Origin of the sequence: Streptomyces endophyticus, from assembly GCF_035798155.1 — a bacterium.
Taxonomy (GTDB): Bacteria; Actinomycetota; Actinomycetes; order Streptomycetales; family Streptomycetaceae; genus Streptomyces; species Streptomyces endophyticus.
This window is the reverse complement of the sequence record NZ_JAOZYC010000082.1, coordinates 1-57,000: the sequence shown is the minus strand read 5'-3', so window position 1 is coordinate 57,000 and position 57,000 is coordinate 1. Positions and strand designations below refer to the sequence as shown.

Annotated in this window: 45 protein-coding genes and 1 pseudogene (1 of these 46 only partly in view); 25 read left to right on the top strand and 21 right to left on the bottom strand. The window is 69.8% G+C overall.

What is annotated here, in order from left to right; translation table 11 throughout:
- Positions 1-1,143, bottom strand: partial view of an SGNH/GDSL hydrolase family protein gene (locus tag OKJ99_RS10365; protein ID WP_326015579.1) — the 5' portion only. Its footprint begins 177 nt before the window's first position; the window shows 1,143 of its 1,320 coding nt (coding positions 1-1,143); it begins with the start codon at positions 1,141-1,143; the stop codon falls past the left edge of the window.
- Positions 1,144-1,586: 443 nt separating this feature from the next.
- Here OKJ99_RS10365 and OKJ99_RS10360 point away from each other — a divergent pair, with 443 nt between their 5' ends.
- The gene (locus tag OKJ99_RS10360) at positions 1,587-2,798 is read left to right on the top strand and encodes a DUF445 domain-containing protein (protein ID WP_407700669.1); all 1,212 of its coding nucleotides are present in this window, start codon (positions 1,587-1,589) and stop codon (positions 2,796-2,798) included.
- A gap of 78 nt (positions 2,799-2,876) precedes the next feature.
- Here the strand turns inward: OKJ99_RS10360 and OKJ99_RS10355 are convergent, their stop codons facing one another.
- Positions 2,877-4,205: an MFS transporter gene (locus tag OKJ99_RS10355; RefSeq protein ID WP_326015577.1), complete on the bottom strand. Its 1,329-nt coding sequence runs from the start codon at positions 4,203-4,205 to the stop codon at positions 2,877-2,879.
- 71 nt (positions 4,206-4,276) lie between these two features.
- On the opposite strand from OKJ99_RS10355, the gene OKJ99_RS10350 reads away from it, so the two are divergent.
- Positions 4,277-5,272 carry a GlxA family transcriptional regulator gene (locus OKJ99_RS10350; RefSeq protein ID WP_326015576.1) on the top strand — a complete coding sequence of 332 codons (996 nt, stop codon included), beginning with the start codon at positions 4,277-4,279 and terminating at the stop codon, positions 5,270-5,272.
- A 5-nt stretch (positions 5,273-5,277) separates the two neighbouring features.
- Entirely contained in the window at positions 5,278-5,664 is a 387-nt protein-coding gene (locus OKJ99_RS10345) for a VOC family protein (protein ID WP_326015575.1), read from the top strand.
- A 17-nt stretch (positions 5,665-5,681) separates the two neighbouring features.
- On the opposite strand, the gene OKJ99_RS10340 is transcribed toward OKJ99_RS10345, so the two are convergent.
- The gene (locus OKJ99_RS10340) at positions 5,682-5,990 is read right to left on the bottom strand and encodes a hypothetical protein (protein ID WP_326015574.1); all 309 of its coding nucleotides are present in this window, start codon (positions 5,988-5,990) and stop codon (positions 5,682-5,684) included.
- Positions 5,991-6,080: 90 nt separating this feature from the next.
- Positions 6,081-6,554, bottom strand: coding sequence for a carboxymuconolactone decarboxylase family protein (locus OKJ99_RS10335; protein WP_326015573.1), 474 nt, complete (start codon positions 6,552-6,554; stop codon positions 6,081-6,083).
- Positions 6,555-6,813: 259 nt separating this feature from the next.
- Here OKJ99_RS10335 and OKJ99_RS10330 point away from each other — a divergent pair, with 259 nt between their 5' ends.
- Positions 6,814-7,938, top strand: coding sequence for a hypothetical protein (locus tag OKJ99_RS10330; protein WP_326015572.1), 1,125 nt, complete (start codon positions 6,814-6,816; stop codon positions 7,936-7,938).
- On the opposite strand, the gene OKJ99_RS10325 is transcribed toward OKJ99_RS10330, so the two are convergent.
- Positions 7,856-8,071, bottom strand: coding sequence for a DUF397 domain-containing protein (locus OKJ99_RS10325; protein WP_326015571.1), 216 nt, complete (start codon positions 8,069-8,071; stop codon positions 7,856-7,858). The genes OKJ99_RS10330 and OKJ99_RS10325 overlap by 83 nt on opposite strands.
- Positions 8,071-8,916, bottom strand: coding sequence for a helix-turn-helix domain-containing protein (locus tag OKJ99_RS10320; protein ID WP_326015570.1), 846 nt, complete (start codon positions 8,914-8,916; stop codon positions 8,071-8,073). The genes OKJ99_RS10325 and OKJ99_RS10320 overlap by 1 nt, the downstream gene beginning before the upstream one ends.
- Before the next feature lie 226 nt (positions 8,917-9,142).
- Between OKJ99_RS10320 and OKJ99_RS10315 the strand changes: the two genes are divergently transcribed.
- Entirely contained in the window at positions 9,143-9,784 is a 642-nt protein-coding gene (locus OKJ99_RS10315) for an ATP-binding protein (protein ID WP_326015569.1), read from the top strand.
- On the opposite strand, the gene OKJ99_RS10310 is transcribed toward OKJ99_RS10315, so the two are convergent.
- The 4 genes from OKJ99_RS10310 to OKJ99_RS10295 are packed head-to-tail and all read right to left on the bottom strand — an operon-like array spanning position 9,778 to position 21,552.
- Entirely contained in the window at positions 9,778-11,640 is a 1,863-nt protein-coding gene (locus tag OKJ99_RS10310; RefSeq protein WP_326015683.1) for a DUF1998 domain-containing protein, read from the bottom strand. The two genes, OKJ99_RS10315 and OKJ99_RS10310, sit on opposite strands and share 7 nt — an antisense overlap.
- Entirely contained in the window at positions 11,637-14,894 is a 3,258-nt protein-coding gene (locus OKJ99_RS10305; RefSeq protein ID WP_326015568.1) for a helicase-related protein, read from the bottom strand. Before OKJ99_RS10305 ends, OKJ99_RS10310 begins: the two co-directional genes overlap by 4 nt.
- Positions 14,891-16,795, bottom strand: a complete 1,905-nt coding sequence (locus OKJ99_RS10300; protein WP_326015567.1) for an ATP-dependent helicase — start codon at positions 16,793-16,795, stop codon at positions 14,891-14,893. Before OKJ99_RS10300 ends, OKJ99_RS10305 begins: the two co-directional genes overlap by 4 nt.
- Complete coding sequence (locus tag OKJ99_RS10295; RefSeq protein WP_326015566.1) at positions 16,792-21,552, bottom strand: DEAD/DEAH box helicase; 4,761 nt, start codon at positions 21,550-21,552, stop codon at positions 16,792-16,794. The genes OKJ99_RS10300 and OKJ99_RS10295 overlap by 4 nt, the downstream gene beginning before the upstream one ends.
- Positions 21,553-22,344: 792 nt before the next feature.
- Here OKJ99_RS10295 and OKJ99_RS10290 point away from each other — a divergent pair.
- From OKJ99_RS10290 to OKJ99_RS10280, 3 genes are read left to right on the top strand one after another with little or no spacing between them, the layout of a single operon-like run.
- Complete coding sequence (locus OKJ99_RS10290) at positions 22,345-24,492, top strand: helix-turn-helix domain-containing protein (RefSeq protein ID WP_326015565.1); 2,148 nt, start codon at positions 22,345-22,347, stop codon at positions 24,490-24,492.
- Positions 24,493-24,495: 3 nt separating this feature from the next.
- Positions 24,496-25,491 carry a hypothetical protein gene (locus tag OKJ99_RS10285; protein WP_326015564.1) on the top strand — a complete coding sequence of 332 codons (996 nt, stop codon included), beginning with the start codon at positions 24,496-24,498 and terminating at the stop codon, positions 25,489-25,491.
- On the top strand, positions 25,488-26,366 hold the full coding sequence (locus OKJ99_RS10280; RefSeq protein ID WP_326015563.1) for a DUF6339 family protein: 879 nt from the start codon (positions 25,488-25,490) through the stop codon (positions 26,364-26,366). The genes OKJ99_RS10285 and OKJ99_RS10280 overlap by 4 nt, the downstream gene beginning before the upstream one ends.
- 46 nt (positions 26,367-26,412) lie before the next feature.
- Here the strand turns inward: OKJ99_RS10280 and OKJ99_RS10275 are convergent, their stop codons facing one another.
- From OKJ99_RS10275 to OKJ99_RS10250, 6 genes are all read right to left on the bottom strand, one after another.
- The gene (locus OKJ99_RS10275) at positions 26,413-27,783 is read right to left on the bottom strand and encodes a DNA cytosine methyltransferase (RefSeq protein ID WP_326015562.1); all 1,371 of its coding nucleotides are present in this window, start codon (positions 27,781-27,783) and stop codon (positions 26,413-26,415) included.
- A gap of 11 nt (positions 27,784-27,794) precedes the next feature.
- Positions 27,795-28,790, bottom strand: a complete 996-nt coding sequence (locus tag OKJ99_RS10270) for a DNA cytosine methyltransferase (protein WP_326015561.1) — start codon at positions 28,788-28,790, stop codon at positions 27,795-27,797.
- A complete protein-coding gene (locus OKJ99_RS10265; RefSeq protein ID WP_326015560.1) occupies positions 28,787-29,191 on the bottom strand; it encodes a very short patch repair endonuclease in 405 nt (134 codons plus the stop codon). The genes OKJ99_RS10270 and OKJ99_RS10265 overlap by 4 nt, the downstream gene beginning before the upstream one ends.
- Before the next feature lie 54 nt (positions 29,192-29,245).
- Entirely contained in the window at positions 29,246-32,224 is a 2,979-nt protein-coding gene (locus tag OKJ99_RS10260; RefSeq protein ID WP_326015559.1) for a Z1 domain-containing protein, read from the bottom strand.
- Positions 32,224-33,774, bottom strand: coding sequence for an ATP-binding protein (locus OKJ99_RS10255; RefSeq protein ID WP_326015558.1), 1,551 nt, complete (start codon positions 33,772-33,774; stop codon positions 32,224-32,226). Before OKJ99_RS10255 ends, OKJ99_RS10260 begins: the two co-directional genes overlap by 1 nt.
- 195 nt (positions 33,775-33,969) lie before the next feature.
- A complete protein-coding gene (locus OKJ99_RS10250) occupies positions 33,970-35,007 on the bottom strand; it encodes an SEC-C domain-containing protein (protein WP_326015557.1) in 1,038 nt (345 codons plus the stop codon).
- Between the two features lie 434 nt (positions 35,008-35,441).
- Here OKJ99_RS10250 and OKJ99_RS10245 point away from each other — a divergent pair, with 434 nt between their 5' ends.
- Genes OKJ99_RS10245 through OKJ99_RS10235 form a run of 3 tightly spaced genes read left to right on the top strand, consistent with a single transcriptional unit; the run spans position 35,442 to position 37,987 of the window.
- Positions 35,442-36,248 (top strand): class E sortase, encoded by an 807-nt coding sequence (locus OKJ99_RS10245; protein WP_326015682.1) that lies wholly within the window; start codon positions 35,442-35,444, stop codon positions 36,246-36,248.
- 30 nt (positions 36,249-36,278) lie between these two features.
- Positions 36,279-36,482, top strand: coding sequence for a DUF3311 domain-containing protein (locus OKJ99_RS10240; protein ID WP_326015556.1), 204 nt, complete (start codon positions 36,279-36,281; stop codon positions 36,480-36,482).
- Between the two features lie 38 nt (positions 36,483-36,520).
- Positions 36,521-37,987, top strand: a complete 1,467-nt coding sequence (locus OKJ99_RS10235; RefSeq protein WP_326015681.1) for a sodium:solute symporter family protein — start codon at positions 36,521-36,523, stop codon at positions 37,985-37,987.
- Here OKJ99_RS10235 and OKJ99_RS10230 read toward each other — a convergent pair whose 3' ends face one another.
- A complete protein-coding gene (locus OKJ99_RS10230) occupies positions 37,988-40,552 on the bottom strand; it encodes an FtsX-like permease family protein (protein ID WP_326015555.1) in 2,565 nt (854 codons plus the stop codon).
- A 125-nt stretch (positions 40,553-40,677) separates the two neighbouring features.
- Positions 40,678-42,087 carry an MFS transporter gene (locus OKJ99_RS10225; protein WP_326015554.1) on the bottom strand — a complete coding sequence of 470 codons (1,410 nt, stop codon included), beginning with the start codon at positions 42,085-42,087 and terminating at the stop codon, positions 40,678-40,680.
- A 112-nt stretch (positions 42,088-42,199) separates the two neighbouring features.
- On the opposite strand from OKJ99_RS10225, the gene OKJ99_RS10220 reads away from it, so the two are divergent.
- The 5 genes from OKJ99_RS10220 (at position 42,200) to OKJ99_RS10200 (ending at position 46,422) form a co-directional block, all read left to right on the top strand.
- Positions 42,200-42,727 carry a winged helix-turn-helix transcriptional regulator gene (locus OKJ99_RS10220; protein WP_326015553.1) on the top strand — a complete coding sequence of 176 codons (528 nt, stop codon included), beginning with the start codon at positions 42,200-42,202 and terminating at the stop codon, positions 42,725-42,727.
- A gap of 54 nt (positions 42,728-42,781) precedes the next feature.
- Positions 42,782-43,099 carry a DUF6412 domain-containing protein gene (locus OKJ99_RS10215; RefSeq protein ID WP_326015552.1) on the top strand — a complete coding sequence of 106 codons (318 nt, stop codon included), beginning with the start codon at positions 42,782-42,784 and terminating at the stop codon, positions 43,097-43,099.
- A gap of 113 nt (positions 43,100-43,212) precedes the next feature.
- Positions 43,213-43,980: a YidC/Oxa1 family membrane protein insertase gene (locus tag OKJ99_RS10210; RefSeq protein ID WP_326015551.1), complete on the top strand. Its 768-nt coding sequence runs from the start codon at positions 43,213-43,215 to the stop codon at positions 43,978-43,980.
- Between the two features lie 143 nt (positions 43,981-44,123).
- Positions 44,124-44,981: a fumarylacetoacetate hydrolase family protein gene (locus OKJ99_RS10205; protein WP_326015550.1), complete on the top strand. Its 858-nt coding sequence runs from the start codon at positions 44,124-44,126 to the stop codon at positions 44,979-44,981.
- Between the two features lie 85 nt (positions 44,982-45,066).
- Positions 45,067-46,422 (top strand): cytochrome P450, encoded by a 1,356-nt coding sequence (locus tag OKJ99_RS10200; RefSeq protein WP_326015549.1) that lies wholly within the window; start codon positions 45,067-45,069, stop codon positions 46,420-46,422.
- Here OKJ99_RS10200 and OKJ99_RS10195 read toward each other — a convergent pair.
- Both OKJ99_RS10195 and OKJ99_RS10190 read right to left on the bottom strand, forming a co-directional pair.
- The gene (locus OKJ99_RS10195) at positions 46,406-46,885 is read right to left on the bottom strand and encodes a heme-degrading domain-containing protein (RefSeq protein ID WP_326015680.1); all 480 of its coding nucleotides are present in this window, start codon (positions 46,883-46,885) and stop codon (positions 46,406-46,408) included. The genes OKJ99_RS10200 and OKJ99_RS10195 overlap by 17 nt on opposite strands.
- An 11-nt stretch (positions 46,886-46,896) precedes the next feature.
- Complete coding sequence (locus OKJ99_RS10190; protein WP_326015678.1) at positions 46,897-47,979, bottom strand: Gfo/Idh/MocA family protein; 1,083 nt, start codon at positions 47,977-47,979, stop codon at positions 46,897-46,899.
- A gap of 116 nt (positions 47,980-48,095) precedes the next feature.
- On the opposite strand from OKJ99_RS10190, the gene OKJ99_RS10185 reads away from it, so the two are divergent.
- The 7 genes from OKJ99_RS10185 to OKJ99_RS10155 all read left to right on the top strand — a co-directional run bounded on the left by OKJ99_RS10185 (position 48,096) and on the right by OKJ99_RS10155 (position 55,212).
- Positions 48,096-49,199, top strand: coding sequence for an ROK family transcriptional regulator (locus tag OKJ99_RS10185; protein ID WP_326015548.1), 1,104 nt, complete (start codon positions 48,096-48,098; stop codon positions 49,197-49,199).
- A gap of 404 nt (positions 49,200-49,603) precedes the next feature.
- Positions 49,604-50,308 (top strand): hypothetical protein, encoded by a 705-nt coding sequence (locus OKJ99_RS10180; protein WP_326015547.1) that lies wholly within the window; start codon positions 49,604-49,606, stop codon positions 50,306-50,308.
- Positions 50,309-50,447: 139 nt separating this feature from the next.
- Positions 50,448-51,215: a GntR family transcriptional regulator gene (locus OKJ99_RS10175; protein WP_326015546.1), complete on the top strand. Its 768-nt coding sequence runs from the start codon at positions 50,448-50,450 to the stop codon at positions 51,213-51,215.
- 147 nt (positions 51,216-51,362) lie between these two features.
- The gene (locus OKJ99_RS10170) at positions 51,363-52,460 is read left to right on the top strand and encodes an ABC transporter ATP-binding protein (protein ID WP_326015545.1); all 1,098 of its coding nucleotides are present in this window, start codon (positions 51,363-51,365) and stop codon (positions 52,458-52,460) included.
- Positions 52,453-53,325 carry a 2-aminoethylphosphonate ABC transporter permease subunit gene (locus tag OKJ99_RS10165; protein WP_326015544.1) on the top strand — a complete coding sequence of 291 codons (873 nt, stop codon included), beginning with the start codon at positions 52,453-52,455 and terminating at the stop codon, positions 53,323-53,325. Before OKJ99_RS10170 ends, OKJ99_RS10165 begins: the two co-directional genes overlap by 8 nt.
- Positions 53,312-54,109: an ABC transporter permease gene (locus OKJ99_RS10160; protein WP_326015543.1), complete on the top strand. Its 798-nt coding sequence runs from the start codon at positions 53,312-53,314 to the stop codon at positions 54,107-54,109. Before OKJ99_RS10165 ends, OKJ99_RS10160 begins: the two co-directional genes overlap by 14 nt.
- Positions 54,110-54,150: 41 nt before the next feature.
- Complete coding sequence (locus OKJ99_RS10155; RefSeq protein WP_326015542.1) at positions 54,151-55,212, top strand: 2-aminoethylphosphonate ABC transporter substrate-binding protein; 1,062 nt, start codon at positions 54,151-54,153, stop codon at positions 55,210-55,212.
- A gap of 33 nt (positions 55,213-55,245) precedes the next feature.
- On the opposite strand, the gene OKJ99_RS10150 is transcribed toward OKJ99_RS10155, so the two are convergent.
- Positions 55,246-56,025 carry an HAD-IIA family hydrolase gene (locus tag OKJ99_RS10150; RefSeq protein WP_326015541.1) on the bottom strand — a complete coding sequence of 260 codons (780 nt, stop codon included), beginning with the start codon at positions 56,023-56,025 and terminating at the stop codon, positions 55,246-55,248.
- Between the two features lie 135 nt (positions 56,026-56,160).
- Here OKJ99_RS10150 and OKJ99_RS10145 point away from each other — a divergent pair, with 135 nt between their 5' ends.
- Positions 56,161-56,748 (top strand): hypothetical protein, encoded by a 588-nt coding sequence (locus tag OKJ99_RS10145; RefSeq protein WP_326015540.1) that lies wholly within the window; start codon positions 56,161-56,163, stop codon positions 56,746-56,748.
- Positions 56,749-56,755: 7 nt separating this feature from the next.
- Positions 56,756-57,000: pseudogene (locus OKJ99_RS10140) on the top strand (class F sortase); the annotation flags it as partial.

The window sequence follows — 57,000 nt, the reverse complement described above, 5'->3', positions numbered from 1 at the left end:
CTTGCCGGCGCGGATCTGCTCGTTCACGGACTGGCGGACCACTTCCAGGTTCGGGCGGTAGCCGGGGTGGCCCTGGAACGGCATGAGCGTCGCGCCGACGACCCGCAGGCCGCGCGCGTGCGCCTGCCGGGTCATCTCGCGCAGGCCGTCGACGATCTTCGCGGGGTCGGTCTGCTGCGGCGTGCGCAGGATGTCGTTGATGCCGAGGTCGATGATGACGGCGCGGACGCCGGAGCGGCTGAGCGCGTCACGCTCGAAGCGGGACAGGCCGCTCGGGTTGTTGGCGGGACGGCCGAAGCCGTCGGCCAGTATCCGGTTGCCGCTTATGCCCTGGTTGACGACGCCGTAGCGCGGGGCGCCCGACTCCGTGCGCAGCCGCTCGGCGAGTATGTCCGTCCACCGGCGGTTGGCGCCCATGGTGGAGGTGATGCCGTCGGTGAGGGAGTCGCCGATGACGACGACGGTGCCCTGCGCCTCGTTGCTGAGCACGTCGAGGGCGCTGAGGTAGCGCCAGTACGGGCTCTGCTGGTTGTAGAGCGTGCCGCTGGGCTCCTCGGTGCGGTCGCCCCGGGCGACGTACGACATCTGGCGGGCCTGCGGGTGGTACGTGACCGGTCCGGACGGCGTCGGCGAGTACGTGGTGACGAGCAGGTCCGAGTCGCTCGGCACGGTGATCCGCAGCGCGTCGCTGATGGCCTGCTGGCCGGGCTGGATGACGACCGAGGAGTTCCCGGAGAACGTCAGGCGGCGCATCGTGTCGGACAGGGCCGTCGGGTTGTTGGGCGCCGAGGCCACGGCGATCGAGGCGTGCGTGATGCGCAGGGGCGACTGCCCGTACAGGTTCGAGAGGGTGATGCGCGCGGCGTTGCCGCCGACGCTGGTGTGCACGATGTTGCGGATGGAGTGGCCGAAGAATCCATTCGTCTCCGTGCCGGGTTCCCCGCCGGCGGGGGAGGCGGCCCAGCTGCCGGCCCAGGTGCCGGTGGAGGCGGGGGCGGCTGAGCTGCGCGGGTGCGCGCCGCCGGCCTGTATGTCGTCGTCGCCGCCGAAGACTCCGGAGAAGCCCACGTAAATGGCGGCAGAGATCATCACGACGACCGCGACGAGCGCGGTCAACAAGGCATAACCGTGACGCTTGGTCATGCGGTGTGTGTCTCCTCGGGCAGGGGGAGCCCGAGGCTCCGATGTGATGAACCCATGATGCGTCATGGGGCGGGCGAGGGCCGACACTGCCCCCCTCCGGACAGGTAGACGCCGGGAACCTTTGGTTCGTTCCGGGAGTAGGTCAGGAAGAGACAATGTGTGAGGCGAATGACAGCCGAAGTCGAAGCCGACGAGAGTCGGGAGTGATGGCCGGTGGCAGTCGGGTCGATGACCGATGCGGAGTGGGCTGAGTGGACGGCGACGTGAAGCGCGGGGCCCAGGGGGCGTACGACACAGCGGACAAAGCAGTTGAAGCGGCCGAAGCGGACAGTGGGCAGTATTCCCGCGCCACATCGGGTCAATCCCGGCCCACCCGCCCCGGCCGCCGCTTCGTCGGTGAGTTCACCGCGGCGGATGAGGAGAAGCGGCGCGGCGTGCGCCGGATGAAGCTGACGGCGACCGGGCTGCTGGTCTTCGTCGCGCTCGTCTACGTACTGGCGACGTGGGCGGAGCACGCGGGCGCGGGCGTCTGGACCGGTTACGTCGCGGCGGCCGCGGAGGCAGGCATGGTCGGCGCGCTGGCCGACTGGTTCGCGGTCACTGCCCTGTTCCGGCACCCGCTCGGCCTGCGCATTCCGCATACGGCGATCATCCCGACCAAGAAGGATCAGCTGGGTGTCTCGCTCGGCGAGTTCGTCGGCGAGAACTTCCTGTCGGGTGATGTCGTACGGGACCGGTTGCGCGCCGTCGGTATCGGCAGCCGCCTCGGTGCGTGGCTCGCGGAGCCGGATCACGCCGATCGGGTGACGGCGGAGCTGGCGACGGCGCTGCGGGGCGCCCTGACGGTGCTGCGCGATTCGGATGTGCAGGCGATCGTCGGCGAGGCCATCACGCGCCGGGCGGACAACGCGGAGATCGCGCCGGGGCTCGGCAAGATGTTGGAGAAGGTCGTGGCCGACGGCGGTCACAAGCGGGTCGTCGACCTGGTGTGCGCCCGCGCCCACGACTGGCTGGTGCTGCACTCCGACTCGGTGATGGACGCGGTGGAGGGCGGCGCCCCCGGCTGGACGCCCCGTTTCGTCGACAAGCGGGTGGGCGAGCGCGTCTACAAGGAGCTCCTCCGCTTCGTCACGGAGATGCGCGACATGCCGGGGCACCCCGCGCGCGGGGCGCTCGACCGTTTCCTCGCCGACTTCGCGGCCGATCTGCAGTCCGACTCCGACACCCGGGACCGTGTGGAGCGTCTGAAGTCGGAGATCCTGGGCCGTTCCGAGGTGCAGGACATCATCGCCTCGGCGTGGTCCGCGGTCCGCCAGATGATCGTCGCGGCGGCCGAGGACGAGCGCAGTGAGCTGCGTCTTCGGGTGCGGGCCTCGCTGCTCTCGCTGGGCCGCCGGATGGCGACGGAGCCGGACGTCAGCTCGAAGGTGGACGGCTGGGTGGAGGGCGCGGCGGTGTACGTCGTGACGACGTATCGCGCGGAGATCACGTCCCTCATCACGGACACGGTCGCGGGCTGGGACGCCGAGCACACGACCCGCAAGATCGAGGCGCACATCGGCCGCGACCTGCAGTTCATCCGGATCAACGGCACGGTGGTGGGTTCGCTGGCGGGTCTGCTGATCTTTACGGTGTCGCGGGCGTTGGGGGCGTAGCGCTTTACGGGGCCGGGGCCGGGCGGCGTGCCGTTCGTAGCGGCGGCGGGCCGGGCTGCCCCGCGGCTCGGCGGATGCTCACCGTTGGAGGCCGGTGGACGCGGGCCGCTGAGGGTCGGCGGTCGGAACGGCCCGCCGCGGGTCGCCGGAAGAGGACGACGTCGCCCGCGGCTCCCCGCGCCCGATGACGAGCGCCCCCAGCGCCGCCACCGCGCACAGCACGCCCGCCCCCACCCACACCATGTCGTACGACCCGAAGACGTCCCGCACCGCGCTCCCGACGTACGCCACCGAACCCGCGCCCACCTGGTGCGCGGCGCTCACCCAGCCGAAGACGACGGGGGCCGCGGAGCCGAAGTGGGCGCGGGCGAGGGCGATGGTGGGCGGCACGGTCGCGACGTCGAGCAGTCCGAAGGCGACGGTGAACGCGACGAGCGGCGGATTCACGCTCGCGCTCAGCAGCAGGGGAAGCGCGAGGAGGCTGACGCCGCGCAGCGCGTAGTACGTGGCGAGCAGCCGCCGCGGGTCCATCCGGTCGGTGGCCCATCCGGACGCGACGGTCCCGGCGACGTTGAAGATCCCGATGAGTGAGAGCAGCGAGGCGGCGACGGTCGTCGGCATCCCGTGATCGTGCGCGGCGGGCGCGAAGTGCGTCCACATGACGCCGTTCGTGGAGGCGCCGCAGACGGCGAAGGTGCCGGCGAGCAGCCAAAAGGCGCCGCTGCGCAGGAAGTTGACGGGTGGCGGCGGGATCGTCCGCGTACGCGGGGCGGCGCGCGGATCCCGTACGGCGGCGTACACGAGCGGCAGCGCGCCCGCGGCGGCGAGGGCGAGCCCGTAGGCGGCGGCCCGCCACCCCCACCCGTCGATCACCCAGGACAGCAGCGGCAGGAACACGAACTGCCCCACGACGCTGGCCGCCGTGAGCAGCCCGGCGACGAGCCCCCGCCGCGCCACGAACCACCGCTCGGTGACGGTCGCGGCGAAGGTGGTCGCGGTGGCCCCGGTCCCGATGCCGACCAACACCCCCCAGTACAAGGCGAATTGCCAGGGCGCGGTCATCGTCGTGGCCAGCAGCGCCCCGACGCCGACGAGCCCCAGCGCGCCCGTGGCGACCCGCCGCATGCCGATCCGGCCCATGAGGGCGGCGGCGAACGGCGCGGTGGCCCCGTACATGACCATGTTCACGAGCGAGCCGAACCCGACGGCCGAGCGCGACCAGCCCAGCTCCTCGTGCAGCGGCCCCACGAGCAGCCCGGCCAGCGTGCTGAAGGCTCCGGCGACGACGATGGCGAGGGCGGCACCGGCGGCGACGATCCACTTCCTGTCGATCCGCGTTCTGGCGACCCGCGTTCTGGCGATCGGCCTTCTGTCGATCCGCGTTCTGTCGATCGGCTTTCTGTCCATGGTTCGACGGTGCGCCGGACCGGTACGCCCGCACGACTGGCCAGACAGCCCCGGTGTGAAAGAATCTGGCCATGGCCACTCGACGTGTGCAAGGCCCGACCCCGGTAGCGGTCCTCGTACGGGACGGCGTCCTGCCCATGGAGCTGGGCCTGATCCACCAGCTCTTCGGCACGGCCCGCAATCCCTCCACGGGCGAGCGCCTCTACAAGGTGACGACGTGCGCGCCCCGCCCCGGCCGCATCCGCACGGACGCCGACTTCCCGATCTACGCGGAGCACGGCCTGGAGACGGTGGCGGCGGCGGACACGGTGCTGGTCCCGGCCTCGCACGAGACGGACGAGACACTCCAACCATCCGGCCTGGAACAGGAGTTGACGGAGTCACTCACCCGGGTCGTCGGGGCCCGCGGCCGCGTGGCGTCCATCTGCACCGGCTCGTTCGTCCTGGCGGCGGCGGGCCTCCTGGACGGCCGCCGGGCGACGACGCACTGGATGTCCTCGGCCCACTTCGCCCGTACGTTCCCCTCGGTGACGGTCGACGCGGACGTCCTCTACGTCGACGAGGGGCGGGTGTTGACCTCGGCGGGGGAGGCGGCCGGCATCGACCTGTGCCTGCACATGATCCGCGAGGACCACGGCGCGGCGGTGGCGGCGGAGCTGGCGCGCCGCACGGTGGTGCCCCCGCACCGGGAGGGCGGCCAGGCGCAGTACATCCAACGCCCGATTCCGGCCGAGGAGCCGGGATCGACGTCGACGTCGGCCTCACGGGAGTGGGCACTGGGACGGCTCGCGGAGCCCTTGTCGCTGGCGCAGCTGGCGGCCTGCGACGCCATGTCGATCCGCACCTACAACCGCCGCTTCCGCGAGGAGACGGGCCTGACCCCGATGACCTGGCTGAACCGCCAACGGGTCGACCGGGCAAGGGAGTTGCTGGAGCAGACGGACCACACCGTGGACCGGGTGGCGGCGGAGACGGGCTTCGGCTCCGGAACGTCGCTGCGACAGCACTTCCAGTCGGTGCTGGGGGTGTCGCCGGGGGCGTACAGGGCGACGTTCCGGGGACGATGACGTTCATGGCGACCGACGAGAACGAGACGCACACCCACATCCGCAGAGCGGTCCCGAACGTAGAGGTGTCGGGGGAGGGATCCATGACGGCGAACCGCGACTTCTACGGCGCGCTGGGCTTCCGCGAGGCCATGAACATGGGCTGGATCATGACGATGGTCTCGCCGTCCGCCCCCACCGCACAGATCCAGTTCTTCACACACGAGGCGACGGCCCCGGTGGTGCCGGACATCAGCGTGGAGGTGGACGACGTCGACGCCGTGTACGCGGCGATGCGCTCGGCGGGCGCCGAGATCGTCCACGACCTGCGGGACGAGGAGTGGGGCGTGCGCCGCTTCTTCGTACGGGACCCGCAGGGGAAAGTGGTGAACGTCCTGACGCACGCGCGCTAGGCGGGGCGATGGGCGGGTCAGCCGGCCTTGCGGTCCACGAGGACGTACGAGGCGGCGGCGACGGCCCCCGCGACGCCGAACACCGCCGGCCACGCCCCCACCTTCTTGGCCAGCGGGTGCGACCCGGCGAACGCGACCACGTACGCACCCGTCAGCGCCCCAGCGACCTTCCCGCCCCGCGTCTTCGTCCACTGCGTCGCGGCGGCGGCCCCGGCCACGGCGAGCACGACCCCACCGAGCTGCCGCTTCTTGGTGAACCGGGCGGTGGCGTAACCCCCGACGAGTCCGGCGGCGGCTATCGGGGCGGTGGGGAGGGCGCGGGCCATGGGGTGAACCTCCTGCGTAGTGGTGTCCGGAAGCGGCTTCCGGTGGGCGGGCCGGGGCCCGCCCATTTGTGAGGTTACGCCCTGGGTCTGTCAGCCGAACTGTCCGGGCTGGTAGTCCCCGGCGGGCATCTGCACGATCACGTTCATGCGGTTGTAGAGGTTGATGATGGCGATCAGCGAGACGAGGGCGGTGAGCTGCTCCTCGTCGTAGTGCTTCGCGGCGTTCGCCCACACCTCGTCCGGGACGCCGCCGGCCGCGTCGGCGATCCGGGTGCCCTGCTCGGTCAGTTCGAGCGCGGCGCGCTCGGCGTCGCTGAACACGGTGGCCTCGCGCCAGGCTGCGACGAGGTGCAGCCGCTGCACGGTCTCGCCGGCGTGCGCGGCGTCCTTGGTGTGCATGTCGGTGCAGAACCCGCAGCCGTTGATCTGGCTGGCCCGGATCTTCACGAGCTCCTGCGTCGCGGCGGGGAGGGTGGAGTCGGAGACGACCTTCCCGGCGGAGTTGATGTGCTTGATGACCTTCCCGGCGAGGGGGCTGGTGAAGGGGTTGAGGCGGGCTTCCATGGGGGTCTCCTGTGTCTTGTGGGTCTGCGTCCTGCTTCGGTCGCTACGGTGCCGATTTCGCGGCTACGTAGAGGTGACGGAGCGGGGCGGGGGGATGTGACACGGGGGAGTGTGACGTGGGTCTCATGGAGGGTGCCTGCGGTCTGTCTGTGACGCGAAACCACGAACGGATCGTCGCCAGACGTCACAGTCCCGTGCGCCCCCATTGCACCCCGAACACGGAGAGTAAGCACACGCCTGGGTGGGGGAGGAAGGAAACATGAACCAGCCCTCTCCACAGCTCCCTCCCCGGCCCCCTCCCCAGCGCACCTCCGCCGCCCCTTCCATGGCGGCGCTGGCGCGCCACCCGCTCGCCCTCACCCAGGACCAACTCCTCACGCGCGCCCAACTGGTGGCGCTGGGCTGCGCGGACTCGACCACCAGCCACCGTTGCCGCCCCGGCGGCCCGTGGCGGCGGGTGTTGCCGCGGGTCCAGGTCCTCCACTCCGGTACGCCGACGCCGCGCCAACGCATGCGCGCGGCGCTCCTGTACGCGGGGGAGCGCGCGCTGCTCACGGGGCTCGCGGCACTGGCCCTGCACAACTTCCGGTCGGCACCGCGCCCGGAGCGGCTGCGCTACGTCGATGTGCTGGTCCCGTACGGGGGTGTGGGCGCGCGTGGTGCGTCCGCGGCGTTCGTGAGGGTGCACCGCACGCGCCGGATGCCGGAGAACTTCCCGGTGGCGGGCCTCGGCGTCGCGGCCATCGCCCGGGCGGTGGCGGACGCGGTCCCGGGCCTCACCTGCGAACGTGACGTGACGGCGGTCCTGGCGGAGGCGGTGCAGCGGGGCTTCTGCACGCCGGAGGCGCTGCTGGCGGAACTCGGCGCGTCCCACCGCCGCTACGCCCCGTACGTCGCGAGGGCGAAGGACCACCTGAGGGCGGGTGTGCACTCACCGTTGGAGGCGGACGCCCGCGCGTTGGTCCTGCGCCACTCCCTCCCCGAACCCCTCTGGAACCCGAACCTCCACGACCCACTGACCGGCACCTTCCTGGCCCGCCCGGACGCGTACTGGCCGGCGGAGGGCCTGGCCCTGGAGGTCGACTCCCGCGAGTACCACCTGGACCCGGACTCCTGGCGCCGCACCCTCTCCCAACGCAACCGCCTCGCCCGCGCGGGCCTCCCGGTCCTGGCGATCACAGCGGAGGACCTGCGGTGGCGTGGGGAGGGGGTGGCGGGGGAGATTCGGGTGGCGTTGGCCGCGACGCGGCGCAACCCGGCGCCCTTGCTCCTGGTCAACCCGGCGCCGCGGAGCGCGAGTTCTACCTCACGCCCAGAGGGCCGCGGGGGCCGGCGCCCCGAAGGGAGAGCAGGAAGTCGCCCCAGGGGCGGGTCCCGAAGGTAGCCACGTTTCCTTCGGGGGCCTTGGAGTCACGAACGACCATCGAGCCGGCGGTTCTGGCGCACTGGACGCACTCGTTACCGCTTCCTCCACTGAACGACGATGTGAACCAGTGGAGTTGCTCTCTGTCGGACATCAAAGTTCCCTGTTTATGCGGTCGATGAGGTGCGCCGAGGCGCCGAGGTCGAGCGCCTGTGCGCACAGGTACTGGAAGGCCAACTTATAGCGTTCGAGTTCCTGGGGCTTCTCCATGAACAGGCCGCCGCCGAGGATGTCAACGTAGACGACGTCGAGTTCGGGCGTCGCCCCACCGAGGATGAGGAAGCTCCCCACGGCGGCAGCGTGGGCGCCGGATGCGAAGGGCAGCACCTGCACGGTGATGTTGGGCCGTTCGGAAATGGTCAGCAAGTGTTGCAGCTGTGCGCTCATCACCTCGGGCCCGCCCACGACGCGCCGGATCGCCGCCTCATCGATGACGGCCCACACGTGCGGTGGCTCGTCGCGGTCGAGCAACTCCTGGCGCTTCATGCGGATCTCGACCATGTGCCGCACTTCCTGCTCGGGGCAGCGCATCTCGGAAGCGCGGTGCACGGCTTCGGAGTAGCCGCGGGTCTGGAGCAGTCCGGGGATGTACATGGAGGCGTAGTGATCCTCGCGCGAGGCCTCGTCCTCCAGGGTGAGCATGAGGTTCATGGATTCGGGGACCGGGTCGGCGAGTGAACGCCACCAGCCCTGAATCTTGGCGCCTTTGGCGAGTTCGACGAGCGCCTCACGCTCCGCGCCGGCGGCTCCGTACTCGCGGCACAGCGCATCGACCGTCGGCCACTTCACGCTGCCTTCTTTGGTCTCGTAGCGGCTGAGTGTGGCCTTGGACGAGCCGACGCGAGCGCCTGCCTCCTCCAGGGTGAGTCCGGCAGCCTCACGAAGGCGACGCAGGTCGGCCCCGAGTTGTCGGCGGCGAGTGGTGGGTCCAACTGCCATGTTCCGTGCCTTTCGTGTCGATCCACCAGATCGTGAAGGGCGACCGCGTGCGGCGGCAAGGTGGCGCGCGCCAGGGGCGCACGGGCACGCCGCGCACTTCTTCCACTCCTCTTATGAGAGTTCCATTTTGGAAGTTCCAATGCAACTCTCAGTAGTGAAACGAGTGCGCATGGCGTTCTCAAGTCGAGCCGTGGGGAGCCTGGTTGTGGACTGTGCATCCACTTGCATGTCACGAAGGTCTTGGAACCTGGCCTTCACGGCCGAGCCCGAGGAGGTGGCCGGCCTGCGTCGAGCCATGCGTGCACACCTTGAACTCTGGGGTTTGCACGGGGTGGTCGAGTCGGCCCAACTCTGCGTGAGCGAATTGGCGTCCAACATCATTACGCACGTGGGCACCGGAACCCCCGCCACGCTCGCCGTTTCGATGAACGGCACGTACCTGCGCATCGAGGTCCAGGACCCCGACACCAGAGTCCTGCCGACGCTCCTTGCCGCCGACCCGGACGCGGAGTCGGGGAGAGGGAAGGTCCTCGTCGACGCGGTGACCGATCGTTGGGGTGTTTACCTGAGGGCCGACCGCAAGGTCACCTGGTGCGAGTTGGCGACCGACTTGAAGTCGCCGAGCGGTCACGGGGGAGGACCACGGGTCACGCGGGCCGAGGCCGTGCTGACGTTGAGTGGAGGCCTTGAGCCGCCGTATCCGGTCGGCCGAGAAGGGGTCCACGTCGCCGTGGCGGAGGAGACGGCGATCGACCTGATCGCCGATCTCCTCCACTGGCTGCGGGCGCACGGGTGCGATCCGGATACGGCTCTGGACCGGGCTCAGGAGTACTTCGAGGCAGAAGCCGCTGAGGGGAGCGGTCAGTGAACCAGGAGATCTCTGAAGAAACCGATGGCCGGATCCTCAGGGGTGCCTACGAGCAGGGCCCGATCGAGCAGGATGTTGTTGTGCTCGCAGCTCGTCTCCGGGAGCATCACGCAGGCGTGACAGGCGGCGAGGTTGGTCCCGCTGGTGCCGGACGCCTCCGACTCGACACACAGTGGGTCTGATGAACACCACGCGGCCCGAAGGACGGCCGAACGGATCGCCCGGTCGAGACGGTCAGGTTCTCCCTGGGCGACGAGACCACCGAGGCTGCCCGCGGAGTCGCTCGTCGCGGTGTACACGAGCACTCCCGCCATGTCGTCGCCGGCGTAGAGGCGCTCACGAAGAGAGGCGGCGGGATAGCCGGCTTCCAGGCTCCACTCGTTGATGAGGATGTGGGCGATGGTATGGAGCAGAACCATGCGGGGAGAGGCGGGCGAGGGCTGGGCGTGGGCCGGTTCGGCGGCGCGCTGCTCAATGACACTCTGGTGAGCTGTGCGCATCCGCTCTACCCGCGCCGCCACGGCCGTGGCGCGCTCCCAGGAGGCAAGCCGGTCGTCGTCGAGGCGAAGGAACACGCCCTCGCCACGGACTTCCATGGCGGGTAGCCAGGTCAGTCTTGACGTGGAGAGCGCGGCCTCGTGGGCGTTGGTGGTCGAGTCGGGATCAGCGAGCCGGGTGAAGGCCTTGAGGGCGCGGACCTCGCGTAGCTTCTTCACCAGCATGGGGCCGGTGACACCGAGGGGAGCGAGGACGGCTGGATCGCCGAGCGGTGTCTCGCAGATGAACTGCTCGTCGCGGGAGCGCTCACGTTCGTCGTTGCCGGAGCGGAGCCGCTCGTACTCCTTGTTCCGCAGGGCACGGTAGCGGTGGTCGAAGGTGGGAGTCTCGTCGCCGGTGGGGTCCTCCTCGCGTTCAGCGGCGAGAAGCGTCATCACTTCGTCGACGGAGACCGGACTCTCGCCCTTGAAGGCGAACTTGAGGCACATGGCGACTTCCGCGCGGCTGCTCAGCTGTCGGAGTTCGTCCCAGTACTCGGCGAGTGGGTCGGCCCGGCCATCGCTCCACGGCGGGATGGACAGGGCCGACTTCAATACCGGTTGCCACACGGCGGAGGAACCACGCTGCAAAGTGCGCGCGGCCAGGCCACAGGATTGAGCCGGCTCGGAGGTTCCGAGCCAAGGGCGAGTGCCTCTGCAGCGGAGGCCGAGGTCCTTCAGTGCACTCTTGCGGAAGGATCCCTCCATTGAGACTTCCGGGACTCCGCAGGTGCAGGAGACGAGAATTGAGCGAAGGGAGGAACTGCGGCCGGTCGAGCGCATTCTGAGGGTTCCACCGCACTTGCCTGCGGTTGAACCGCCCGCGCCGGTGGTCCGGTGGACCCAGTGCCAGTACGGAAACTCGTCGAGATGTCCGGCCTCGCAGGCGATGACGAAACGCGATGGGACCAGGTCGGCTTCACAGGTGCCGCAGACGCTTTTGCCTGCCGGTGAGTTGAAGTCGCGATGGAGACGCAGTTCGTTGCACTCGGGACAGGAGTGGATCAAGGGGAAACGGCGGACCCGGACGCCGTCCTTGCTGCTGTCGTCCGAGGCGGGAGGCAGGCGGAAGTGCTGTACGTCCAAGAGGCGGGCGAGTCGCCGTTCGTGGATCCGAGGAGATTCGTCGGCGTTCCAGTGCTGGTCGGCCGCGTCTAGGCCGGAGACGACGAAGGATTCGTGGTCGACGGCGATGAGCGACCCCACCCCGTACGTGGTGATCGCTTGGGCGCGACGGACCGTGCCCCGACGAGGGAGATTGCGGGCGGGCGCGGCGCCGGAAGTTGCGGTGCGGCGACGGCGCGCGGGGGGCGGGGTCATCGGGTTGCCTCCATGAACAGGGCGGACTCGGCGTCGACGTCGCGCAGACTCCACAGGGTCCGCCATGCCTCGGCGTCCTCGGACTCGTCGTTGTACGACTTCAGGAGCGACGGCGTGCGGTTGCCTCGGCGTGGTTCGAAGAGCAGACCTCCGTGCGTGTCGGCCTCGTCGCACCATCGGTCGACGAATTCGTCGAAGGTTCCTGAGACCGCGTCGATCTCCTCAGGGGTGACGGACCGCACGCGGTCGAGAAGCACGGTCTTGATGTCCCCACGGAGCACATGCTCGTAGGAGTCCACTCGGCCCGCCCCTTCGTTGGGGCGAGCAGCGGGAATCAGGATGCGCGCGAGCGCCACGATCACCGCGTGCAGGCCGCGTTCGCGGGCGCGGGCGGAGAAGGGGGTGACGGAGGTGGACTCGACCTCGCGATAGAGGGCGGAGTGGAAGTGGAGGAAGTTCTCGTAGTGGGAGCGGTCGCGGGACCGGGTCGCGTTGAGCATGACGGTGACGAGCCCCGGGTGGGTACGCCCCACCCGGCTGGTGGCCTGGATGTACTCGGCGGTGGTCTGCGGCTGGCCCATCACGGCCATCAGGCCGAGGCGGTCCACGTCGACGCCGACCGCGATCATGTTGGTGGCAAGGAGGACGTCCACGGCGTCCTCGTCCGGGTGCTGCCTCTCGATTCCCTTGAGCCTTACCGGGATCTCGCTGGCGTCGATCCGGCTCGTCAACTCCGAGTAGTTGGCGATGGATCGGGCATCGACGCCCTCGCGTTCAGCGAGAAGCTCCAAGTAGGCCACCACATCGTCGTGTACCTGGAGTTCGGCGGCGGAGAGTAGCCGGAGACTGTTGAAGTAGCCGACGAGACTCCAGTACGCGTCCCGTACCTCGTCCTCGGTACGCGCGTGCTTCGCCCGGTGCAACAAGGTGGCGTACGTGCGGATGAGGAGGGTGGACTGGCTGGTGCCGGGGGCGAGGAGCCCGACGTATCGGCGGCTCGCCTTCTCGTCACGGGTGGTCTCGACGGCGAACCACGAGTCCCGGGAGTCGAGGCCGCCGGGAGGGAACTGACGGACGTGGCGGTTGAAGAGGCTGTGGCTCTGGTCCGCCGCACGCCGGATGGTAGCCGTGGAGGCAATCACTTTGGGATGGTCGGAGAGTGCGTCCACGGCGGTTTCGTAAAGGCCGGTGAGTGTGCCCAACGGGCCGGAGATCAGGTGCAGTTCGTCCTGGACGATCAAGTCCGGTGGCGGAGTGCCATCACTCGGGTTATCGCGATTGAAGAGGGCGGCGGTGTCCGGTCGCCACGGCATCGATGCGAACTTGTCCACGGTGGCGATCACCAGTGTCGGGCGTGCGGAGTAGACCGCCTCGTCGACGAGATGGACGGGCAGACCGTCGGCGAACTCGCAGCCGTTACCGGGACAACGGACGTACATCCGTTTGGCGTCCTCGTCGACCTCGTAGTCGCGGGCGTCGAGCCGGGTGCCGCACCAGGGGCAGGAGTGCAGCTGGACAGGGTTCTCCGTGGCGAGACGCCTGTCGAGGTCCGCACGTAGATCGGTGAGTTTCTCGGCGGCCACCTTCAGGGCGTTGGGGGTGGCGGAGCGGCCGACCCACATGCCGAGCGAGAACTCCTCGGTGCCCAATTCCGCCGGCGCGGTGCGGCGCAAGTGTTCCATGGCGCAGAGCAGGATCGCGGCGCGCTCGAACTGCTGAAGGGTGAGCAGACGCAGGGTGTAGCGCATCAGCACGGTCACGCCACCGCCGTCCGCGCCGAGTCGAATGCGGCGCAGGAAGGCAGTGAGGGCGATGAGCCCGAGATACGCCTCGGTCTTGCCGCCTCCGGTGGGGAACCACAACAGGTCGGAGATGTCACGGTCCGGATGCCCGGCGTCGTCGATGCCAGCCAGACACAGCAACACGAACGCGATCTGGAAGGGACGCCAGTGACCGGACGCCGGGTCAGGGAGTCCCTTCCGGCCGCTCTTCACCCAGGCACTGCGTGCCCGCTGGTCGGCCATGACTCGATTGGCGAGTTGGAAGGCTCGTAGCAAGTCGCTTTTGGTGCCCAGAAGTTGGATGCCGGCCCGGATCCGGTCGAGCGCTTCGACACAGGCCTCGACCTGGTCGATGGCGGCCTTCGCGTGCGAGGTGTTTGCCAAGGCGGCCGCCTCGGACCGTTTGCGGTCGATCCATCGCTCGTAGCCCGTGGCGAGAGCCTCCAGAGCGGCCAGTACCTCGGCGGTGGATCCCTCGGCCAGGCCGAGCATCGACAGGGCGGAGCTGTCGATCTCCGGGTTGGAGTCGGTGAGCAGCACTTCTACGGCGGGTACGAACTCGCTGCGCACTTCGGTGACCGCGGCCGGTAGAGAGTCGGTCATGCCGATCGGCGACGGCGTCCAGTCCCACTCGGCAGCGCAGCCATGGCCCACGGCAAAGGTCGGGGCGTGGCGGTGGAGCAGTCGGCTGGTGGCGACCTCGGGGTCGGGCGCTATGGCCGGTGCGGGGCGTTCCACGAAGGCGGTGGAGTTGTTGGCGGCGCGGACGGTGAGACCACACTGGAACAGGGAGTAGGCGTCCTGGAGCTCCCGCTCGCCGATCTGATGGGTGTTGACCAGAGTGACGGTGATCGTCACCGTGCCGGTGGTCGGGTCGGGGCGACGGACATTGACGCGTAGGGCGGCGCCGGAACCGAGGTCGACTTTCAGGTCGGGAGCGGGCGTGGCCACGTCGACCGTGTGCTCCGGCAGCCCCAGCACACGGCGCCGCCATTGCTCCCGCTGGTCGGAGGTCGTGCGAGCCTCGGCGCGGCGAGGTGGGACAGGTGTCCCGTTCGCGTCGGTCGGCTCGTAGACGGCTGCCCGAGTGTGGACGACGATCGCGTCGCTTATGGCCGGGTCGACCGCGAACGTGAGCCCCATCGAGGACGGACGGCGAGATCCGGCAGAGCCGACCTCCTGCGCGGTGCCGGACTCCTCCACGGTGTCGGCGGAGCGTAGGGGAGCGATGTCCAGGCCCTCGTGTTCGGCCTCGTCCTCGCGGATCTTCTGCTCACCGGCCGAGTCGGCCGACCTCGGGTAGAGCACGCCGGTCAGGTACCGATCGATGGGCGCGTCCTGGGTGAGGACCTCGTCCCGGTCACCCGCCCCAGACTCAGGGGAGGGGCCGAGCAGTTCGCGCTTGAGGCCCACCAGGAGTTCGTCGTCCCGGACCCGGTAGTGCTCGGCGTGCCGGCCGTTCGCCTGCGTCATGCCTGCTGCTCCTCGTCCTCGTTCGCCCGTCGGTACCTTCCGATGCCGGCGATCCGGGGGGCGATCCACACACCTCGATCGCCGAGACCGGCGTTGGCCCCGGCCGCCTTGCTCGCCGCAACAGTCTCCAGAGTGTCCACACGCAATCCATGGATCTCGTCGGGCCACCAGGGATCCCACGTGCGGTTCACCTTCTGCACCTGGAACAGATCCTCCCGAAACCGCTCCGACATCTCGCCGACCTCCCGTCCCTCGTGCAGGAGGGCATACGGTGGGCTCTGCCACTCGCCGAGAGGCAGGTCATGACGCTTGCGCAGCACCACCTCCTGGCCGGACGTGACCCGCTCCAGGAGGTAGGCCTGGGTCGCGACGGCTTCGGCGTCGTGGCCAGGAGGGTTGTCAGAGCAGACGTCGCCAGCCTCGCCGACGATCCCGTACCGGTCCCACGTCTGCCATCCGCCGACGAACCGTCGGCCGTTCTTCCGGGGGCCGGCTCTTTTGAGGACCGGCAGCGCGGGAAGGGCCGCGTGGTACAGATCGTGTCGCGCCCGGGTCATCGCCACGTACAGGGCGCGGGCCTCGGCCGGTAGATCCAGCCCGTCCTTGTGCTGCTTGCGCAGGGCTGCGACAGTCGGCGGGGCCGGCACGATCACGCGGTCGAACTCGAGCCCCTTGGCCCGATGCACCGTGGAGACCACGACGGGCGCCGACTCGGGATCGGCCAGCTCGTCCGGGAAGCGGCCGTCGCCGACCACATCGCGCAGCCGCTCCAGATCGAGGACGCCCCGTCCCGGCCCGCGCGCGGCCCGGCGCAGCCCGGCCCACAGGACGTCCAGGTCCGGCTCGTACGGCAGGGGGATGTCCGCGAGCAGTGACCGGAACCGGTCCTCGGTGATAGTGGAGGACTTGACTCGTCGTAGCAGTTCGGCCACCCAGTACGGCACAGGACGGTCCTCCAGAGGGCGCCGTAGCCGATGCTCGACGCCGTAATCGTGGAGCAGACCGGAGACCGCGAGGGCCTGACGGTTGTCACGGGTGAGGATGGCGCATGTGCCCGGGAAGACGCGCAGCCCCTCCAGAGTGAATGGGTCGGCAAGTGTTCCCAGACCGTTCTCCGGGACGAGGAGGAGGTCGCGCAACCCCTCGTAGAGCGTCTCGGCTTCGTCGGCATCGCTGACGAACTGGAGCCGGGGACCGTGCGCCAGCGCGATCCGGGCCTCCGGTGTGGTGGCTCGGAAGTTCTCGGTGAGATGCAACTCCACCAGCTCGTCCGGGTACGAACCGCGCAGCCAGTCGAAGAAACGGCCCGTCTCGTCGGCACGCTCGACCGGGTTCTCGATCTGGAAGCCGTAGATGGACTGGGCCGCGTCGCCGACCACGGTGAAACCGCAGCTGTCCTGGTAGATGTCGAGGAGCGCCTCCACCAGCTCACGTCGCTGGCCCAACAGGTCCTGCACCTCGTCGATCACGACATGTGCGGGCGGTACAGCGTCCCCGGCCTCCAGCGCTCCCTTGTCGATCGCGTCGGCCGCGGCCCTGATCCGCTCTTCGAAGCCGGCTGCGCTCCACTCTCCGTCGGGATACGCCCGGACCAGCAGCCCGTAGGCCCAGGCGTCGAAAGTCTGCGCCCGCACCCGACGGGCCCGATCACCGTGCCGGGCAATGCGCTCCCGCAGCTCACGGGCCGCTGCCCGGGAGAACGTCAGCACGAGGATCTCGGCGGCCTCCAGCGACTCCTCCGGATCCTCGTGCCCACACAGCGCGTCCAGCCGACGCACCAGCGTGTGCGTCTTGCCGGCTCCGGCTCCGGCGGTCACCAGGACACGGGCGCCCCAGGGCTGCTCGACCACGGCCCGCTGCTCCTCGGTGAGCGGGGGACTGTCGAGGTACGCGTCGGTCACTTCCGGCTCCAGAGGTGCTCGAACTGGGTGAAGGCGAGTTGGGTGTCGAAGTTCTCGATGTTGTCGCTGACGTTGAGGATCAGGCAAGTGTCCTTGCCGCCGTTGAGCGGCCCACGCAGTCCGCGACCGATCATCTGCTGGTAGACGTTGGTGCTGTAGACGGGGCGGGCCACCACCACGGCACGAGTGGCGGGCGCGTCGAACCCCTGGCTGAGGACACCGTAGTTGGTGAGTACCTGGATCCGACCCGTACGAAAGTCCTCGATCCGTCGGCGACGGTCCTGTGTGCTGGTGGTCGAGTCCACTGCGGCGGCCGCGATACGGCGGTCGTTCAACATGGCGGCCAAATACTTTGCGTGGTCCACGGAGGTGGCGAAGAGCAGGGTCGGCCAGCCCTTGGGCAAAGCGGCGACCTCGTCGACGATGCGGCGACTGCGCGCATGGTCGTCGGCGAGACGTTGCTCGGCGGAACGGGACAGCATCGCCATGCGCTCCGCCTGCACCTTCTCGTCCGGCTTCAGCTCGATCCGGCCGCCGTCGATGATGCGGTGCTCGACCTGCGCGAGCATTCCCCACTCCTGGAGATCCCGGTACGGATCACCGGACGGGAAGACCCCCTCGTCGAGCCTGCGGTTGCCGAAACGGCCGACCAGGCGACGTGTCTCGTCCTCGTTGGTGTTGCGGAACGGAGTAGCGGTCAGGCCGATCAGATGCCGATCGGACTTGTACTGGGTGAGGCCCAACTGCGCAAGGACCTCTGTGTATCGCTTGGAGATGGCGGTGTGGGCCTCGTCCACGATCACCAGCGCGGCGCTCCTCAGCCAGGCGTACTGCTCGGCGTCCAGGCACCGCTCCAGCTTGGCGTCGGTGGCGACGACCAGGTGCGGGTGGTCGGTGACATCGCCTGCCTCGTTGCTGCTCCACAGGCGACTGATGGCGAGCGGCCGCTCCGCACCGACCTTGCTCCACACGAACTTCCAGCTCTGCACGGCCTGTTCGCACAGTTCCTCGGTCTGTGCGATCCACAGCAGAGGGCCCTTCAGATCGTCGACCCGCTTGACCCAGCGGATCACGGCCTCTGCGGTGACCCGGGTCTTGCCGGCGCCGGTGGGCAGCGACAGCATGCCTCGCTGAGGGGCCAGCCGGTCGAGCATGCCGGATATGTTCCGAACCAGGTCCTCCTGGTAGTCGTGCAGCGCGGGGAAGTCCCGAGGGCCGTCCACAGTCTCGAACGCGGGCGGGGAAGGGGTCCTGGACCCGGCGAAGGACACCGGCAGCTTCAGGTCCGAGACGAAGGAGACAGCGGCGGACGAACCTCCGTACGCGGCAGGCGCGTTGGGGAGTTTCGCCTGGATGTCGCGGGCGTGCTGCTGGAGCACCCCGTCGCCGTGCGCATTGAAGGCCATCTGTGCGATCCGGTGCCCGGACGGCTCCATGTCTCCGTTCTCCTGCGTCTCGGCTTCCATCAACCCTTCGGGAAGACCGGCCCGCAGTGCGTCCGCCCCGATCAGGAGCTCAATCTTGACGACCACGTCCTCGGCCTCGCGAACGGCCTTCAACGCAGCCTGCATAGCGCTGTCCCGGTCCATGCGGTCCTGGTGCTCCAACACCGCACGACAGCCCGCTGTACCGAGCCCGAGCCCGAGCTCACGGTCGATCAGGCGCAGTATCGACTCCTGGGCGAGCGGTACGCGGACTTTGACCGTGTCGCCCTGGCGCACTGCATCCAGCGCTGTGGCGTGCGCGCCGTTGGGGGTACGGGTGACCTCCTCCAGCTCGGAGCACTGCTGCAGCAGGCTGTTCCGGTTGGCGCTGTTCAGTCGCTGACGCAGCGCGGGGAACAGGTCCGTCACCGGTACGGGGTCGCCGTCAGGGACCTCGCGGGTCTCCCGGCTGATCACATCGGCGTAGCGGAGCATGCCCCACTTCTCGACCATCAACTCGGCGTCCTCTACGGTCGCCACGAGCAGTGCGGGCAGCTGCTCGGCGCGCAACGCCCGGTACTCGGCCGCACCGACGGCGAGCGTGATCTCGTCGTCGGGCCGGGTGCTCCAGTCGTCGCCGACCCGGCAGCGAGTCAGGGCGTCCTCGGGGAAGTCCGCGCCGAACCGCGTCAACATCACGTAGCCGGCACCAACGAACGAGTCGTCCTCGCTGTGGGCCACCTCTGCGAGGAGTGTGTCCCAGCGGTCGCCGGGGACGTCGTCGACAGTGGTGGGCAGATGAAGCTTCCGGGCCTTCTCCGGGGAGATGTCGGCGACCGGCAACACATCACGGTAGGCCGCGAGTTGCGGCCCGACGGCCTCCCTCAGTGGCTTGATCCCCTGGGTGGTGGCGACCGTCCCGTACTTCTTCAGCATCCAGCGGATCGGCGAGGCAACGGCCTGTCGAGTGCTGGCCTGCGCGCCGATCTGACGGGTCCAGTTGTCGACCACGGCGTCGTCAGGCAGCGCCTTCAGGAAGGCCGCGCGGGACTCTTCGGAGAGGGAGGGGAAGAGGTGGAGCGGGCCGCCGATAGCAGCGCCCTCCACCTTGATGCGGTTCAGCGAGGGACGAGGGGCACGCTGGTCCAGAGAGCGAAGGTAGGCGGAGTGGACTGCTTCCCGGTACTCCTCGAACCAGGTCTCGCTCTCCGGCCGAACTCCTGTCGAGGGACGCTCACGCAGGCCGATCTCCGGAAAGAATGCGAGGTCGTCGGAGTGGAACGCCTTGTCGACGGCGACGCTCGGATCACGACGCGCGTCGACCACCGGCCCAGGCAGCATGCAATCCCGGACCGGCCGGAACCTCCCGTCGGTCGTGCGCACCCGAAGCGTCTCGCGTGGCGCCGGGACCTTCTCCAGGACGCGGTGGGCGATCCGTCGTCCCCCAGCCTGCCGGAACAGTTCCCAGAACCGCTCCCAGTCCGTGTCGCGGTACCCGTCGAATCCCTGGTCGAGGACGCTGACGAAGCGGCCCTCGACGTCGGCCTCCCGGATTCCGAGGACGTTGAGCGCGTGTGCGAGTGCGGGGTCTTGGGCGAGACCGTCGACCACGTACACCAGGGACTCGCGGAGTCCGCCCTCGTCGGCGCGGCGGAACACGCGCCCCTGCACGGGCGCGACGCGGCCGTGCTCCTCGGTGAGAACGATCCGGGCCTTCCTGGCCTCCTCGGCGTACGGGGATCGGACCTCGACCATGTCGGCGAGGATCCGGATCGCCGTCGCGGACGCCTCCACGGTGTCGCTCTCGGCGAGCGCCTCCAGCCACGTGCGGACGTCGGCGCGCACGTGGCCGGCCGCGCTCAGGATGTGCTCGACCTTTCCGGAACGTAGCGTGTCCGCTTCCACACTGGGGTGCAGCCAGTCCACAGGACGTCCGGGGCACTCGTGCCACATCCGCAACCAACCGGCCAGCCGCTTCAGGTCCTTGTCGAACCGCGGATGCACACGCAGCCGGCTCGGGACGCGCAGGGCCCCGTCCTGGTCGGGCAGCGACGGACGGTCCGCGGTCCGGGACCAGATCTCCCGGGTCAGGAACTCGTCCGCCCAGCTGATCGCCTCCTTGACGCGGCCTGGCAGCAAGGGGAGATAGGCAGCAGGGTCCTCGGAAGGCGCCAGACCCGGTAGGGAGTCCACAACCAGTGATGCGGCGGTTCTGACCATTTCCTGGTTGAAGGGGGAGGAGTCCAGAAGGTTCTGGCGGTCCTCGTTGGTCTTCCAGGCACCGTTGAGGATGCCGCTCAGCGACATCTCGTACTTGGTCGGGAAGAAGGACCAGAAGCGGCCCCGGCCGCGTGCCTTCGGGCTGATGTACAGACCGCTCTCCGGGTCCTTCTCCAGGGCGGGCACAGCCCAGGACAGGTCGAGGGAGAGTCGATCGTGGAGTTCACCGGCGTCGTCCCTGGCCGCCCGGCCCGGCTCGTGAGCGACGGAGAAGACCCGCCAGCGGTCGTCGACCGTGCGCTTCCCGGTCCGTTCCTCCGCCACGGTGTGCAGGTCGCCGGTCTGCTTCGTGGTCAGTACCCGCCGGGCGAGCGGAAGCGTGCGACGGTCCTCCAGGACGACCTTGGCCACGTGCGGCGAGAAGAGCTGGAAACCGGCAGGGAACTCCTCGCGGGATTCGCCCTGGTGTTGGGAGCGACCGCCGTGCATGTCCTTGCAGAGCCGATCGTCGGCCTTCGGGAGCAGGGGAAGCCGGACCACGGTCGTGGCCCAGGTCAGCAGTTCGTCGAGGACCGGGTCCGCCGCGCGCTCGGCCTGCTCGTCGAGCGGGCGGGCCATCCGCAGCACTGGGGCGTCGAATTCTTGCCCGTACCGCGAGACCATCCCGGACACGTTCTTGATCTGCTCGTACGACCAGGAACGGTCGAAGCCGAAACTTCCGCTGCTGCTGAAGAATTCCGGAGTGTCGGTTACCACGAGGACCGATTTCACGCCGACACCGAATCGCCCGATCTGTCCTCCGCGTTTCTTGGACATACTCATCCGAAGAATGGTCTCCGCGCCCTCCGGAGTTACCGGATCACCTTCATTGGCGCAGTACAGTCGGTTTTCCGTGAGGATCACCCGGATCTGCCCGCCAGGGTGGTCCGCGATTTCATCGGCCGCGTTCTGGACGAGTTCGAAGAGCTGGCGATCGCCGTATCCACCTTGAGTGATACGACGTTCGCCGTTGGCGTGCTCAGCCACGAGACCCGGGTCCACCGCGTAGGTCTGAAGGACTCGCGAGGACTGTTCCAAGACGGTTCGAATGACCGGGGAATCGGTATCTGTCATGGCTGAAGCTCCTGTGAACGATGATAGATCGATGGAGGCGGCGCGGCGTTCTGCTAGGGGCGGGCCGGCCGAGGGTACGGCCGGCCCGACGGTTGACCTGGGGAGACGCCTCGGAGGAGCAGCACCCGTGGGCGGAGTGCAGAGGCAGAAGAAGTGGCCTTCGCGAAGGTCACTTCATGACGAAACGCGGAAAGGATTCACCGCGGCCCGGGGACGGTAAGCGCCGAGTCACTCCGGAGATGAGTGATTTCGTTGTGCTCGGCCAGCGCTTCAGCGGTCACGTTGTGCCTGATGAAGACATCCGTCTCCTCGGCATCGGTTCCCGCCATCGCGAAATCAAGCTGGGCAGAACTCCACTCACGTCCTGAATACGGGTGATCCATATCGCCCTTGGGGTCTACGGCGTTCTCCTTCCGTTCGGTGGGGAGGTCGGGTCGGGATGTGTAGATAGACCTCTCCCCGGGCCGCTCGAAGCCCCTGAGTGGGATGTCGAACGAGGCGGCAATTCCGCCAACCAGACCGTAGCAGCGATTCACTCGATCGTGTCAAGTCAACTCCCGTGAAAATAAGGGGAGTTGAAGGGGTGTCGATGGTTCCGCATGTGTCGAAAGGTCGATACCCCTCAAGTCGCACTAATCCGACAAGCGGGTCAAGTTGGACGCTGCCGCTTCGACTGCTTGAGCTTGAGTCCAGGCACGTTAACTGGCGGTTGACGTCGCGGCAAGTGTCAAATTAATCTTCGTGCAGCAGCCTTACAAGGGGCTTGCAGTGCAAGGGAGGAGCGGGTGGCGCATGGAGACAGGTGAGGAGTTCGGCCCCTGGCTGGCCCGGCAGCTGAAGCTTGCAGGGAAGTCCCAGGCGGATCTCGCCAAGGAGCTGAACCTGACGCGTGCCGCCGTATCTGCCTGGATCAGCAAGCGGTCGGTCCCCCGTCCGACTGTCATGGAAGACATCGCCAGGGCACTCGGAACCGATGTCGGCACCGTGCACACCCGCACGACCGACACTCAAGCGGGTCTTCCGATCTCCTGGTACCACCGTCCCGGATATCCGGACGGGGGGCGGGACGGTGGTAACGCGGCCGCCTTCGCTTTCGACGCGGACGTGCAGGTCCTCGCTCGCGAGACGTGTCAGAACAGTCTCGACGAACGCCTGGCGGACAACGGCCGTCCGGTGCGCGTCCGTTACACCATTCACGAATTGACCGGAGAGTCGCTCGACGCCTTCCGTAAGGCGATTCTCTGGGACGACCTTCTTCCCCATTACTCGTCCGTTTCCGAGAACTCGGGCCACCAAAAGGTCGGACGGGTCGTGGATGCCGGCGTGCGCGACATGTACGAGAAGGGGCGCCTGGTCCTTCTCCGGGTCGATGACTACAACGCGTCCGGGCTCACCGGTGACGATTACGACGACGGCAGATTCGCCGCCGTGGTCCGTCGCCAACTGGACAGCCTGAAGACCGGCCGTAGCGCGGGAGGTTCATACGGTCTGGGTAAGGCGACCCTCTGGGCGACCAGCGCTCTTGGTCTCGTTCTGATCAACTCCACGTTGTCCGCCCCTCACGAGGGGCGCACCGAACGCCGAGTCATCGGGCGTATGGAGCTGCCGTGGCGCCAAGTGGATGGCAAGGGGTACGCGGGTCCTGCTTGGCTGGGGCGCCCTGACCCCGACTCTCCTGGTGCGGAGATCGCCCGCTCGTGGTGGGCCGACGAGGAAATGGTGGAGAGCCTCCACCTCACCCGCGACGGGGACGAGCCCGGCACCTCGTTCCTCATCGTCGGGGCGCACGACGTCGCCAGCCTCGACGACCGCGCGCCTGCCCGGGAGCCCGAAGACCTCGACCGGGCCGACGATGCCGGGGACACCCGTGACATCGAGCGAATGCATCAACGCCTGGTCGACGCGTTGGGGCGTGACTTCTGGGCCGCGATGACCGGTGGCGGTGCCAGGCTTCCTCTTCTCGAGACATCCGTGCGCACGCTGCGCAACGGCAACGTAGTCGTCCCGGAGCAGCAGGTCGATCCGGTCGTCGAACAACCCTCCCGGACACGTGCCCTGCGCGCGCACTACGAAGGCAGCACTGTTGACCGGCTCACCGAGGTTGGACAAGTAGCCGCGCGCAAGGTCCCGTTGAGGCTTCCGTTGTCCGGAGGGGTCCGTGGAACGCTCGGTATTCATCAAGCGATTCTGCTGGTCACTGCCCAGACCGAGGACGGGGGCGGTGACAAGAACGAAGTGCACTCCCTGCGTGGTAACCGCATGACCGTGAAGAAGAGTGGCGTCCCCGGCCTGCCCTTGGGAACCAATCCGTTCCAGGCGGTCCTGTTGGTGGGCGAGGCGGCCGGCGAATCGGCCCCCTTCGCCGACGAGGCCGAGGAGTTCCTGCGTGCGGCGGAACCGCCTGAGCACGACCGGTGGGGGCAGACCGAGGAGCTGACCCTCCGCTGGTCGCCTTCCGCGTATCGCCGCATCGCCCTGTTGACCACCGAGACCAACAATGCGGTCAAGGAACTTGTCGCTCGGCCGAAGAGCGCGAACCGCGAAGGCGGCGAGTCCCTGCGTAAGGCGCTGACCGTGAATAAGAGGACCAAGGCCAAGCGGCCCTCAGGGCCGGTGGTCCCGGAACTGGACGCTCTCCAGGCCACGATCGGCGATGAGGGCGAGTGGCAGGTCACCGCGGAGGTGAAGATCCCGCGCGGGGACGAGATTGTCACGATGGTGCCCGTAGCTCAACTGGACGTGCGCTCCGGTGGCCGACCGAGGCTCGCCTGGGCGGAACTCGAGGCCGTCGACGGCTGCGAGGTCGAGGATGGCGCCCTCCGGTTCACACCCGGCGCCCGACGCGCGATGTTTCGAGGAGCGACCGACGTCACGAGCCACCCGGTCAGAACCACGCTTTCCCGTCTCGTTGTCGAACTCCGTTCCGGCAAGGGGGAGTAACGCGTGAAGATCTATCCGTACAAGCGACTCAACCGTCCCGTCGCGCTGAGGGTGACCTCGGTCTCCCTACGGCTCCCCGACGGTACTCGGGACCAACTGGACACCACGGCCTACTCGATCCCGCAACAGACCGTCGCGCTGGGCATCGCGGGGCACGCGGACTGGGTGAGTGCCCGGATCGGTATCTCCGCGACCCTGCCGCCGGGGGCGAACGCGCCGGACGCCACATGGTCGGATCTACAGGTTCTGGCCGTGCTCACCGACGGTGAGACCAATATCCGTACTTCCGTGGCACTCGGCCGCGATACCGAGGACGGGCGGGACTGGTCCGGCTCCCTGGATCTGCTACGCGACGACCACGCTGGTCGGGCTTCCCTCGCCGTGTACGCGGTGGGGACCGCAGACGACGTACGTGGACGGGCGATCACCGAGACCGACAAGAGCTGGGTCGTCGACACAGAGTCCGAGGAGCCGGTCCGAGGGCTCCAACTGGACGTGAAGACAGCCGGGTTCAGGAAGAGCGCCCGGGAGTGGCTGCACGCTTACGCCGATGCTCCCTGGATCGTGGACGCCTCGGGACGTGTCCCCACCGTGCTGGTGAACACCGACGTCGAAGGCATCCTGGGTCTCCTGGACAGCAGCGGCGCCGGTGTGGACAGCAAGATGCGTGACCTGTTGGTCGGGCAGATGGCCACGGACGTGTGGACCGCCGTGTTCCACAGTGCCATCGGCGACCTCGAGGTGGAGCCCGGTGGCAGCCCCGTCTTTCCCACTGACTGGCAGGGCGAGGTACTGCGGGAGATGCTCCCGGACGTGGTGCCGGGAGTGCATGTGGAAGAGGCCCTTCGCCAGGTCCATCTTCGGCGCACCGGAGACTCGGGCTGGGTGGAACTCCAGACCCGCATCCACTACGCGGCGCTCCGCCGCGCCGAGGTGACGAAGGCGCTGACCGCTGCCATCCGGAGCCTCGAGCAGGACAACCGAGGGAGCGACACGTGATCAGCCGGCCGAACCACGTACCGGAGCGGTTGGGACTGCTGGCCGCTTCGGCCGCCGACCCGTTCCTCATCGAGGAACTCCTCACGGGCAGGCAGGTGCACGGCGGTATCGATCTCGCCAAGGTCGTCGAGCCGCTCCCGGAGGGCGACCCCAGGTGGGCGGTCGAGCCCATCCGGAGCCTGGTCGAAGACGCCATGCACGAGTTCCGGGACAACCGCACCCAAGCCGATGCCTGGCTTGCACCCCGTATCCACGCCACCCTGCGCCTGACCAGACGTGAGGCGGCCGACAAGCGCCTGTGGAACCACATTGCTCTGGCAGTGGCCCCTGATTATGTGGCTTGGCGCCACTTGTCGACGCCGACGGAGAAGAAGCCCGAAGCGCAGATCGCCCCGGAACGCTTCCGTGGAGCCTCAGACCGGCAGTGCTTCTCCCGACTGTGGTGGGCGGCCGAGCTGTTCCGGAATGGGCCGGACTACGAGCCGGTCGTGGCCGCCTGTGCGAACCAGGACCTCATTCACACCGTGCTCCGGAGCGATTTGATCGACCATCGGCCCACTGCGCTGGCTCTGGCTCGACTCGTAGAGCGCGGCCTGATCACCACGGGGCGCGAGGTCAACGGCCTCAGTGTCGCGATCAACTCGGCCGGCGCGACATTGGTGTACGACGTGCTCGCGCCGGACGAGCCCCGGGACCCCGCCCGACTGCGGGAGTGGATCGCCGACTCCAGCTCGATGTATCTCGTACCCAGGCACCAGCTTCCGGTGGGACCCGACGACGACCCCGTCCCGGAGAGCTCCGTGACTGCTCTCGCCGACTGCTTTGCGGACCTTTTCGAGACTGCGCCGATCAGAGGCCGACAGAACATGGATTGATCCGACGGCGGCGCACCTGCGGAGCAGGCCCGCAGGTGCGCTGGGGCTACTGCGGCGAGGGCTTCTTGGCTTTGCGTGGACGCATGGTGGAGCGTGGCGGCTTCTGTTCCTCGGGTCGCGGGCACCTGTCGGTGCAGGCGTCAGCGGCCCCGCAGCCGGTGTTCCGTAGTTTTGCCCGCTGTTCCTCCGTGGCTGCTGTCCACGGCTCTCTCAGGGCGTCCGGGGCGGGCGCGGGCAGGCCGAGTGCGGCACTCAGCAAGTGCATACCGAACAGCGGCGGAACGGCGTTGCCCACCTGTTGGGCCTGGGCAGTACCGGACCACGGGTAGTCCGGCGGGAAGCTCTGCAGCATCCCCGCCTCGTTCATGCTGAACCGCTGGCCCTCGTAGACGATGTTCTCGTCCAAGTGTTGGAAGATCACGAAGCGTGAGATACGCCCGGTGACAGTGGTGGCCGGCTGCCGGTCGCTACGTACTCCGCGGCGTCCTGGAACCCCGGAGCTGCCGTAGTTCGAGCGGACCAGGAATGGAGTGGCGCGACCTGGGTGAGTGCCTACCGGCTCTTCGAGAGCTTCTCCCATTGATTTCCAGGGCAGTAGGTCCGCATCGTCTTCCTGGCTCTTCTTCGTCTCCGCAGTCAGGGCGTCGAAGGATTCCTGAAAGGCCTCGTTCGAGGCTTTCTCGATCTCACTCTGTCGCTTCCATTCTTTCGCCTCGTAGGCGTGATGGGTCGTTTTGGGAAGCGATGGCTTATCGAGCCCTACACGCCGAGCGATCAACACCGCACGGGAACGTGTCTGAGGCACCCCGTAGCTCTCGGTGTCGAGGACGTCGACGATGACCTCGTATTTGGTTCTGTCGGCGTCGGGGAGGCCTTGTTTCTCCAGTACCTCGGCGTATTGCCGCCAAAGAGCCTCGACGGCAGGGACCTGTTCCAGAACGATGACGTCGAACGGACGATGCTCCCGGTTCGCGCTCCTGGTCGCCTGGATCGCGTACCTGAGAGGCTCGAGGACCAGAGCGGTGCGCGGGTCAGTGAGGGTCTTCAGGTCCTTGTCGATGGACTCGTCGGATTCGCCCGCCATCAGGCGGTCGATGTATTTCTTGACCTGATCCAGGGCGGCACGTCCGGCCCCGTGCCCGGCCACCGAGTACGTCTGGCACGGAGGCCCTCCTGCGAGCACGTTGATCTCCGGTGGCAGCGACTCGAAGGAGTCCCGGCGTACCGCGCTCACATCGGCGTGCATGGTGTCCAGTCCGGATGCGTAGCGCGTCAGACACGCGCTCCTGTCCCATTCGATACCGAGACTTGGGACGTCGAGCTTGTGCGCTGCGACGTCCAGTCCCCCCGGGCCGGCGAAGAGATCCAGGACAAAGGGCTTGTCGAGGATGGGCTGATGGGACGTCGAACTGGTCATGGGGCGGAAGTCTAGCCGGCAGCGAAGATCACCGGATCGGGGTCCAGTGCTTCGGCCACGGCCCGTCCCAGCGCCGCTCCGACCGGTGGCGGTGTCGCGTGCCCGACCTGGCGGTACCGAGCCGTCTTGCGCCCGCTGATCTCCCATGTCTCGGGAAAGCCCTGCAACAGTGCCGCCTGCTCAACAGTGATCTTCACGAGGCCGTCTCTGCCGAGCTCGGGATCCCATACGAAGTCCGGACCCGGGACCTTGTCTCCCACCGTGTGACCGTTCACGCCCATCGTCGCCCACTTGCGCTTGGCGCCGGTCGGCCCGAGATCGGCACCGCCTCGGTTCTTCGAGCCGCCGACCACGGTGGGCGCCGGGCGATCCGCCTGTGCGGCCCAGCGGACCGATTCCTTCCAGCCGCGCGAAGCCATGGACCTCCCCAGTGCCTCGCCGACTGTCATCGGCGCCTGTGCGGTCGGTGACGGAGGTTCGAACGCTCGGGTGAGCTGTCGATCGACGGCGACAAGAATTCCCTGTTTGCGGTTCTGGGGGACACCGAAGTCGACGGCATCCATGACGAACCAAGTGAAGTCGTAACCCAAGTGCTCGAGTTCTGCGCGGGCGAACTCACGGAACTCCTGAAAAGCGGCGGACCCGACGAGGCCGGGCACGTTCTCGAGGAGCACCGCGCGAGGCCGGATCGCGTGGACAAGGTAGATGGCGGCTTTCAACAGCCGTTCTTCCAGGCCTGTCTCCGTACGCCCGATGGTCGCGTTCGACTTGACTCGGGGCAAGCCGGCCGAGAGTAGGTCGACGTCGTGGCTCACAGGATGTTCGCTGGGGTCGAAGTCCAGTAGATCGTCCTGGATCACCTCCCATCGTGGGCGGTTCGCGCGCAGGGTCGCGCACGCGTCCTTGTCCTCGTCCAGAAGCAGGCGCGGAACGAAACCCGCCTGCTCGAGCCCGAGGGCGAGTCCGCCCGCCCCCGAGCACACATCGACGAAGGTCAGTTCACTCATCGTTTCTCCCCCTTGTTCGTTCCTGGAGCTCGCCGTCGTTCTACGGCTGCGGATACGCGACGTGCTACGTCCGGCGGTGATTCGTGCTCCCAGAACCGCAGTACTTCCCACCCCATGGCACGGAGATGTTCCGTGGTCTCCCGGTCACGGGCCATGTTCCGGTCCAGTTTCTCCCGCCACCACTCAGCGTTCGCCTTCGGCCGCGTCGCATGCTGTGGGCATCCGTGCCAGAAGCAGCCGTCGATCAGGACGGCCACCTTGGCGCTGGTGAAGGCGACGTCGATCCGTCGCCGGGCCATACCCGGGACGCGGTACTCCAGGCGGTACCGCAGTCCCGCCGCGTGCAGCAGGCGTCGCACCGCCAGTTCGGCCCCGGTGTCCTTGCTCGCCTGCTTGCTCATGCGTGCCGAGACACCGGGCGAGGATGGCCTCACGTTCTTCAACGCCGTTGTGCCTCACATTTGCAGCTCGTCACGGTCGATGATCGCTGCGTCACATCTGCCCGAGTCGATAGCGCGGAACCGCACCAGTCGACGGTCGCCTCGGGCCGTCGACATCGGGGCGACGAAGGCGAATGCCATGACGAGCTGACGCGGGTCGATCGCCCCGTCGGGCGTGATCCGTGGTTCGGATTCCACCACGGGATAGAGAACCAGTGCACCCCGTCGTGGACGGATGTTCTCTTCGATGATCGCGTTACCGGTCAGATTCGCGGCACCGGCCAGCCGCATCGCCGCCGCGACGTGGTGAGGCTCGCGGATACCACCGAACAGGGGGCCGCGGCGGCGCGTTCGGTGGGCCAGCGTGAAGGGGCCGCGGCCCAGGATCCTCGCTTCTCTCCGCCGCACCGACGTCTGCATCGGCGCGATCACGAACCAGTCGTCGATCGAGGCCGACTCCCGCCCCGCCTCCAGCAGGAACTCCAGGTGCGGTGAGAAACGCTCCGGGGCCGACCAGCGCAGTTCGCACAGGACCGAGAGGAGGTCTGCGTGGGGCATCGTCCCCACGCGCGCGATGAATGGGCGGCCGTCCTCGACGGAAAGTGGCACGGGCGTGTCCGCCAGTACATCGAGCACCGGTGCCCAGCACTCCACGTTGTGCTGCAGCGCCTCGGGCTCCTCCGGGTAGGCCACGGGCTCCTCCCAGACCCCGGGTGTGCGCACCTCCACCAGCTCCGCGTTGAACATCTTGTTCCGGGCCGACGGCTTGATCCACGGGAGGTGTTGGGAGACCAGGGGCGGGATCTGGGACGGTGTGACTTGAGGGTGGCCGTCGACCAGGGTGGCGTACCGGGACAGCTCGGTGCGGAAGTCCTCCTCGTCACGGCAGATCGCCTCGAACGCCTCGTACAGGTCCACCGTCGCCGCCGGTCGGGTGGCGGTGGCCGGGCGGGTGGTTTCCTCGCGCCCGATGTACAGCCGCACCAGATCCCGGTACCCCTCCCGGAACCCGAACCATCGACCCATCTGCATCAACGTGTCGGCCTGCTGGGTCTTGCGGCGGTAGTACGTGACCGTCAGGCCCTCGACCGTGAAGCCGCGGGAGAGTTTGGTGCCGCCTACCAGGATCTTCCAGACGTGCGGGGTGCGGTCGAAGTCCAGGTCGGTCTTGGCGTAGTCGCTTTCCTTGTCGCCGTTGACGACGATGACCGGGGACTCGCCCTTGTTGATGAGTTGGCGCGCACGGGAGATGTGGGGCCGGAGCTCGTCGAAGGAGGCAGGGGTGGGCACTCCGTCCGCTCGGGCGTCGCTGACCTGTGCAAAGTCCGTGTCGTAGAGCTTGCGGAGGCGGGCCTGGCCGACGGGGCCTAGAGGGGCCGAGTTGTGCCACATCGTGTTGATGCGCAAGGCGAGTTCGGCGTGCTCGGCCATCCTGACCGACTCGTGGACGAGCATCGTGTGGTGGCGGAAGCGCTTCTCGGGGATGCCGTGTGCGGCGCGGTACAGCTTTATCGCGCCTGCTATGAGGAAGGCGTCGAGTGCTTCTTGGAGGCGGTCGCCCGTGTCCTCGTAGACGCCTCGTACGTGGGCGAGTTCCTGGGAGTTGGCGACCGTGCGGTCCTCGGGCGGGACGGACGAGTCGAGGTCATGGAAGTCCTGGACGCCCATGTACCCGTCGGGGCGGCGCAGGGAGATGAGGAAGTCGTTGGGGAAGATGTCCTCGCTGTCCGCCGGGTCGACGAAGACGTTGGCGAAGGGTGTCGCCGTGTAGCCGACGTACTGGGCACGGGGGAGCAGGGTGAGGAGCTGCGAGATCAGGCCGTTGATGGCGGTGCGTTCGGGGGCGCCGCCCTCCCATTTCTTCGGGTCGGTGGTGTTGACCGATGCCTGGTCGGACTCGTCGTCGATGATCAGGGCCGGGATCTCGGAGAGGAGGCCCTGCGCCTGGATCTGCTTGAGGTTCTTGACCAGCTTGGTGAGGACGGCCTTGTTCTTCTTGACGACCATGATGCGGGCCGCGGCATGGTGCAGGTTCTCCGGGTGGTGGAGCGGCTGCTGCCGGTTGCGCTTCTCGAACTCCAGGGCGCGGATGCCCTGTTGGAGCCCCGCGTAGTCCTTGTCCCGGGTCGTGAGCCGGTCGATGTCGGGGTGGCCGTGCTGCGAGGGGCGGAAGCCGAAGGAGACGAAGTCGTCCCACTCGTCGTCGTCCCCGACGTAGTCGATACCGACGAGGGTGTCCGGGTCGGTGGGGTCGGCGCCGCCGAGAATGTTCTCCTGGCCGACGAGTTCTTTGTCGAGGCGGCGTTGGGTCTGGGCGCGAAGCAGGTTGAGGGTGCCGCCGAGGACGATGACCAGGCGGTAGCCGGCGTCGATGGCCTTGGCCGTGACGCCCGTGAAGTTGGCGGTCTTGCCGGACTGTACGTAGCCGACGACGAGGCCCTTGGCCTGGCGGCACTCGGCCTGCTCAGGGTCGGCGAGGCGCTCGACGACCGAGTGCGCGGCTTCGTCGAGGTGGCCGACGGCCGTGGCGGGCAGACCCTTGCGCTCCAGGACTTCCCGGTACTTGGGCCAGTAGAAGGCGTGCCGGGCGGCTCGCTCGGGCGTGTACCAAGGGGTGAACTCACGGGTGATGACCGTCGCGCCCGGCTCCTTGTGGACCGGGGCGGTCGCGTCGAGGGCCTTGCGTAGGTCTTCGTCGAAGTCGAGCCGCTCGTACACAAGTTGGCGACGCTCGTCGCTGCGGGCCGGAGTGTCCTGGGACCATCGCGGCGCCTCGGCGAAGTCCCACGCGGTGAGCTTTCGTGTCCACAGGTCCACGAGGGCCGGGGCGCCGGAGGCGAGCAGTGAGCGGAAGTCCTCGGGGCTCAATTCGGCGTCGGGGTAGTCCTCCGCGGCGATGTCGGTGACCGCGTCGAAGAAGGGGCGTGGGCGGCGCGTCATGCTTTCCAGAGCTTCGGAGTGGAGCTCCAGCAATATCGCCGGTGTGGTCGTCATCAGGCGGTCTCCCGGCCGTCGAAGAAGCGCTCGCGCTGGCTGAGTACCGCGGTGAGCATGATCGTGTTCCAGTAGTCGAGCCGGTCCTGTCGTCGCTTCTCCCAGCGGCCGAGCGCGAAGCAGTCCTCCAGGAGGAGGTAGAGCATCGTCTTGGCGACCGGTGCGTCGTTGAGGCCCCCGCGGCGGCCCGCGTTGAAGGCCTCCCGGTACTGCTTGTTGAGCAGGACGACGTGGTCGTCGCGGTCGATGTCGAAGAAGCGGTCCTCGGGCAGTGCCACCCAGCTGAAGGTGATCGGGTCCTCGCTGCCCCGCTCGGGGAGTTCCTGGCGGACCGCGCGGCGGATCTTCGGGTCGAGGCCCTTGCCCGGGTAGATGACCGGCTTGCGGTCGATCTCTGTGCGTGAGTTGCCCTCGCGATAGGCGGACTGCGCCGCTTCCAGGTACGTACGGAAGGTACGGCCTTCGGCGTCGACCGCCTTCTCGATGCCGCGCGCGTAGGCGGGTGTGGCGGTGACGCCCTTCTTCTTCACGTCGAGGCTGAAGACGTCGTTGGTGGTGCCGGGCAGGTCGACCGCGATGCGGGCGAGGCCGAGGTGTCCTTCGGCCGCGCGGTGGCCGTTCCAGCCGCCTGCCTGGACGAGGCGGTCGTTGCGGTAGAAGTAGAAACCCTGGCGGTCGGCGAGCGGGCCGATGTCGCGGTAGCCGGGCAGCTTGGACTTCGCGGGCCAGACGTGGGCGTGCAGCATCACGTTGCCCACGCCTTCCACGGGGGCGGTCAGCTCGGCCGGATAGCCCGGGCGGCCGGGGAGCTTGTAGCCGAAGGGGTCCAGCGGCTCGACGCCGATGTGCTCCAGCTCTTCGTCCGGCAGGTCCACGTGCTCGACGACGATGTCGATGTTGAAGTCGTCGCGCGCCAAGAAGCGGTGCAGGTGGAGGCCCAGGTGGCGCTCAAGACGGCCGATCGCCTCGGAGAGGAAGCGCTCGATCTGGCCGGGGGCCACCGTGTCGAAATCCCGCACCTGATCCCAGCGGATGATCGTGCCCTGCCACTGGATCACGCCGTCGTAGCGGTCGATGAGGTTCTGGGCGTAGTCCGGATCCACGGTGTCGCAGCGGAAGCCGTCCTCGATGCCCGATGCCGTGAGTCGACGTCCGGCGGCCCGGCTGCGGCGGGTGCGACTGATGACGCTCAGCGAGGCCGCATTGGAGAGGGAACCGGCCTTGAGGCCGGTGCCGTAGAGGCCGAGGGCGCCGTCCCCGTATTCGCGGCGTCGGCCGACGGTCATCGCGGCGTCGAGGCCGTCGTCGTCCATGCCGCGGCCGTCGTCGACGATCAGCAGGCTGACGACGCGGTTGTCGTCGCGCAGGAAGTGCACGACGACGTTACGGGCCTCGGCGTCGATGGAGTTGTCGATCAGGTCGGCGACGGCGACCTCGAAGTCGTAGCCCTGGTTGGTGAGGGCCTTGCCGTATCCGGCATCAGGCAGGAGCTGCTTGCTCCCGGTGACGGGTACCTCGTACTGCCAGTCGGCACTGGGTATCTCGGGCATGGTCGCTCTCACTCGCATCCATCTCACGCACGCGGCGGGGCCTACGTGGGGGGAGGGGCGGCCCGACGGTTCAGTCAACGAGTGTGAAGATACTGCACGGGTCGGACATAGAGGCCCTAGCCCTCAAAACGGAGGGCTTAGGGCCCTAACGATCCGATATCAGGAGCGTGAGGGGCGCGTCTCAGGAGTGTGGCCTCAGGCTCCGATCCCGTGGCACGACGCATAGGAGTTCCCCGACCCGCACCAGCACTCCGCCCCCGCCGCCGGAGGCCACCCCACCGCACGCCCCCGCGCCGCCAGCGTCGTCGCGTACTGGGGCAGCAGCGACACGTCCTCCGGTGAGGAGTTCTCGGATGCCGCGAAGGCCTCGTAGGAGGGGAGCGTGCCCGTGACGATGCCTACGTTGGCTGTGCCCGATGCCGTCAGTTCCCTCAGGGAGGCCTCCGTCGACGCCAAGTGGGTCTCGTACGAGGGGTATTCCGAGGTCAGGGACGGGTATGCCGACAGGAGTTCCGTGTATTCCTGCGACGGCCAGTGGAGCACCGCCACCGGGAAGGGGCGCGACAGGGCCTCCCGATACGTGCCCAACTCCGCGCGCAGGCGGGAGATCTCGGCCTGGAGTTCCGCCGGGTTCTCCGAGCCGAGTGCCCACGTGCGCTTCGGGTCGTGGAGTTCGTCCAGGGAGACCGAGGTGCGGTTGGCCTGGTCGGCGAGTGCGTCCCACGCGTCGTGCTCCACCCCGAGCATGCGGCGCACGCGGTGGCGGCCGAGGAGCAAGGGGTGTTTCGGCAGGGGGACTCCCGAATCCCGCTCCGACTCCGGGACCAGGAGTTCCAGGCCCTCCGTGAACGTGGCGTGGGCCTCTTCCAGTTCGTCGTGGGCTTCGAGGGACTCCGCCACGATCACCCACGGCGCCGGGTCCCGCGGGGCCGCCGTGCGGACACCCGTGATGATCGCCCGGGCCTCCGCCTCGTGGCCGTACTCCCACAGGTTCGCGGCCTTGAGCGCGCGGATCAGGGCAGGGGACTGCGGAGCCTCGGCGGACAGCAGGCCGTCGTAGAGGGTCGTCGCGCGGTCGCGGGCCTCGGCCAGTTCGTAGTGGGCCGCGGCCTGGAGGAGCAGGTGCTCCGCGTCCTCCGGGTACATCGCCGCCGTGCGCTCCAGGCGCTCGGCTTCCGCGACATGGTTCGCACGGTCGGTCTCGGCGGGCGTGGCAGGGGTGTCGGGGCGCATGGGGGACACCGTACTGCCGGAACCTTGACGAGGGACCCGCCCGATCGGGTCGCGCGCACCCGCGGCCGTCGGGCGCGGGGCACCCATGTCCATCGGGTGCGGGGCACCCATGTCCATCGGGTGCGGGGCACCCATGTCCATCGGGCGTGCCCACGTGCCCACGTGCCCACGTGCCCACGGCCGTCGGGCGCAGTCGCGTCCGTTGGGCGCACCCATGGCCGTCGGCGCGCACCCACGGCCGTGGCTGCACATCCACGTGCCCACGGCCGCCGCGAACCCCTGCCACCGCCGCGCACCCCCGTCACCGCCGCGCGCCCCCACGTCGCCCCCACGCCTCCCGCCCGCCTCCCGCCCGCCGCCCACCCGCTCCCCACGCACTGCCTCTGGCGACTTCGCGCCCCGCGATCTATCTTGCGCGCGTGCTGTTGCCGCGTATGCGTACCGATCGGCCCGCTGTCGTCACCCAAGGACCCTCGCGGCGGTCCTCCGCCCGCCGCGTGCTGTGGAACGGGGCCGAGGTCGCCGTCACCCTCGGTCTCGTCGTGCTGCTGCTCGTCGTGCACCAGTTGTGGTGGACCAATCGGCAGGCCAGGGCCGGCGCGGACCGGCAGGTGCAGGCCCTTGAGCGGCAGTGGGGGGACGGTTCGTCCTCCGGGGCCTCCGGGTCCTCCGAGGGCACCGAACCCGTCGCCGGTGCCGCCGAGCCCACCGACACCCCCACCGCCACCCCGAGCGACGATCCCTCTGTCACCCCGGACGCCCGTGCCAAGCCCGCGCCCCGGCCCAACTGGGACCAGGCCTACGCCGTCCTCGGCATCCCCCGCCTCGGCCTGCGCGCCCCCGTCGCCCAGGGGATCAGCAAGTCCGCCGTCCTCAACCAGGGCTACGTGGGCCACTATCCGGGCACCGCGCAGCCGGGCGGCGCCGGGAACTTCGCGCTCGCCGGGCACCGGAACACGCACGGCGAACCGTTCCGGTACATCAACCGGTTGCGGCGCGGCGACACCCTCACCGTCGAGACGAAGTCGGCCTCGTACACGTACGTCGTCGACAAGACGCTCGCGCAGACCTCGGCCGGTGACGGGGGTGTGATCAATCCCGTGCCGCGCAGTGGCGTCGTGCCGGGGGCCGGGTACCAGAGTCCCGGGTACTACATCACTCTCACCACCTGTACGCCCGAGTTCACGTCCAAGTACCGGCTCATCGTGTGGGGGAAGCTCAGCGCCATGCGTCCGAGGTAAGCGGGTGCACCCCCGATAGGCTGCCGTTTCGTGATCAAACGGCCCCATCTGCTCTGGCTCCTCGTCCCCTTCGTGCTCTACGTCGGCGCGCTGCCCTTCGTGAACCGCGTCGAACCCGTCGTGTTCGGACTGCCGTTCCTGTTCGCGTGGCTGCTGGGCGCCACGCTGCTCACTCCCGTCGCCACCTGGCTCACCTGGCGCGGGGACCGCAGGATGCGCGAGGCCTCGCAGTGAGCAACGCCGCCGTCGCCACCACCCTCTTCGGCGTCTTCATGGTCGCCACCGTCGCTCTGGGGCTGCTCGCCGTACGCGGCAAGGGCAGCGGCGGAGGGCTCGCCGAGTGGTCCGTGGGCGGGCGGTCGCTGGGGGCCGTGTTCGTGTGGGTGCTGATGGCGGGGGAGGGGTACACCAGCTTCAGCTATCTCGGTGCTGCCGGGTGGGGGTACAACTACGGCGCTCCCGTGCTCTACGTCGTCGCCTATATGTCCTGCGGGTACGCCATCGGGTACGTCGTCGGACCGCTGTTGTGGTCGTACGCGCGGACACACGGGCTCGTGAGCATCACGGACATGGTGGCCCACCGGTACCGCAGGCCCTGGCTCGGCGCCGGCGTCGCCGTCCTCGTCACCGTGTTCCTGCTCCCGTACATCCAGTTGCAGATCACGGGGATGGGCGTCGTCGTCTCGACGATCTCGTACGGTGCCGTCAGCCTCAACTGGGCCTATTTCATCGGCTTCGCCGTCACCACGCTCTTCGTCGTGGTGAGCGGGCTGCGGGGGAGCGCCTGGGTCTCCGTCCTCAAGGACCTGCTCGTCATCGTGACGCTCGCCTTTCTCGCCCTCTACGTACCGCTGCACTACTTCGACGGCTACGGGCCGTTCCTCGACCGGCTCGTCGAGGAGAAGAGTGCGTGGCTGACGTTGCCGGGGAGCGGGGGATCGCCTTACGGGAAAGGGTGGTTCGCCACCACCACCGTCCTGAACGCTCTCACCGTCGTCATCTTCCCGACCACCGTCGCCGGGTATCTGGGCGCCCGGAGCGCCGACGCCCTGCGGCGCAACGCGATGTGGCTGCCCGCCTACAACGTGCTGCTGTTCGTGCCGATGCTGCTCGGGATGGCGGCCCTGTTCGTCGTTCCGGGGCTCACCGGGGCCGACTCGAATCTCGCGCTCTTCAAGCTCGTCGTCGACTCCCTCCCCGCGTGGGTCGTGGGGATCGTCGGGGTCGCGGCCGCGCTGTCGTCGATCGTGCCGATGGCCGTCTTCATGCTGGTCATCGGGACGATGTGGGGGAGCAGCGTGATGTCGCTCGTGCCGCGGTGGCGGGGGTCGTCGGAGGCCTCGTCGCGGGCGCAGAAGGCCGGGTCGCAGGTCGTGGTCGTCGTCGCCGGGTCGGCCGCGCTCGTCCTCACGTACGCCGCGCCCAACACGCTCGTCCGGCTCTCCCTCATCTCGTACGAGGGGATGGCGCAGCTCGTGCCGATGTTGCTGATCGGCCTGGTGTGGCGGAGGCTGAGTCTCGTCGGGGCGTTGAGCGGGCTTGTCGTCGGGGTCGGGATCGTGTGCGGGCTCGTGTTCACCGGGCGCGATCCGGTGTTCGGGGTGAACGCCGGGATCGTCGCGCTCGCCGTCAATCTCGTCGTGACGCTGGTGGTGACGTACGCGTTCCCGGCGGACCGGGACGAGCGGGCGGACGAGGACGTGCTCGCCCGGGATCCCATCGGCGCGGCGGCCGGGTAGCTACTCCTGCGCCCCGGCCGCCTCCACCGGCCGGGTGCGCAGCGCCGCCCAGGCCGGCAGCAGCGTCGCGGTCAGTGACAGCGTGACGGCACCGGCCACGATCGCCCCGTAGATCCACCAAGGCCCGGACGGCATCCAGGTGTTCGCCGCCGCGTGGGCGAAGGGGAACAGTGAGGTGCTCGCGGCCGCCGTGCCGAGCAGCAGGCCGATCGCGGCGACGATCAGGGCCTCAATGGTCAACATCTTCATGACCTGGCCCTTCGTGGAGCCGACCAGCCGCTGGAGGGCGAACTCGCGGCGGCGGTTGGCTACGGAGAGGACCAGCGTGTTCACCACCGCGAGCACCGTGTAGGCCACGATCATCGCGATCAGCAGGTAGTTGATCCAGGCCTGCGTCTGCGCGTCCTCGGCGGTGGCCTCGATCAGCGACTCGCGGTCGGTGACGTCGAGTCCCGGTGCGAGGGCCGCGAGAGACGGGACGGCCGAGGACGACGCCCGGACCAGGATCTGCGCGGGCCGCCCCAGGTCCGTGTGGGCCGCGAGCAGCTCGGCGGGCAGGAAGGCCGTCTCGTAGCCGGGGCGGCCCTCGAAGAGCGCGACGATGCGGACATCGACCTCGCCGCGGTCGCCGAGGCGGAGCGGGAAGCTGTCGCCGACCGCCTTGTGCAGCTCGCGGGCCCGCTCGGTGGTCAGCGCCACGGTGTTCCCGTCGAGTTCTTCGAGGCTGCCCGCGACCGGTCGTACGGCCGTGGTGAGGGAGGCCTGCCGCGCGCTGACGCCCTGGAGCGGGATGCCGTCCTCCCCGGTCGCACCGTCGATGAAGCCCGTGCTCGTGGCGTAGGCACTCGCCGCCTCGACGCCCTTGGTGCGGCGGACCTCGGCCAGGAGCGCGTCCGAGACGCCGCCCGCCGCCGGGGAAAGCACCGCGTCCGCGCGGAGGTTGGCCGCGTACGCCGACTTCGTGGCCTCGATCTGCGTGGTCTGGAGATAGAGGTTGCCGGTCGCGATGCCCGTCGCCAGCATCAGCGGCGTCACCGCGGCGGCCATGCGGACGGCGCGGACCCGGGCGTGCGAGACGGCCAGCTTTCCGCCGGCTCCGGTGAACCAGCGCACGGGGCCGCCGATCAGCCACGCCATCAGCTTGGTGAGGCCCGGTCCGAGCAGCGCGAACCCGATGACGGCGCACAGCACGGTCGGTCCCGCGGTGCTGCCCGCGATCGGCCCGTCGAAGAGCAGGACGGTGAGGATCGCCAGCGCGGTGGCCCCGGACAGGAACAGGACGGCCAGGACGATCCGCAGCGGGTGCGCCCAGCGCAGCTGCACCTCGGCCTCCCGCAGTGCCTCCACCGGCCTGACGTTCACCCCGCGCCGGGCGCCGATCCAGCCGCCGAGGAGCGCGGTGATCAGCAGCGCACCACCCGCGGCCACGGCCGGGATCCAGCCCTGCGCGTACGTCACGGATTCGGAGACGAAGCCCGTGCCCTGGAACTCGCCGAACAGCCATCGGCCCACCGGCGGTCCCGCGAACCAGCCCGCGCCCGCCGCGGCCACGGCGACCATCAGCGTCTCGGTCAGCAGCATCCGCCGCAGCTGGCGCTGCGTCGAGCCGATGGACCGCAGCAGCCCGAACTCCCGGCGCCGCTGGCCCACCGACAGCGCGACCGTCCCGGACACCACCATGATCGCGACGATGGTGGTCATCCCGCCGAACGCCCCCGCCAGCGCCACCAGATCGGTGCCGCCGGTCAGCACCTCGGGGAATTCCACGGTGCCCCTGCCGTCGCCGGACACGACCTTGAGCGGCTGCCCGTCGAGCGCCGCGGCGACCCGATCGCGTACGTCACCGAGGTCCGTGCCGGAGTCCGTCCGTACGGCGATGTCCGCGACGGCGGGGGCGAGCGCCTGTGCGGCGTCGTCGGTGAGGAACAGCGCCGCCCGGTCCATCTTCTGGGCGGCCTTCACCACCGCGCTCACGGTGTACGTCCGCGTACCGGCCCCGGCCGCGATCCGGACCTCGGCACCGGGACCTACGCCCGCGGCCCGAGCCGTCCCGGCGTCCAGCGCCACCTCGCCGTGCCGGGCCGGTGCCCTGCCCTCGACGATTCCGTACGGCGCGAAGGCGGCCGAGGCCCAGCCGTGCGCCTGCGCCTGCGCCTGCGCCTTCACCGGGCCGGCTCCGTCCCGTGCTTCCCGTACGCCTCGTACGTCCCGTGTGTCCCGTGCTTCCCGTACGAGCGCCGCGTCGAAGGTCCGCTCGGCGACGGCCTCGCGGACGCCCTCGACGCCCCGCACCCGGTCGAGTGCCGCGGCGGGTACGGGCACCCGCTCGGGCATGATCGCCGGGTCCTCGGTGTCGTCACCCCTGGCGGGCGGGGTCACCGACCGGTCGCCCGTCACCACGAGGTCGGCCCGTGCGAGCCGCTGCGCGGGCGCGTTGTTGCGTACGCCGGTCTCCAGCAGTCCACCGCAGGTCATCACGGTGACCGTGCCGAGGAAGAGTGCGAGGAAGGTGGCCGTGAGGCTCTTTCCCCGGTACCGGATGGTGCGCCTGGCCAGCTTCCACATGTCCCCTCGTCCCCTCCGCCCGATCGCACCGAGCGCACCGATCACGCTAGGGACGTGGGTCGCCCGCGCCCATGGGAGTGGCGCCCGTGTGCGGGGTGGGGAGAACCCCCGCAACGGGACCGGGTTCAGGCCCGATCGGGCGCCAACCGCCGTTCCCGCAGCGCGAGCAGCAGGCCCGCCGCCGCGAGGGCCAGGACGCCGGAGGCGATCAGTGCCGCGTTCGTGCCCTGGGCCAGCGCGTGCGTCGATGTGCCGCTCGACGTGGCGACCGCGATCATCAGGGCCACGCCCGCCGCCGAACCGATGTAGCGGGACGTGTTGTTGGCGCCCGAGCCCATCGCCGCCCGGCCGGCCGGTACCGAGTCGACCGCGAGCAGCGGCAGCGCGGCGTTCAGCAGGCCGCTGCCGATCCCGGAGACGACGAGCCCCGGCAGCAGGCGCGGCCAGTTGCCCGAGCCGGCCGCGCCCAGCATCGTCGCCACGGCCAGCGCGTGCAGTACGAAACCGGCGGCGAGCTGGTGGCGCGGCGAGACCCGGCCCGCGAGCCGCCTGGCCTGGAGCGCCACCACGAACGACGTCCCGGACCAGAGCACGAACAGGCCCGCCGTGCCCATCGCCGTCACGCCCATCGTGTGCTGCAGGAGTGTGGGTACGTAGCTGAAGAACGCCACGACGGCGAAACCGGTGAAGAAGGCGCCCGCGGTGGAGGCGAGGAAGAGCGGGCGGCGCAGCAGCGACAGGTCGATCATCGGCGTGCGGGTGCGGCGCTCGATGGCCGCGAATGCCGTCAGGAGTACGGCTGTTGTCGCCAGTAGTACGCCGATGGGGGCGCGCAGCCAGCCGTCGCGGCCGAGCGTGAGCGCCGCGAGGAGGGCGACCAGGGCGAGGCCGAGCGTGAGGGCGCCGGGCAGGTCGGGGCGGCCGCCGCGTGGGGAGCGGGACTCGGTGAGCGCCCGCGGTGCCCATACCGCCACGACGACCGTGGCCAGGGCGAACACCCCGTACGCCCAGCGCCAGTTGGCGAGGTCCGTGACGGCGCCCGCCACCAATGGGCCGAGCGCGATGCCGCCGCTGACGAACGCGCCCCACACCCCGGTGGCCCTGATCCGGCCCGCCGGGCTCGGGAACGCGTGCACCAGCAGGCCCAGGCTCGCGGCGAGGATCGCGGCCGACGCGGCGCCCTGTGCGATCCGGGCGAGCGTGAACAGGAGGGTGTTCGTGGCGAGCGCCCCGAGCGCCGTCGTGACGGCGAGCAGGGCGGTGCCGAGGACGAACGCGCGGCGCCGCCCGTAGTCGTCGGCGAGGCTGCCCGCGACCAGGAGCAGCGCGGCGAGGCCGAGCGGGGTGCCGTTCAGCAGCCAGGCCTGGGCGGAGAGGCCGGTGTGCAGGGAGGCGGCCGTGTCGGCGAGCGTGATCGCCGGTGCGCTGTATGTCATCAGGGTCACCGCCGTCGCCGCGCTCGTGACGGCGAGGGTGGCGACGGGGCGGGCAGGGGCGGGGGCCTGCGTGGCCTGCGCGAGCACGTGCTGCGACATCGGTGGACCCATCCAGTCATAGGTTCAGTGAATGAACTTACTGAGTGGCACGACCGTAGCACGGTAGGTTCGGTCATTGAACCTATGCCTGGAGCGTGGCTACAGTGAGGGCATGGCTCTCGGCAAGGACTACGCGACACAGGAGTGCTCCATCGCCCGCGCGCTGGAGATCGTCGGAGAGCGCTGGACGCTGCTCGTCGTGCGCGACGCGCTCTACGGAGTGCGGCGTTACAACGACTTCCTCGTCCACCTCGGCATCCCGCGCGCCGTCCTCGCCGCACGGCTGCAGGCGCTCACCGCGGCCGGGGTCCTGGAGAAGCGCCGCTACCAGGAGTCGCCGCCGCGCGACGAGTACGTCCTCACCGAACACGGGCGCGGGCTGTGGTCCGTGCTGCGCTCGCTCGGGGCGTGGGGGCGGACGATCCCCGGGACCTTGCCGCCGCGTGAGTTCCGGCACGCCCTGTGCGGCACCCCGCTCGGCGTCGTGGGGGAGTGCGCGACCTGTGGCGGCCTCGTGCCGCTGGAGGAGGTCGAGATGCTGCCGGGCGCCGGGCTCGACCCGGACCCCGCAGATCCGGTCAGCCGGGCGCTGCTCGAACCGCGACGCCTCCTTCAGCCGGTCGTGACCGAGCCTGTATAACTGGCGGGACACCCCGAACCGGAAAGGCGCGGGAGCGGGAGAGGAGGCAGGCGCATGGCACGCACGACCAAGTCGTCCGTGACGCTGCGGCCCGTCGCCCTGCTGCTCTTCGTCCTCCTCGGTTCGGCGCTCGTCGACACCGGCAGCCTCGTCGGCGCCGTCGCGCTCGCCGCGACCGCCGCCGCGGGCTCCGCGCTCGCCTCCTGCGCCGTCCTGGCCGCGCGCTCCGCGCCCGCCGTGGCGACCACCCGCGTCCGCACCGCCATCCGCGACCGCGAGCGGCGCACCGCGTTCCTGCCGCAGCGCGATCCCGACGCCTCGGGCCGTCCCAGGCCCCGAGCACCGGGACGTCTCGTCCCGACGGCCTGCTGAACCTTCGAACCCTTCGGTTCCGCAGTCCGTCACGCCGACTCACTTCGCGATCTTCGAAATCTTCGCGACCTTCCTGATGTCAGGCACGACGAGACCCCCCGGAGGGCTCATCCATGTCGTCGTTCATGTCCGTATTCGCCAGCCTGGTCGAGCATCTGGCCGACCTCCTCCAGCCGCTGCTGCACACCTCCGCCACCGCCGCGGCGATCGTCCTGTTCACCGCGTTCGTACGCCTCCTCGTCCACCCCCTGTCGCGGGCCGCGGCCCGCGGGCAGCGCGAACGGGCCAAGCTCCAGCCGCGCATCGCCGAACTGCGCAAGAAGCACAAGAGCAGCCCCGAGACGATGCAGAAGGCGATCATGGAGCTGCACCGCGAGGAGAAGGTCTCCCCGCTGACCGGCTGCCTGCCGATGCTCTTCCAGATGCCGGCGTTCTTCCTGCTCTACCACCTGTTCTCCAACCGCAGCATCGGCGACGAGCCCAACGCGCTGCTCGGCCACACCCTCGGCGCGGCCCCGCTCGGCGGCCGGTTCCATGACGCGCTCGCGCACGGCGGGCTCCTCGGGGAGCAGGGGCTCGTCTACGTGGCGCTGTTCGCGCTCGTCGCCACCGTCGCGACCTTCAACTACCGGCGCACGAAGCGGCAGATGGCGCAGGCGCCGACGCCCGGGGCCGATGCGGGGCAGCCGGTGCCGGGCATGGCGGCGATGGGCAAGTTCATGCCGCTGATGTCCTTCTTCACCCTCTTCACGGTGGCCTTCGTGCCGCTCGCCGCCGCGCTGTACGTCGTCACGTCGACGACGTGGAGTTCGATCGAGCGGGCCGTGCTCTACCGGGACATGCCGTACGGCGCCGGGGTGGCGGCCGCGCCCGCGCTCTGAGTGAGCCGAGCGGTCGCCCGGGTCCAGTCCGTGAACGGGGTATTGCGGACTGGACGTTCTCCTTGGAGGATCAACCAGTCCTCCGATGGCTGCACGCCGCACCGGGCCGTGGAGGCTCCTCCTACTGCAGAGGGAGTTACACCATGAAGCTGCTGCGAGTCGGTCCCGCCGGAGCCGAGCGCCCCGCGCTGCTCGACGCCGAGGGAACCCTGCGCGACCTGTCGCAACTCGTCACGGACGTCGACGGGACGCTGCTCGCCGACGACGCCGCGATCGAGCGCGTACGGGCCGCTGCCGCGGCCGGGGAGCTGCCCGTCCTCGACGCGTCGGGGCTGCGGATCGGTCCGCCGGTGGCCCGGATCGGCAAGGTCGTGTGCATCGGGCTGAACTACCACGACCACGCGGCGGAGACCGGCGCCGAGCCGCCCGCCGAGCCGGTCGTGTTCTTCAAGGCGGCCGACACGGTCGTCGGACCCGACGACACGGTCCTCGTACCGCGCGGCTCCGTGAAGACCGACTGGGAGGTGGAGCTCGCCATCGTCATCGGGCACACGGCCCGCTACGTCGAGTCCCACGAGGCCGCCCTCGCGTGCGTCGCCGGATACGCGGTCGCGCACGACGTGTCGGAGCGCGAGTTCCAGATCGAGCGCGGCGGCACGTGGGACAAGGGCAAGAACTGCGAGACGTTCAACCCGCTCGGCCCCTGGCTCGTGACCTCCGACGAGGTCCCGGACCCGCAGGCGCTCGGCCTGCGGCTGTGGGTGAACGGCGAACTGAAGCAGGACGGCAGCACGGCCGACCAGATCTTCCCGGTCGCCGAAGTCGTGCGCTACGTAAGCCAGTTCATGACCCTGTACCCCGGCGACGTCATCAACACCGGTACGCCGGCGGGCGTCGCCATGGGCCAGCCCGAGCCGAAGCCCTATCTGCGGGCGGGCGACGTGGTGGAACTGGAGATCGACGGCCTCGGCCGCCAGCGACAGGAGCTCAAGGGGGCGTAGGCCGCGGGGCCTTGCCCACGTGAAGATTGCGCGAGGGTCGTTGCGCCCCTTTGCCGACCTGCAAAGGGGCGCGCACCCTTCGGTAGTGACAGTTACCACCGAAGCGCCCATACCCGCCGGGACCCCGCTCCTCGGCTCCATGCTCGACCTGAAGCGCGATGCGCTCGGGACCTTTCTGCGAGCGCGTGAAACCCACGGTGACGTGGTCAAGTTCCTTGCGGGGCCGCCCGGGCTGCGTCGCACCATGTACGGGCTGTTCTCCGCCGAGGCCGCGCAGCAGGTGCTCGCCACGGAGTCGGCCAACTTCCGCAAGGACAACTACTTCTACGAGGTGCTGCGCAGCACCTTCGGCAACGGCCTGCTGACCAGCCAGGACGATACGTACATGCGTCAACGTCGGCTCATCCAGCCGCTGTTCACGCCGCGCGGCATCCGCGCCTACGACACGGCCATCACCGGTGAGGCGGCGGCCACCGCCGAGGGGTGGCGCGGGCAGGACGTCGTGGACGTGGCCGAGGAGATGGAGCGCTTCACGCTGCGGGCCGTCGCCCGGATCCTGTTCGGCGCCGACATCGACACCGCCGTGCCGGCCGTCCGCCGCTTCTTCCCCGAGATCAGCGAGACCTCGCTGCGGCGGGCCTACGGCGCGGGCATCGTCAAGCCCACCTGGCCGACGCCGCGCAACCGTCGCTTCGACTCCGCCTGCGAGGAGTTGTACGCCGTCTGCGACACCCTGATCGCGGAGCGCAGGGCCGCCGACGAACCGGGCGGCGACCTGCTCGGGCTGCTGATCAAGGCGCGTACCGAGGACGGCGAGACGCTCTCGCCCGACGAGATCCGCGACCAGGTGCTGGTCTTCCTGCTCGCCGGGCACGAGACGACCTCGACCTCGCTCACCTTCGCCCTGCACCTGCTCGGCCGGAACCCGGACGCCCAGAAGCGCATGCACGAGGAGATCGACGCGGTCCTCACCGAGGGGCGTCCGCCGCAGGCCGGTGACCTCGACCGCATGCCGTACACCGAGCGCGTGATCAAGGAGGCGATGCGGCTGTACCCGGCCGCCGCCGCGACCGGCCGACAGGCGGTCGCCGACACCGAGGTCGACGGTGTGCACATCCCCGCGGGCTCCGACGTCACCGTCTCCGCCTACGTCACGCACCGCGACCCCGCGTACTGGCCGGACCCGATGCGCTTCGACCCGGACCGCTTCCTGCCGGAGGCGGAGCAGAGCCGCCACCGGTACGCCTGGATGCCCTTCGGTGGCGGCCCGCGGGCCTGCATCGGCGCGCAGTTCGCGATGCTCGAATCGGTCCTCGGCCTCGCCGTGCTGCTTCAGGCGTACGAGGTCGAGGCGGTGGACGACCGGGAGATCGCGACGGCGTTCGGCATCACGATGCGCCCGGCCGAACCGGTGCGGCTGCGGCTCACACCGCGGAGCTGAACCGCTCCAGCGCCGCCACCACCAGCTTGTGGTCCTCGATCTGCGGCAGCCCCGAGACCACCACAGTGCCGACAACTCCCGCTCCCCGTACGGAGATCGGGAAGGCGCCGCCGTGGGCCGCGTACGTGTCCGGGTCGAGGCGCGAGGCGTCCTCGAACGTCGTGCCCTTGGCCCGGAAGCGGCTGCCGACCAGGTAGGACGAGGCGTGGTAGCGCTCCACGACGCGGCGTTTGCGGGCGATCCACGCGTCGTTGTCCGGGGCCGAACCCGGCAGCGCCGCGTGGAACAGCTGCTGGCCGCCGCGCGTGATGTCGATCGCGACCGGCGCCTGCCGCTCGCGCGCGAGGCCCACGAGCAGGTTGCCGAGGGCCCAGGCGTCGTCGTACGTGAAGGAGTCCAGGACGAGTCGGCGCTCCTGGTCCTCCAACTCGGGGATCTGGGGAGCATTTTCGGGGGTGGCCATAACCGGCTTCGTCACAGCTTCACCGTCACAGCGTCGCGGGCCGAGACGCGGGCCGCCTCCAGGACGTCGAGCGCGTCGGCGGCCTGCGTGGCGGGCACCGGGTTCGGGGTGCCGTCGCGCAGCGCCGCGGCGATGGCGGCGTAGTACGCGGGGTAGTCGCCGTCGACCGTCGCTAGCGGGCGGCCGCCGCCCGTCAGCGGGGACTCGCCTGAGCCGACCCGGCCCCACAGCGATTCGTCCTCGACGCCCCACGGCTGGCCGGCCGTCGGGCGCTTGCCGTCGCGCAGCGCGGCTTCCTGCGGGTCGAGCCCGTACTTCACGTAGCCCGCCTGCGAGCCGAGCACGCGGAAGCGCGGGCCGAGTTGGGCGGTGGTGGCGGAGGCGTACAGGTGCGAGCGCACCCCGTTCGCGTGGGTGATCGCGATGAACGTGTCGTCGTCGGCCTCGGCGCCGGGGCGGCGCACGTCCGACTCGGCGTAGACGGAGACGGCCGGGCCGAACAGGACCAGGGCCTGGTCGACGACGTGGCTGCCGAGGTCGTACAGGAGGCCGCCGATCTCCTCCGGGTTGCCGGACTCGCGCCAGCCGCCCTTGGGCTGCGGGCGCCAGCGCTCGAAGCGCGACTCGAAGCGCCAGACGTCGCCCAACTCACCGTCCGCGAGCAGCTTTTGGAGGGTCAGGAAGTCGTTGTCCCAGCGGCGGTTCTGGAAGACCGACAGGAGGACGCCCTGCTTGTCGGCCAGCTCCGCGAGCTCGCGCGCCTCGGCCGCGGTGCCCGCGACCGGCTTGTCGACGACGACCGGGAGGCCCGCGGCGATGGCGGCCTTCGCGAGCGGCACGTGCGTCTTGTTCGGTGACGCGATGACGATCAGGTCAAGCTCGTCCGCGTGCTGCCACAGCTCGTCGGGGGAGGCCACGAAGCGCAGGTCGTCGCCGTGCTCGGCGCGCGCCTGGGCCTGCCGCTCGGGGTTCGACGTGACGACCGTGTCCAGGGTCAGGCCCTCGGTCGCGGCGATCAGCGGGGCGTGGAAGACGGAGCCCGCCAGGCCGTAGCCGACCAGGCCCACGCGCGAAGGGGCACCCGTACCGGTCATGCGTTCTTCCATACGATCCATGCCATTACGATCCATGCCTTCCACTTAAGCAACGGTGTTGCCAAAGTGCAAGCGCGGGGGACAATGGGCTGGTGGCTACAGACGTGAGGAGGACCATGGCGGCGACGGTGGGCGCGAACCTGAGCGCCCTGCGCGGGCACAACGCGGCGCTCGTGCTCGATCTGCTGCGGACGGCGGGGGAGGCGGGGATAAGCCGCCTGGAGCTCGCCGAGCGCACCGGGCTCACCCCGCAGGCCGTCAGCAAGATCACGGCGCGGCTCAGGGGGGAAGGCCTCGCGGTCGAGGCCGGCCGCCGGGCCTCCACCGGGGGCAAGCCGCGCACCGTCCTGCGGCTGCTCGCGGGCGCCGCGCACGCGGTCGGCCTGCACCTGGACCGCGACGAGCTGCACACGGTGCTCGCCGATCTGTCCGGGGCGGTCGTCGCGGCGCGGCGGGCCCCGCTCGACCTCGGCGCGGGCTCCGACGCGGTGCTCGCGGCCGCCGCCTGTGAGGTCGACGCGCTGCTCGACGCGGACGGGGGCCAGCGGGTCCTCGGCGTCGGCGTCGCCGTGCCGGGGCCGCTCGACCACACCGACGGGGTGCTGCACCGGGTCACCGGTTTCCCGCAGTGGGACGGCTTCCCGCTGCGGGAAGCGCTCACGGAACGACTCGGCCTCCCGGTCGTCGTGGACAAGGACACGAACGCGGCGGCGCTCGGGTTGGCCCTGGAGGGCGGGGGCGAGCGCTCCTTCGCCTACCTCCACCTCGGCACCGGGCTCGGCGCGGGCCTCGTCCTCGACGGCGCGCTCTACCGCGGCGCGCGCACCGGTGCGGGGGAATTCGGCCACCAGGTGATCCAGCTGGACGGCCCGCGGTGCAGCTGCGGCAACCGGGGCTGCATCGAGGCGCTCTGCCTCGCGGCGGTGGCCTCCGGCGGGGACCGGGGGTTGGACGAGGCCGCGCGGGTGCTCGGCGAGGGGGCGGCGAACCTGGTGAGCCTGCTCGACATCGACGCGGTGCTGCTCGGCGGGCGCACGGTGGCGGCGCACGAGAAGCGTTTCGTACGCGGGGTGGAACAGGTCCTCGCGGCCCGCGCCGGGCGTGAGGGCGGTGGCCCCGCGATACCCGTCCGGGCGGCACCCGGCGGCGAAACCCAGGCGGTCGAGGGCGCGGCCCACATGATCCTGGCCCCCCTCTTCGGCCGCGAAGCCCCGTCGTAACGGTTGCGCGGCACCGGGAGCCGCCTTGCCCACCCTGCCGCCCAAGGCGGCAGATTGCCCAAGGCGGGTGCGGCACCCCGTGCGGCCCACGCCCCCGGAGGGGGCGGGTGGTGGGAGATGGGCGGGGCAAATCAGCCCCTGCGGCGATTGAGCAGCGGGGTCCGGGGCGGAGCCCCGAGGCCGTAACGCCGGTTCCGCAAATCAAGCCCCGCTCTTGGACGGGAGCCCGCGGGGTCCGGGGCGGAGCCCCGAGGCCGTAACGACGGTGCCGGTAAAGGGTCTCGGCTGGGCCGATCGGGGGATTTACACGCGCGCCGCACCGCACAAGCCCGGCCCCGGCGCACCGCGATGGAAAAGTTCTGGCCCACGACTGTCGGCAACTCCGCGACCAGTGAAGGGCTTTCATGCGACTGCGCCGCCCGCTCACCCTCGGCGTCACCGCCATCGCCGCCTCCGCCCTCACCTCACTCGGCCCCACACACGTGGCCGACGCCGACACCGGCACCAGGGCCTGCGCCGCCGACAAGCGCGGCGACTTCCCGATCGACACCCGCATCGACGAGGGCCCCGCCACCTACCACCCCGGCGACGCCCCCCGGCACTTCTCGCTCGACCTCACCAACACCACCGCCGCCCGCTGCGCCGACCTCCACCCCGTCCTCGTACTGGTCGACGAGACCCGGAAGCTGACGCCGAAGCGCATCACGATGGAGTTCCGCGACGCGGGCCGCTGGCGTCCCGTGACCGTCGAGCGGACCCACCGGGACGAGAACATCGGCGTCTTCGACGGCTTCCCCGGGTTCTCGGTCGGCGCGGGCGAGACGGTCACCGTCGACGTCCGCCTCGCGTTCGCCGACGACACCCGACCCGACCAGGTCGTCGCCAACGCCGCGCTCGTCCGGCGCAAGGACGACGACGGCGACTGGGTGGGCGAGTCCGACGACTACCCGTTCACCATCGAAGAGGCCGCGGGCCCGACCCTCGCGGACGAACTCGCACGGACGGGCCCGCGCGCCCTGCTCGGACTGGGGGTCGCGGCCGGCACCCTCCTCCTCGCCGGCACGACCCTCGTGGTGGGAGCCCGGCGGCTCCGCGTCGGCGGACGCTGAGCCCCGGCCCACCACCGGCCCGGCCGCCGCCCCAGCCGAACACGCGCGGCGGCCGGGCCCAAGGGGACACAGGCAGACGCGAGACGGACGCGAGACGGGCGTAAGACAGGTGTTCACCCACGTCTGCGACCATCCCCGCGTGGACTACCCGAACGACCAGGCCCCCGGCGCCCCCGTGCGCGACGGCATCCCCGAGCACGGACGCATCCCGAAGTACTACGCCGTGAAGGCCCAAATCGCCGCACTGCTCAGCGAGTTGAACGAGGGGGAGCCCCTTCCCGTCGAGCGCGAACTCGCCCTGCGCTACGAAGTGGCCCGCGAGACCGTACGGCAGGCGCTGCGCGAGCTGCTGCTCGAAGGGCGGCTGCGGCGCCACGGCAGGGGCACCGTCGTCGCGGGCCCGAAGCTGGCGCAGCCGCTCTCCCTCGCCTCGTACACGGAGGGCGTGCGCCGACAGGGCCGACGCCCGGGGCGCGCCCTCATCGGCCTCGAACGCTTCCCGTGCCCGCCCGCGCTCGCCGCCGAGATCGGCCTCGAACACGGCGAACCCGTCTGGCACATGGAGCGCGTGCTGCTCGCCGACGACGAGCGCGTCGGCCTGGAGTCGACCTACGTGCCCGTGGCCCGGGTGCCGCGCCTGGACGTCGAGTTCGACCCCGACTCCTCGTTCTACTCCTACGTCCACGACCGCGTCGGCATCGAGTTCGGCTCGGCCGACGAGCGCATCGAGACGGTGCTCGCGACCCCGCGCGAGGCCCTGCTCATCGGCACGCCGCCCGCGCTGCCGATGCTGCTCATCCACCGGATCTCGTACGACACCGGGCGCCGCGCCGTGGAGCGGGTGCGGACGCTTTACCGGGGGGACCGCTTCTCGTTCACCGCGCGTTTGGGCTCGGACGGCTGGTAACCCGCCTTCTCCCGACGGGAGTTGATCTTCCGCACATCCCCCACATAACAAAACAATAACGGGTCTGGTCCAAGCTTGGGTGCCCGTTCACCGTCCCGTTGCCGCGCCGCTTCGCGCGGGACACCCGCCGCCAGGAGCGTGGCCGCCGTGAGAGACAACGACCAGAAGCTGAGCGGCATCCGGTTCGACCGGGTGTCGGTCGCGTACGGCGGCACCACCGTTCTCGACTCCCTCGACCTGACCGTCGAGCCCGGCGAGGTGATGGCCCTCCTCGGCCCCTCGGGCTCGGGGAAGACCACCGCGCTGCGCGCCGTCGCCGGGTTCGTGCGGCCCGCGTCCGGGCGGGTGCTGCTCGGCGGGCGCGACGTCACCGACCTGCCGCCGCACCGGCGCGGCATCGGCATGGTCGTGCAGAGTTACGCGCTCTTCCCGCACCTGCGCGTCGAGGACAACGTCGCCTTCGGGATGCGGGCGCAGAAGGTGCCGAAGAGCGAGATCCCCGCGCGCGTCGCCGAAGCCCTCGAACTGACCGGCATGGCCGCCTATGCCAAGCGCTACCCGCGCGAACTCTCCGGCGGCCAGCAGCAGCGCGTCGCCATCGCGCGCGCCCTCGCCGTCCGGCCCGGTGTGCTGCTGCTCGACGAGCCGCTGTCCGCGCTCGACGCGACACTCCGCTCCGGGATGCTCGCCGAACTGGCGCGCCTGCACCGCGAGTTGCCCGGCGTCTCGATCCTGTACGTCACCCACGACCAGGTCGAGGCGCTCACCCTCGCCGACCGCATCGCCGTCATGGACCAGGCCCGCCTCCAGGACGTCGGCACACCGCAGGACCTGTACCGGCGCCCGCGCACCGAGTTCACCGCCTCCTTCGTCGGCAACGCCAACCTCCTTCCGGTGCGGGTCGGTTCGGCCGGCAAGGACACGGTCTCCTTCGGCTCGACCGAACTGAAGGTCCCGGCACGGGGCGACGTGGCGGCGGGAGCCACCGCCACGCTCTGCGTCCGCCCGCACCTCGTCGGCCTCGGCGAAGGCCCCAACTCCCTTACGGGAGAGGTCTCCGAGGTCCAGTGGCGCGGCTCCACGCACCGCCTCTACGTCGACGTCGAAGGCCATCGCGTCAAGGCCGACCTGCGCGAACTGCGGGAGCCGCCGACGCTCGGAGAGCGGGTCACGGTGCACTTCGCGCCCGAGGACGCGGTGCTGCTCGGCGCCGGGGTCTCGTCGGAGGTGGGTGCACATGGCTAGCGCCACGCTCGCCGCGCCCCGGCAGAGCGCGACCAAGTCCCGTACGAGGAGCAGCGGTTGGATATGGGCCCTGCCGCCCGTTGCCGCCCTCGCGGTCGTCTTCCTCTACCCGCTCTTCCTCGTCGTCCAGCAGTCGCTCACCCCCGACACGGGCGGCACCTCCCTCAAGCCGTACGCCGATGTCTTCGCGTCCTCCGCGTTCCGCGAGGCGCTCGGCACGACGGTGTGGCTCGCCGTCGGATCCACGGTCGGCTGCCTCGTCCTCGGCTTCGCGCTCGCGCTGATCGTCGCGTTCGTGCCGTTCCCCGGCGCGAAGGCGGTCGCCCGCTTCATCGACGTGTTCCTGTCCTTCCCGTCCTTCCTGATCACGCTCGCCCTGCTCTTCGTATACGGGCAGGTGGGCATGGCCAACGGGCTGTGGACGGACGCCACGGGCGCCGCCTCCGGCCCCTTCCAGTTCCTGGCCACGCCGTGGGGCGTGCTGCTCGCCGAGATCACCTACTTCACGCCGTTCGTGATGCGCCCGCTGCTCGCCGCGTTCTCGCAGGTCGACACGGGGCAGCTGGAGGTCGCCGCGTCGCTCGGGGCGCGACCCGCCCGGATCGCGGCGCAGGTGATCCTGCCGGAGGCGCTGCCCGCGCTGGCCGCCGGCGGTTCGCTGGTCCTCGTCCTGTGCCTCAACGAGTTCGGGATCGTCCTCTTCACCGGCGCCAAGGGCGTCACGACGCTGCCGACCCTCGTCTACAGCAAGGCGATCCTCGAGTCCGACTACCCGGGCGCGTGCGTCGTCGCGGTCGTCAACGTCCTTGTCTCCGTGAGCCTTTACGGCCTGTACCGGGTGGTGAGCCGTCGTGCTCGTTCATAGCAAGGCCGGCAGGTGGGCCACTTGGACGGTCTTCTTCGTCCTCTTCCTGCCCCTCTTCGCCCTTCCGCTCCTCGTCGTCCTCGCCGCGTCGTTCGCCACGAACTGGTCCGGCGCCCTGCCCTCCGGCTTCACCGGCGGGCACTACTCCGCCGCCACCAGCGGCGACTCCCTCACCGCCCTGACCACCAGCCTGGTCACGGCCGTCACCGCGAGCGTGCTCGCACTGGTCGTCGGCGGATGGGCCGCGCTCGCCGCCGCAGCGCTCAAGAAGCGCGGGCGGCGCGTGCTGGACGCCCTGTTCATGCTTCCGGTCGCCGTGCCGTCCGTGGTCGTGGGACTCGCCGTCCTCGTGGCGTTCAGCCGGCCGCCGATGCTGCTCAACGGCACCCGCTGGATCGTGATCATCGCCCACACGATCCTGGTCACCGCGTTCGCGTACCAGTCCGTCTCGGCCGCCCTCCAGCGCCTCGACCCTGCGTACGAACAGGCCGCGGCCTCGCTGGGGGCCCGCCCCGCGTACGTCCTGTGGAAGGTGAAGCTGCCACTGCTCCTGCCCTCCCTGAACGCCGCCGCGGGCCTCTGCTTCGCCCTGTCCATGGGCGAGTTGAGCGCCACGATGATGCTCTACCCGCCGGACTGGATGCCGCTCCCGGTGCAGATCTACGCGACCACCGACCGCGGCTCCCTGTTCACCGGCTCCGCGATCGCGGTGGTCCTGATGGCCGCCACGCTGCTCGTCCTGCTGGCCTTCTCGCGGATCCGCACCAAGGCCTCGTACCGCTGAATCCCTCAAAACGCTCACGGACTACGGGAGTTCACCACGCCATGCGCAAGAACACGCTCACCACCGTCGCCGCCGCCACCGGCGCTCTCGCCCTCGCCGCGACCCTGACCGGCTGCGGCGGCAGCTCCGCCGCCTCCGACGAGAAGGCCGTCACCGTCTACAGCGCCGACGGCCTCAAGGGCGAGAACGGCGACGGCTGGTACGACAAGGTCTTCAAGGACTTCACCAAGAAGACCGGCATCAAGGTCAACTACGTGGAGGGCGGCTCCGGCGAGATGGTGCAGCGCGCCGTCCGCGAGAAGGTCAACACCCAGGCCGACGTCCTCGTCACGCTGCCGCCCTTCATCCAGCAGGCCGACAGCAAGGGCCTGTTGGCGAAGTACGCGCCCAAGGGCTCGGACCAGGTCGACGGCGCCGACAAGGCGGCCAACGGCACCTGGACGTCCGTCGTGAACAACTACTTCGGCTTCGTCCACAACAAGAAGGAGCTGAAGACCCCGCCCGCCACCTGGGAGCAGCTCCTCGACGCCACGTACAAGAACAAGCTCCAGTACTCCACGCCCGGCATCGCGGGCGACGGCACCGCCCTGCTGGTCAAGGCCATGCACGACTTCGGCGGCAAGGAACAGGCCATGGTCTACCTGAAGAAGCTCCAGGCCAACAACGTCGGCCCGTCGGCCTCCACCGGCAAGCTGGCGCCCAAGGTCGACAAGGGTGAACTCCTCGTCGCCAACGGGGACGTGCAGATGAACTACGCCCAGTCCAAGGACATGCCGAACCTCGGCATCTGGTTCCCGAAGAAGGCCTCGGGCAAGCCGACTTCCTTCGCCCTGCCGTACGCGGGTGGCCTCGTGAAGAACGCCCCGCACACCGCCAACGGCAAGAAGCTCCTGGACTTCATGCTCGCCGCGAAGCAGCAGAAGCAGGTCAGCTCCGTCGGCGGCGGCTTCTCGCCGCGCGCCGATGTGCAGGCCACCGACGACAACGCCGTCGAACTCGCCAAGATCATGGACGGTGTGCAGATCTTCGAGCCGGACTGGAACGACATCGCCAAGAACCTCCAGACGTACGTGGACGACTGGAAGACGGCGACCGGCAGCTGAGAACCAGCACCGGCCGCCGTACGGAACCCGGCGTCAGACCAGGTCGACGAGGTCCGCGATCGAGTCGGTCACCGTGGTCGGCCGGAACGGGAAGCGGTCGATGTCCGCCTTGCTGGTCAGCCCGGTCAGCACGAGATACGTCGTCATCCCGGCCTCCAGGCCCGCGAGCACGTCCGTGTCCATCCGGTCGCCGATCATGGCGCTGGACTCCGAGTGCGCCCCGATGGCATTGAGCCCGGTCCGCATCATCAGCGGATTCGGCTTCCCGACGAAGTACGGGTCCTTGCCGGTCGCCTTGGTGATCAGCGCCGCTACCGAGCCCGTCGCGGGCAGCACGCCCTCCGTGGAGGGGCCGGTGTTGTCGGGGTTGGTGGCGATGAACCGGGCCCCGCCGTTGATCAGCCGGATCGCCTTGGTCAGCGACTCGAAGGAATACGTACGGGTCTCACCGAGGATCACGAAGTCGGGGTCGGAGTCGCTGAGGATGTACCCGGCCTCGTGCAGCGCCGTCGTCAGACCCGCCTCGCCGATCACATACGCCGTGCCGTTCGGCCGCTGGCTGTGGACGAACCTGGCCGTCGCGAGGGCGGAGGTCCAGATGTTCTCGACCGGGACCTCCAGGCCGATGCGGTTCAGGCGGGCGTGCAGGTCACGGGCCGTGTACATCGAGTTGTTCGTGAGGACGAGGAACGGCTTGCCCGAGTCCCGCAGCTTCTTGATGAACGCGTCCGCGCCCGGGATCGGCACCCCCTCGTGCATGAGGACCCCGTCCATGTCGGTCAGCCACGATTCGATGGGCTTGGGCTCTGCCATGTGTGCGGACTCCTCGGCGCTCGATCGACTGACTGCCATCGTATGCACCTGCCTCGGCAGGTGTGACGTGGCACGGGAGCCTCTCGGGATGCGGACGGCGGCAGAAAGCGTGACCCTGCCTAGAGGAGGTTCACGATGCGTACAGGACTGCTTGCTGTCGGTATCGCGGGGGCGGCCGTCCTGGTGACCGCACCGGCGACCGCGGCCCAGGCGGCCGACGACGGCGCGACGATCACCGTCACCCCGCGTGCCGCGCCCGCGGGCACCGATGTCGACCTGCGGGTGACCGGCTGCGACGGCGCCACGGGCAGCGCAAGCTCCACGGCCTTCGTATCCCCGGCCCGGCTCGCGCCCTCCGCCGACGACCCCACCCTGTTCGCCGAGGCCCGCGTGAAGTCCACCGCCGCGCCCGACACCTACCCGGTCTCGGTGACCTGCGACGGAGCCGAGGGCAAGGTCACCGGCACCCTCCGGGTCGTCGACGGATCCGCCGCCGGCGCCTCGCCCGCCTCGTCCCCGACCGCCCCCGTGCACGCGGGCGGCGGCGGTACCGCCGAACGGCAGGCGCTCGCCGTCCACCGGGCCCCGACGGCCGCCCCCAGCGAGGGCCCCGGCACCCGGCACGCCCTCATCGGGCTCGGCCTCGCCGCGATCGCCGCCGTCGCCGTGGCCGTCCGCAGCGTGCGCCGCCGCAGGTCACCCGGTTCACCGACGAGGCACTGAGCCCGCCATGAGTGACCGGTCGCAGGGGGCCGGGCGGCTCCTCACGGGGGTCGCCTGGGTGCTGCTGCTGCTCGGCCTGTGGCTGTGGGGCCACGGCGCCACCGACCTCAACCTGTCCTCGCCGACCACCGGGGACGCGGCCGCCGTCGGCCGCCCGTCGGATGTCCGCCTGCCACCCGCCCACCGGCCGGTCGAGGGCGCGGACCCGCGGCGCGTCGACATCGCGGCGCTGCGCGTCCAGGCGCCCGTCGT

What these genes read in the sequence shown, in the direction of transcription:
- OKJ99_RS10360 (WP_407700669.1), top strand. Translation starts at nt 1,587, where the DNA reads ATGAAGCTGACGGCGACCGGGCTGCTGGTCTTCGTCGCGCTCGTCTAC.
- OKJ99_RS10355 (WP_326015577.1), bottom strand. Translation starts at nt 4,205, where the DNA reads ATGGACAGAAAGCCGATCGACAGAACGCGGATCGACAGAAGGCCGATC.
- OKJ99_RS10350 (WP_326015576.1), top strand. Translation starts at nt 4,277, where the DNA reads ATGGCCACTCGACGTGTGCAAGGCCCGACCCCGGTAGCGGTCCTCGTA.
- OKJ99_RS10345 (WP_326015575.1), top strand. Translation starts at nt 5,278, where the DNA reads ATGGCGACCGACGAGAACGAGACGCACACCCACATCCGCAGAGCGGTC.
- OKJ99_RS10340 (WP_326015574.1), bottom strand. Translation starts at nt 5,990, where the DNA reads ATGGCCCGCGCCCTCCCCACCGCCCCGATAGCCGCCGCCGGACTCGTC.
- OKJ99_RS10335 (WP_326015573.1), bottom strand. Translation starts at nt 6,554, where the DNA reads ATGGAAGCCCGCCTCAACCCCTTCACCAGCCCCCTCGCCGGGAAGGTC.
- OKJ99_RS10330 (WP_326015572.1), top strand. Translation starts at nt 6,814, where the DNA reads ATGAACCAGCCCTCTCCACAGCTCCCTCCCCGGCCCCCTCCCCAGCGC.
- OKJ99_RS10325 (WP_326015571.1), bottom strand. Translation starts at nt 8,071, where the DNA reads ATGTCCGACAGAGAGCAACTCCACTGGTTCACATCGTCGTTCAGTGGA.
- OKJ99_RS10320 (WP_326015570.1), bottom strand. Translation starts at nt 8,916, where the DNA reads ATGGCAGTTGGACCCACCACTCGCCGCCGACAACTCGGGGCCGACCTG.
- OKJ99_RS10315 (WP_326015569.1), top strand. Translation starts at nt 9,143, where the DNA reads ATGTCACGAAGGTCTTGGAACCTGGCCTTCACGGCCGAGCCCGAGGAG.
- OKJ99_RS10310 (WP_326015683.1), bottom strand. Translation starts at nt 11,640, where the DNA reads ATGACCCCGCCCCCCGCGCGCCGTCGCCGCACCGCAACTTCCGGCGCC.
- OKJ99_RS10305 (WP_326015568.1), bottom strand. Translation starts at nt 14,894, where the DNA reads ATGACGCAGGCGAACGGCCGGCACGCCGAGCACTACCGGGTCCGGGAC.
- OKJ99_RS10295 (WP_326015566.1), bottom strand. Translation starts at nt 21,552, where the DNA reads ATGACAGATACCGATTCCCCGGTCATTCGAACCGTCTTGGAACAGTCC.
- OKJ99_RS10290 (WP_326015565.1), top strand. Translation starts at nt 22,345, where the DNA reads ATGGAGACAGGTGAGGAGTTCGGCCCCTGGCTGGCCCGGCAGCTGAAG.
- OKJ99_RS10275 (WP_326015562.1), bottom strand. Translation starts at nt 27,783, where the DNA reads ATGACCAGTTCGACGTCCCATCAGCCCATCCTCGACAAGCCCTTTGTC.
- OKJ99_RS10270 (WP_326015561.1), bottom strand. Translation starts at nt 28,790, where the DNA reads ATGAGTGAACTGACCTTCGTCGATGTGTGCTCGGGGGCGGGCGGACTC.
- OKJ99_RS10265 (WP_326015560.1), bottom strand. Translation starts at nt 29,191, where the DNA reads ATGAGCAAGCAGGCGAGCAAGGACACCGGGGCCGAACTGGCGGTGCGA.
- OKJ99_RS10260 (WP_326015559.1), bottom strand. Translation starts at nt 32,224, where the DNA reads ATGACGACCACACCGGCGATATTGCTGGAGCTCCACTCCGAAGCTCTG.
- OKJ99_RS10255 (WP_326015558.1), bottom strand. Translation starts at nt 33,774, where the DNA reads ATGCCCGAGATACCCAGTGCCGACTGGCAGTACGAGGTACCCGTCACC.
- OKJ99_RS10250 (WP_326015557.1), bottom strand. Translation starts at nt 35,007, where the DNA reads ATGCGCCCCGACACCCCTGCCACGCCCGCCGAGACCGACCGTGCGAAC.
- OKJ99_RS10245 (WP_326015682.1), top strand. Translation starts at nt 35,442, where the DNA reads ATGCGTACCGATCGGCCCGCTGTCGTCACCCAAGGACCCTCGCGGCGG.
- OKJ99_RS10235 (WP_326015681.1), top strand. Translation starts at nt 36,521, where the DNA reads ATGGTCGCCACCGTCGCTCTGGGGCTGCTCGCCGTACGCGGCAAGGGC.
- OKJ99_RS10230 (WP_326015555.1), bottom strand. Translation starts at nt 40,552, where the DNA reads ATGTGGAAGCTGGCCAGGCGCACCATCCGGTACCGGGGAAAGAGCCTC.
- OKJ99_RS10225 (WP_326015554.1), bottom strand. Translation starts at nt 42,087, where the DNA reads ATGTCGCAGCACGTGCTCGCGCAGGCCACGCAGGCCCCCGCCCCTGCC.
- OKJ99_RS10220 (WP_326015553.1), top strand. Translation starts at nt 42,200, where the DNA reads ATGGCTCTCGGCAAGGACTACGCGACACAGGAGTGCTCCATCGCCCGC.
- OKJ99_RS10215 (WP_326015552.1), top strand. Translation starts at nt 42,782, where the DNA reads ATGGCACGCACGACCAAGTCGTCCGTGACGCTGCGGCCCGTCGCCCTG.
- OKJ99_RS10210 (WP_326015551.1), top strand. Translation starts at nt 43,213, where the DNA reads ATGTCGTCGTTCATGTCCGTATTCGCCAGCCTGGTCGAGCATCTGGCC.
- OKJ99_RS10205 (WP_326015550.1), top strand. Translation starts at nt 44,124, where the DNA reads ATGAAGCTGCTGCGAGTCGGTCCCGCCGGAGCCGAGCGCCCCGCGCTG.
- OKJ99_RS10195 (WP_326015680.1), bottom strand. Translation starts at nt 46,885, where the DNA reads ATGGCCACCCCCGAAAATGCTCCCCAGATCCCCGAGTTGGAGGACCAG.
- OKJ99_RS10190 (WP_326015678.1), bottom strand. Translation starts at nt 47,979, where the DNA reads ATGACCGGTACGGGTGCCCCTTCGCGCGTGGGCCTGGTCGGCTACGGC.
- OKJ99_RS10185 (WP_326015548.1), top strand. Translation starts at nt 48,096, where the DNA reads ATGGCGGCGACGGTGGGCGCGAACCTGAGCGCCCTGCGCGGGCACAAC.
- OKJ99_RS10180 (WP_326015547.1), top strand. Translation starts at nt 49,604, where the DNA reads ATGCGACTGCGCCGCCCGCTCACCCTCGGCGTCACCGCCATCGCCGCC.
- OKJ99_RS10165 (WP_326015544.1), top strand. Translation starts at nt 52,453, where the DNA reads ATGGCTAGCGCCACGCTCGCCGCGCCCCGGCAGAGCGCGACCAAGTCC.
- OKJ99_RS10155 (WP_326015542.1), top strand. Translation starts at nt 54,151, where the DNA reads ATGCGCAAGAACACGCTCACCACCGTCGCCGCCGCCACCGGCGCTCTC.
- OKJ99_RS10150 (WP_326015541.1), bottom strand. Translation starts at nt 56,025, where the DNA reads ATGGCAGAGCCCAAGCCCATCGAATCGTGGCTGACCGACATGGACGGG.
- OKJ99_RS10145 (WP_326015540.1), top strand. Translation starts at nt 56,161, where the DNA reads ATGCGTACAGGACTGCTTGCTGTCGGTATCGCGGGGGCGGCCGTCCTG.